Source organism: Streptomyces sp. NPDC002680 (assembly GCF_042889145.1).
GTDB classification, from domain to species: Bacteria; Actinomycetota; Actinomycetes; order Streptomycetales; family Streptomycetaceae; genus Streptomyces; species Streptomyces adonidis.
The window spans coordinates 113,835-171,090 of record NZ_JBIAQP010000013.1 but is presented as its reverse complement, the minus strand read 5'-3'; the positions used below and the strand labels follow the sequence as shown (position 1 = coordinate 171,090).

The window sequence follows — 57,256 nt, the reverse complement described above, 5'->3', positions numbered from 1 at the left end:
ACGAACTGCTCGGGCGTGTTCAAACTTAAAAGTCTGACTTTTACGGGGCCAGGTGCCTGTGTGTCACCCTTTGGTGAAAGTGGGACACGGACAGCGGGGTCGAGCCGGCAAGAGAAGGACATGGCGGACAGAACCATCCAAGACACCGGCCGGGACACTCTCCGGGACGGCGACGGCATCAGGACGTTTCCCTTTCCGGTCGGGCTGAGCGTCCTGGGCGTCGGTATGCAGGTCGGCCCGATGTCACCCGAACGCACCTGGCACGAGGACGCCCCGCTCGACCGCGTCCACCGCATCGACTTCCACGTCGTGATGCTGTTCGACGAGGGCCCGGTCACCCACATGATCGACTTCGCCGAGTACGAGGTGACGGCGGGCGACCTGCTCTGGATCCGCCCGGGTCAGGTCCACCGCTTCTCCCGCACCAGCGAGTACCACGGCACCGTCCTCACCATGCAGCCCGGCTTCCTGCCCCGTGCCACCGTCGAGGCGACCGGCCTCTACCGCTACGACCTGCCGCCGCTGCTGCGCCCGGACGCTCCCCAACTCGTGGGTCTGCAGGCGGCCTTGGCGCAACTGGGCCGTGAGTACGAGGACACGGCGACCCTTCCGATAGGCGTGCACACCTCGGTACTGCGCCACTCCCTCACCGCGTTCCTGCTGCGCCTGTCCCATCTCGCGACGAGTTCGGCGGAGGCGGCACGCGGTCGGACGGACACCACGTTCACCCTGTTCAGGGACGCGGTGGAGAAGGGCTTCGCCACCAATCACAGCGTCAGCGCGTATGCCGACGCCCTCGGTTACTCCCGGCGCACCCTCGTCCGCGCGGTGCGCGCCGCGACCGGTGAGACGCCCAAGGGGTTCATCGACAAGCGCGTGGTCCTGGAGGCGAAGCGGCTGCTGGCCCATACGTCCCTGCCGATCGGGCGGGTGGGCGTGGCCGTCGGCTTTCCCGACGCGGCGAACTTCTCCAAGTTCTTCCAACTGCACACGGGGACCACGCCGGTGGCGTTCCGGGCGGAGCTGCGCTGAGGGAGACGGAAAGGGAGGAGGGGCGGACCTGGCGGCCCGCCCCTCCGTCAACGCTCGTACAACCTCCGTGTCAGTGACCGAAGTTGAACCAGTTCACGTTCACGAAGTCCTGTGCCTGGCCGCTGGTGAAGGTCAGATAGACGTCATGGGTGCCGGTGACGGAGCTGATGTTCGCCGGTACCGTCCGCCAGCTCTGCCAGCCGCCCGTGTTGCCGATCGAGAAGCTGCCGATCGGGGTGTTCGTACGGCTGTCGAGACGCACCTCGACCAGCCCGCTCACACCCGAGCCCGCACCGCTCGCGACCCGGCCGACGAACTGGGTGGCCGCCGTGGAGCCGAAGTTGACGCCCTGGTAGAGCGCCCAGTCGCCGTTGGCGAGCGAGCCGATGTTCTGGCCGCCGCCGGTGTCGGTGGTGGTCTCCGTGAGGGTGCCCGACTGGCTGTTGTACGACTCGGCCTGGATCGCGCTGTACGCGTCCCGGGAGCCGGTCGGCGGGGGAGTGGTCGCACCGCCGCCGCTGGTCGACTGGAGCACCTGGACGTAGTCGACGACCATCGGGCGCCCGGAGACCGTGTTGGCGTCGGGGCCGCCGCCGAACGCCGCCGGGAAGGCGCCGCCCATCGCCACGTTCAGGATGATGAAGAAGCCGTGGTTCGTGGCGTTCGACCAGGTCGTCGCGTCGACCTGGTTCGCGGTCACCGTGTGGTAGTTGGTGCCGTCGACGTAGAAGCGGATCGCCTCCGGGCTCACCGAGCGGTCCCACTCCATGCTGTACGTGTGGAAGCCGGCCTGACAGGTGGTGCCGGAGCAGGTGGTCGTACCGCCGAGGCCGGTCGTCTCGTTGCAGGGGCCGCCCGGGCTCGTGCCGCAGTGCATGGTGCCCCAGATGGTGTTGAGGCCCTGGGTGTTCTCCATGATGTCCAGCTCGCCGACGCTCGGCCAGTTCTGGTAGTTGCCCCGGTAGGGCGCACCCAGCATCCAGAACGCGGGCCAGTAGCCGAGCGCGGACGCCCCGGTGACGTTCGGTACCTGGAGACGGGCCTCGACGCGCAACTTGCCGCCCGCCGGGGGCTGGAAGTCGGTGCGGTTGGTCTCGATGCGGCCCGAGGTCCAGTTGCCCGCGGAGTCGCGGATCGGGGTGATGCGGAGGTTGCCGCCGCCGTCGAGCGAGACGTTGTTGGTGCTGTTCGTCATCGTCTCGATCTCGCCGGTGCCCCAGTTGGCGGGGCCGCCGGGGTACGAAGTCCCGGTCGCGTACTGCCAGTTGGTGGTGGAGACGCCGGTCCCGGCAGTGCCGTTGAAGTCGTCGACGAAGACCTGCGTCCAGCCGGTGGGGGGTGTGGGCGCGGAGGCGTCGGCGGGGAGGGTGGCCGCCGTCGCCACGACGGCGGCCAGACCCAGGGTGCTCAGGACGGCGACGAGAGCCCGTCGCCGTCTGGGTATGCCGGAGGTTTCACTCATGGGGGTGCCTCTCGGGTACGGAGAAGTGAGCGCGGGTGTCCTTGAGAACGCTTGAGAGCGCTCTCAAAGTGGGCCCAATGTGCTCTCCGGTACCGGGGCCGTCAAGACTTAAAGCAGGGAAAGTCCTTTCCGGGTACGGAAGTTCACGTCATGAACACCGCATACGTGCTAAACCGCGCTGCCCGCCTCCCAGTCCGCCCAGGACAGGTTCCAGCCGTTGAGGCCGTTGGCCGGGTCCACCGTTACCTCGCCCGAGTTCTTGACGATCACGACATCCCCGAGCATCGAGCTGTCGTAGAACTTGTAGCCCGGCACCGAGGTGTCGTTCGCCCCCTTCGTGTCGTGCAGGCCGACGCAGCCGTGGCTGGTGTTGGTGCTGCCGAACACCGAGGTCGAGGCCCAGTAGTTGCCGTGCACGAAGGTGCCGGAGGTGGTCAGGCGCTGGGCGTGCGGGACGTCGGAGATGTCGTACTCGTCGCCGAGCCCGACCGTCGACGACTCCATCCGGGTCTGCTTGAACCGCTCGCTGATCACCATGATCCCGGACCAGGTGGTGTGCTCGGCGTCGCCGCCGGAGACGGGATAGGTGGCCGTGGTCGCGCCGCCCCGCTGGACGGTCATGGTCTTCGCCGCCAGGTCGACCGTGCTGATCTGCTCGCGGCCGATGTGGAAGGTGACGTCCTTGGACTGGGTGCCGTAGACCCCGTCCGCGCCCTCGACGTCCTTGAGCCGCAGCCCGAGCGTGATCTTCGTACCGGCGGCCCAGTAGGTCTCCGGGCGGAAGTCCAGCCGGGTGTCGCTGAACCAGTGCCCGACCACCTCGACGGCCGGTTCGGCGGTCACGGTGATCGCCTTCTGGACGGCGGCCCGGTCGGTGACCGCCTCCGTGAAGTTGATCGACACCGGCATACCGACGCCGGAGGTGGAGTCGGCCTCCGGCGTGAAGTACCCGACGAAGGTCGCGGACGGCGAGGCGGTGGTGAAGGTCGCGGTGTGCGTGGCGGCGTCGGTGACCTGCGCCGATACCTTGTACGTCGTCCCCGAGTACGGGTTCCCGGTGGACGTCCACTTCGTACGGGCCGCGTCGAGGGCCCCGGCCAGCACACTGCCGTCGCCGCCGGTGACCGTGACGGAGGCGAGGGTGCCGTCGGTGACGGTGACCTCGACGGGGGCGGCGAAGTCGGCGTGCTGGGTGCCGTCGGCCGGGGTGACGGTGACGACAGCCTTCCTGGCGGCCTTCGCGGAGGCGCTCGCGCTCGCCCTGGTCGCCGCCGAGGCGTCGGCGGAGCTGCTGCAGCCGGTGAGCACGGCGGCGGCTGGAAAGGCACCGAGGGCGGCGAGGATCCCGCGTCGGGACCAGTTGGCAGGCCCCTGCCCGCTCGGCTCGGACGGGTTCGATATGTGCGGAACGCCCACGGCACGCCTTTCTGAAACGACCAGGAGTGATCGATGCTGCGCGTGCATGGTGCGCTGTCTGTATGGGTTTGTTCTTTGAAATGGGGGCTCGCCGTCTGAGATTCAGGTAAGGACGCCGGAGCGCGCCAAGGGGGCGGTCCCTGGCCAGGGACCGCCCCGCGCTCCGGGGGCTCAGGCGTCGGCCGTCACCCGCTCCGGGGCCGGCGCCTCCTCGTGCAGCCCGAACCGGTCGTGCAGGCGGCGCAGCGGCGGCGGCGCCCACCAGGCCCGGCGTCCCAGCAGCGCCATCGTCGCCGGGACCAGCAGCATCCGTACGATCGTCGCGTCGATCAGCACGGCCAGCGTCAGCCCGAGCCCGATCTGCAGGATGGGCGCGAAGCCGCCCGTCATGAAGGCGCCGAAGACGACGGCGAGCAGCAGCGCGGCGCAGGTGACCACCCGGCCGGAGCGGCGCAGCCCGGTCACCACGGCATCGAGGTCGTCACCGCTCTGGGCGCGGGCCTCGCGCATCCGGGCCAGGATGAACAGCTCGTAGTCCATCGCCAGCCCGAACGCGATGGCGATGATCAGCGGCGGCGCGGTCAGGCTGAGCGAGCCCAGCCCCTCGGAGCCGAGGAGCCCGGCCAGATGCCCGTCCTGGAACACCCAGACGACCACACCGAGCGCGGCACCGAGGCTGAGCAGGGTCGTGGCGATGGTCCGCAGCGGGATCAGCACCGACCCGGTGAAGGCGAACAGCAGCGCGAAGATGCCGATCAGGACGGTGGCGGCGGCCCAGGGCCCCCGGCCGGCGAGCATCTCCCGGAAGTCGACCAACTGGGCGGCTGGACCGGTGACCTGTACGGGCTCGGCACCGCGTACGTCCCTGATCCGCTCGACGAGATCGGTCGCGGCCTTCCCGTCGACGCTGCCGCTCGGCTGGAGTTCCAGCACGGTCGTCCCGCCGGGAAGCGAACGGCTCTGAGTGGTCGGCGAGAGGGCGGTGATCCGGTCGGCGGTCGCGGGGTCGGCGCCCGGCTTCAGTACGACGGTGATGGGCGTGACCCCGACACCGGGCGGGAAGTGCGCCCGTACGGTGTCCTGCAACTGCCGTGCCTCGCTGCTGGTCGGCAGCTGGGTCGCGTCCCCGAGGTTGATCCTCATCCCGGTCGCGGGCAGCGCGAGGACGAGCAGCACGGGGACGACCGCCACGAGCACGGCGACCGGACGGCGCGTGGCGAAGGTGGCGAGCCGGGCGAACACCTTGCCCTCCTCACCGTCGGCCCGCACCTTGGCCGGGGCGATCTTGGCACCGAACCGGGTGAGAAGGGCGGGCAGCAGGGTGAGCGCGGCCAGCATGTCGACGACGACCACAGCGGCCACGGCAAGCCCCATGCTGCGCAGGAAGGTGCTCGGGAAGATCAGCAGCCCGGTCAGACAGACGGCGACGGTGAGCCCGGAGAACAGCACGGTCCGCCCGGCGCGGGTGACGGTTCGGTGCACGGCCTCGACGATGTCGTCGGTGTGCCGGCGCTCCTCCCTGAACCGGACCACCATCAACAGGGCGTAGTCGACGGCGAGTCCGAGTCCCAGCATGGTCGTCACCTGGATGGCGTGCACGGAGATGTCCGTGACCTGGCTGAAGAGGAACAGCGCGAGAAACGCGCCCGCGATGCCACTTACGGCGACGAACAGGGGCAGCCCGGCGGCCCGCAGCCCGCCGAAGATGAGGAACAGCAGCACCAGCACGACCGGCAGGGAGATCAACTCGGCCTTCTTGACGTCCTCTTGCGCCTGCCCGCCCAACTGCTTCCCCAGCAACGGACCGCCGCTGACATGTACTTCGGGCGCGTCGATCGCCTCGATCCGATCTACGGCCGAGTCGATGACGGAGTCCTCGGCATCGTCGTCGAGCCCGCTCTTGAGAGTGACGGGGATGATCACGGCCCGCCCGTCCTCGGCGACGAGCCCTTCGGTGACATACGGATCGGGCACGGCGGCGACACCGTCGACGGCACGCAACTCGGCGACGGCCCGCTCGACTTGGGCGCGCAGTCCCGGGTCGGACACGGCGAGTCCGGCGACGACACCGGTGAGGGTCTCCCCGGTCGGGGACACGCCGTCGAGATAGGCGGCGGCCACCTCGGACTCGGTCCCCGGGACGTCCGGAACATCGTCGGACAGTTTGCCGAAGACACCGGTCCCGAGACCGAACCCCAGCAGCAGAAAGAGCACCCAGACGGCGATTACGGTGAGCGGGCGGCGAGTTGTCGCCCGGGTGACGGTGGCGAGCACGGTCCCTCCCACGGGATCGGTGGACATGGCGTCACCGAACAGGCTGCTGCCGGGCGGGGGTTGGGGGGATCGCCGGGGGGAGGGGTTTCGGGGGCTCACCCGCAGGAGGGAGGTGGAGGTCCGTCTCACTCCCTAGGGGGAGCCCGGCGCCACCAACCCCGTCTCGTATGCGCAGATCACCGCCTGCACCCGGTCCCTGAGACCCAGCTTGCTCAGTACGTTGCTCACATGCGTCTTGACGGTGTGTTCGCTCACGAACAGGGTCGTCGCGATCTCCGCGTTGGACAGGCCGCGGGCCAGCAGCCGCAACGTCTCCTCCTCGCGGCCCGTGAGAACCTCCAGGCGCTGCGGAACGGGCTCGGCGGTGGCCTTCTCTCGGCGGCTGCGGACGATGTCCGCGACCAGACGGCGGGTCACCGTGGGGGCCAGGAGGGAGTCGCCGGCCGCCACCACGCGTACCGCGTGGACCAGGTCGTCGCGGCGTACGTCCTTCAGGAGGAAGCCGCTGGCGCCCGCGTACAGGGCCTCGTAGACGTACTCGTCGAGGTCGAAGGTGGTCAGCATGACGACCTTGCAGGTGGACTGGGCGCACACCCGGCGTGCCGCCTCCAGGCCGTCCATGCCGGGCATCCGGATGTCCAGGAGGACGACGTCGGGGGTGTGGCGGACGACCGCCGCGACGGCCTCGGCGCCGTCCCCGGCCTCCGCGACCACCTCGATGTCCTGCTGCGCCTCCAGGATCATGCTGAAGCCGCTGCGGACGAGTTCCTGGTCGTCGGCGACCACCACCCGGATGCTCATCGCGTCACCCCGGGGCCGTCTGCCGGTCCCCGGCGGTCGGCAGGTGGACGACGACGCGGAAGCCGCCGTCCGGGCCGGGGCCCGCGGTCGCGCTGCCTCCGCACGCGGACGCTCGTTCCCGGATGCCGATCAGACCGTGGCCGCTGTCGTGCGCGTCCTGGTCCGGGCCACGGCCGTCGTCCGTCACCGTCAGCTTCAACTCGTCCTCCCCCCAGTCGAGTTCGACCCGCGCGCTCGCAGCGTACGCGTGTTTCACCGTGTTGGTCAGGGCTTCCTGGACCACACGGTAGGCGGCCACCTCCGTGTCCGGGGGGAGGGGGTGGGGGGTGCCTGTCGTGAGCAGTTCGGTGCGCAGAGCGGTGGAGTCCCGTACTTGCTGGATGAGGGTGGGCAGGGATGCGATGCCGGGTTGTGGGAGGTGGCGCCCGTTCCCGTTCCGCGTTCTCTCCCGCCCCTCTTCTTCCTCCTCCTTCAACACCCCGAGGATGAGCCGCAGTTGCCGCATCGCGTCCCGGCCGGCCCCGGCGATCGCGTCGAAGGCAGCCTCCGCGCGTTCCGGATCGCTGCGTACGACGACCGGTCCGGCCTCCGCCTGTACGACCATCAGGCTCACCGCGTGGGCGAGGATGTCGTGCATGTCGCGGGCGATCCTGGCCCGTTCCTGGGCGCGGGCCCGCGCCGTGTCGGCGGCCTTCTCCCGCTCGAGTCGGCGGGCGCGGTCCTCCACGGCGGCGGTGTAGGCGCGTTGCACGCGGGTCAGTACTCCGAGGCCGTACGCGCAGCCCAGGCTGGTCAGATGGAAGGCGTACTCGAAGGGAAGAGCGTTCTCCTTGTGCTGCATGACCAGGATGCCGCCGGTCACCCAGCCCACGAGCATGGAGCGGCGCTGCCAGGGCGGGGCCTGGGAGGCCATGGTGAACAGGACCACGAGGCCGGCGTACTCCACGTCGGGCGGTGGCGCGTGGTAGACGGCCATCGCCGGGGTGGCCACCGAGACCGCGCAGGCGCACGCGAAGGGGGCTCGGCGGCGCCATACCAGGGGGAGTGCGGTGGCTGCGGCGAGGAGCCAGCCCTGCCAGGTGAGTCGGTCGTCGCCCTCGTCGGGGAACATCCACTGGAGGGAGGCGGCGAAGAGGACCAGTGCGGCAAGGGCGGCATCGACGGCGTAGGGGTTCGCTGTTCGTAGGCGGGCCAGGGCCGATGAGGTCCAGGTGGGTGGGGGCATGTCGGCTCCTTCGGGGCAAGGGGCCGGGTCAGTATCGCTGGGGGTTCGTGGGTGTGTCCTCGCCGGTGTGGGGGATTTTGGCTGCGGGTTCGGTGGGGGCTTGTCGCGCAGTTCCCCGCGCCCCTATCGGGTGGGGGGCTTCGCCCCTTCCCTCAAGGGCGCCAGCCCAGGGCTCGGGAGATGCCTCTTGCCGCCAGTCTTACCGCCGGGACCAACACCGGTACCTGGGCGTCTGATTGGGGGACCACGATTGATACCGCTGCGACCACCCCGCCGGTCTGCCCGCGTACCGGGGCCGCCACCGAGAGGGCGTCGTCGGTGACCTGGCGGCTGCTTATCGCCACGCCTGTGCGGCGGACTTCGGCCAGGACTCGGCGGAGTTCGGCCGGGTCGGTGATCGTGTGCGGGGTGAAGGCGGTCAACGGGCCCTCGCAGTAGGCCTGTTGGACATCGGCGTCGCTGTGGGCGAGCAGGGCCAGGCCGACGCCCGTGGCGTGCAGGGGCCAGCGGGCGCCGACGCGGATGTGTACGCCGACCGCCGAACGGCCCGACAGCCACTCGATGTAGACGACCTCGCCGCCGTCCCGCACCGCCAACTGCACGTTCTCGTGCGTCGCTTCGTACAGGTCCTCCAGATAGGGGAGGGCGATCTGGCGCAGGGCCAGGCCGCGTGGGGCGAGTGCCGCTACCTCCCACAGGCGGAGGCCGACGTGGTAGACGCCGGCCTCGTCCCGCTCCAGGGCGCCCCAGTCGGTGAGGGCGCCCACCAGGCGGTGGGTGGTGGTGAGGGTCAGCCCGGCCCGCCGGCTGATGTCCGTGAGGGACAGCGCGGGGTGCTCGTGGTCGAAGGCGCTGAGCACGGACAGCAGCCGGTCGGGCGCGGAGCGGGTGGTCATGGGCGGGCAGCTCCCGGGGGTCGTGCTACGTCGTACGGGCGGGGGTACTCCGTCGGGCGGTAGGTGACGTAGCGGCCCGCTGTTGTCGGATCCGCTTGCTCCGCGCGGGAGTTGAGGGTGGCGGTCGACGTGCTCCAGCGGCCCGTGTCCAGGCGGTCCTCCAGGGCCTGTACGGCGGCCACGGTCTCGCCGGTGGTGAACGTGCAGTGTCCGGGGCCGTCGACATAGGCCTGGCTCAGCAGCGCGCCCGAGCCGCCCTTGGTCGCCGCTCGCCGGTACGCGCTCTCCGCCTGTACGGGGATCAGCGCGTCGCCGGTCGTGTGGATGTTCAGCTGGGGATCGGTGAGGCGGCCCGTGAACGCGCTTGTACGGGTCATCCACGTCTTCGCCTTGGCGTCCGCGGTGATCCGGGGGGCCTTGTTCAGCGTCTTCAGGTCGTCGCGCAACGAGAGTCCCGCCTCCTTGTACAGCTCGGTCACCTCCTTGTATACCGAGGACCGGTGCAGCATCAGGGTGTAGTCGACGCCCGTGTTCCAGGACGGGTTCCCGCCGGCCCGGGATTCCGCCTCCTGGCGCCAGCCGAACGCGGGCAGCCGGATCAGGCCGGAGACCGCCGCGTACTGGTTGGCCTGCTGGGCGGCCCAGTCCGTCGGGCCGGGGACGGGCTGCGAGGCGTCGTTGTAGCCGGGGATGTTGTGCAGCGCGGCGGCGAGCGCGATCCGGGCCCGGCCCTCCGGCGTCTGCTGGGCCGCCGTGACCTCCGTGGCGAGCGCCCCGGCGGCCGACTGGGCGGCGGCCTGGTCGGCGAATCCGGTGAGCTGGATGCCCGAGTCGGGGGCGAGCAGCGTACGCAGGGCGAAGACCGGGTCGAGCGTGCTGTTCCAGTTGGCGACCCCGCCCTGCACCAGACCGCAGATCGACAGCGAGCCGTCGAAGCGGTCGGCGTGCCGCTCGGCCAGGGCGGTCGTCACGAAGCCGCCGTACGACTGGCCCCAGGCGAGTGTCCGCCGGGCTTCGCCGAAGCGCGCGGTGAACAGGTCGAGCGTGGCCAGCTGGTCCGGCACGGCGTCGGTGACGGCCCACCCGGTCGTCGCGTACGACGACCCGATGAGCGCGTACCCGGAGTCGAGCAGCTGCTGCCGTACGTCCGAACTCGGCGTGTTCTGGGCCGGGTTGGGGGCGCCGGCGGGGCGGTAGCCGTGGCTGAACAGGAGCACCGTCCCGTTCCAGTCGGCCGGCATCTCCATCAAGTAGGCGGCACCGGAGGGCAGTTGACCCTCCACGCGTTCGGCGGCGGTTGCTGTTGTGGCGGCCTGTGCGGAGAACAGGGGTGTGGCGAGTAACGCTGCCGCGAGGACGGCGAGCACACGGGAGTTCACGGGCGGATCCCTTCGGGCGTGGGGGTTTCCTGGGGGAGCGTGGGGGAGTCGAGCGTGTCGGTGTTCGTCTCGCGCATCCGCCAGACGGTGATTGCGGTGATCGCCGCGCCGCCGCACAGCAGCAGCGAGACGGGCGTACTGCCGCCGCCGTTCGAGGCGAGCAGGCTGCTCGCGATCAGCGGCGAGAAGCCGGCGCCGACCAGCGTCGCCGCCTGATAGCCGAGCGAGGCGCCCGTGTAGCGGACCTCGGTGCCGAACATCTCGGAGAACAGGGCGCCCAGCGGTCCGTACATCGTGGACTGGGCGATGCCGTGACCGAGGACGAGCGCGAGGATCAGCAGTCCGGGCGAGCCGGAGTCGACCAGCGCGAGGACGGGGAAGGCGAGCGCGGCCGAGGCGACGGCTCCGGCGAGGACCACCGGACGGCGTCCGACGCGGTCGGTCAGCGAGGCGGCGGTGGGCAGGACGACCAGCGCCACGCAGGAGGCGATGGTCACCGCGGTGAGGACCTGTGGCCGGCTGTACCCGATGCCGGTGGCGTAGGAGATCATGAAGCCGGTCAGCAGCGACTGGGCGGTGAAGGCGCCGATGCCGACGCAGCAGGCCAGCAGGACCGGCTTCGGGCGGCGCAGCACATCGAGGATGGGAGGGGTGGCGGACCGCTTCCGCCCGCCCTCGGCGAACATCGGGCTCTCCGCGACCCGCAGCCGGACGAACATGCCGACGCCCAGCAGCACGAAGCTGAGCAGGAACGGTACGCGCCAGCCCCAGGAGCGGAACTGGTCGTCGGGGAGCGTGGCGACGAGGGTGACCACTCCGGCGGAGAGCACGGAGCCGAGCGGGGCGCCGAGCTGGGTGGAACTGGACCACAGACCGCGCCGGGAACCCTGGGTGTGTTCGGCGTGCTCGACGACCATCAGGGTCGCGCCGCCCCACTCGCCGCCGATCGCCAGGCCCTGGACGACGCGGAGGGCGACCAGCAGGACCGGGGCCCAGACGCCGATCGCGTCGTACGTCGGCAGCAGTCCGATGAGGAAGCTGCCGCAGCCCATCAGGGTCATCGTCAGCAGCATCATCGACTTGCGGCCGAGCCGGTCGCCGAAGTGGCCGAAGACGATGCCGCCGAGCGGCCGGGCGACATAGCCGGCGGCGAAGGTCCCGAACGCGGCGATCGTGCCGACGGCCGGGTCGGCCTGCGGGAAGAACAGTTCGCCGAAGACGAGCGCGGCGACCGTGCCGTACACGAGGAAGTCGTAGAACTCGACGGTGGTGCCCAGTAGTCCGGAGAGCGCGACGCGGCGCAGCTCCCTGATGTCGGATGAGCGGGTTGGCTGCACGGGGTGCTCCCTGGTGCCGATGCCGTGGGGGACGTCACCGGTGTGGGGATCGAACCGGTGCCCGGGTGAAGTTAGGCATCAGTTGTGCGGCAGTCAATAACTTGCACAACATTAGTTCCCCCGCATCACTCGCATCAGCCGAGCCCGTCCTCCGCGATCCGCTGGAGCAGGGTGTGCAGGGATTCCCGTTCGGCCTGGTCGAGCGGGCCCAGCAGGTCGTTGGTCACGCGCTGGCCGGCCTCGTCGGTGTCCCGGAGGAAGGCGCGGCCGTCCTCCGTCAGGACGACGATCCGGCTGCGGCGGTCGTCGGGGGAGGGGCGGCGCTCGGCGAAGCCCTGCTTCTCCAGGTCGTCGACCAGGCCGACGATCGCGGACGGGTCGTAGCCGAGCCGCGCGCTCAGCTCGCGCTGGAGGGTGCCCTCGGCGGTGCTCAGGAAGCGCAGCACCGCGTAGTGGCGCAGCCGCAGGCCGGACTCCTGGAGGAAGGAGTTGAAGAGCTGACCCGAGCGCAGGCCGAGGCGGTAGAGCAGATAGCCGGTGTCCCCGTGCAGCCCGCGCATCCACGGCTCGTGCGCGTCGATCGAGGCGGGGTTCTGGACGTCCTGCTGGCGTGCGATGGCGGGCTCCCTCGTCGAGGCCCCGGGCGGGGCGGTTCCATGTGCTGATTTCAGCATGACGCACATGTCTGATGGCAACAACTATTGACGTCAACAATTATTGCTCCTAACTTCGATCTCGAAGCCGCACCCTCTGTGAAGCCGCACCCCATGTGAAGGGACCACCTCGTGCCCAGCATCGATCTGACCGGCAAGGTCGCCGTCGTCACCGGCAGTGGCCGTGGCCTCGGCCTCGCCTACGCGCACGCTCTCGCCGCCGCCGGCGCCTCCGTGGTCGTCAACGACATCGACGAGACCGTGGCCGAGCAGGCCGTGAAGTCCATCACCGCGGCGGGCGGCACCGCCGTCGCCGAGGTGGTTCCGGTCGGTACGACCGAGGCCGCCGAGCGGCTCGTGAACCGCGCGGTGGAGGAGTTCGGCCGGCTCGACATCCTGGTCACCAACGCGGGCATCCTGCGCGACAAGGTGCTGTGGAAGATGACCGACGACGACTTCGACGCGGTGATCACCACCCACCTCAAGGGCACCTTCACCTGCGCCCGAGCCGCCGCCGTACGCATGCGCGAGCAGGGCGAGGGCGGCACGCTGATCCTGGTCGGCTCCCCGGCCGGGCAGCGCGGCAACTTCGGCCAGACGAACTACGCCGCCGCCAAGGCCGGCATCGCCGCCTTCGCCCGCACCTGGTCGATGGAGCTGGGCCGCGCGAACATCACCGTCAACGCGATCGTGCCGGTGGCCGCCACCGCCATGACCGAGACGATCCCCGCCTTCGCGCCCTACGTCGAGGCGCTGAAGAACGGCGAGCCGTTCCCGGCCTTCCTGCGCAAGGGCGAGGGCTTCGGCACCCCCGAGGACTGCGCGGCCCTCGTGCCCTTCCTCGCCTCCGAGGCCGCCCGGGGCATCACCGGCCAGGCCATCGGCATCGGCGGAGACAAGGTGGCACTCTGGTCGCATCCGCAGGAGATCAGGACGGCGTACGCCGACGGGGGCTGGACCCCCGAGGCCCTGGCCGACACCTGGTCCACCTCGGTCGGCGCCGAACTCCAGTCGGTGGGCATCCCCGCCCCCAAGTTCCCGGAGGCGTAACCATGGCGAACCTCAACGTCGAGGAACTCGTCGCGATCGACGTCCACACCCACGCCGAGATCTCCTCCAAGGGCACCTCGTCCCTGGACGACGACCTGCACGACGCCTCGTCGGCCTACTTCAAGGTCGAGGGCAAGCGGAAGCCGACCCTGGAGGAGACCGCCGCGTACTACCGCGAGCGGAAGATGGCCGCGGTGATCTTCACGGTCGACGCCGAGTCCGCGACCGGCACCGAGCCCGTCCCGAACGAGGAGGTCGCCGAGGCCGCCGCCGCCAACCCGGACGTGCTGATCCCCTTCGCCTCCATCGACCCCTTCCGGGGCCGGGCGGGCGTCAAGCAGGCCCGGCGGCTGGTCGAGGAGTACGGAGTCAGGGGCTTCAAGTTCCACCCCAGCATCCAGGGCTTCTTCCCCAACGACCGCTCGATCGCGTACGAGCTGTACGAGGTGATCGAGGAGACCGGCACGATCGCGCTCTTTCACACCGGCCAGACAGGTATCGGGGCCGGGGTGCCGGGAGGCGGCGGGATCCGGCTCAAGTACAGCAATCCGCTGCACGTGGACGACGTGTCCGCGGACTTCCCGGAGATGAAGATCATCCTGGCGCACCCCTCCTTCCCCTGGCAGGACGAGGCGCTCGCCGTCGCCACGCACAAGCCGGGCGTGCACATCGACCTCTCCGGCTGGTCGCCGAAGTACTTCCCGCCGCAGCTGGTGCAGTACGCCAACACCCTGCTCAAGGACAAGGTCCTCTTCGGCTCGGACTACCCGGTGCTCACCCCGGACCGCTGGCTCGCCGACTTCGAGAAGCTGCCGATCAAGGACGAGGTCCGGCCGAAGATCCTCAAGGAGAACGCGGCCCGCCTGCTCGGGCTCACCAAGCCATAGCCACAGCTCCGCAACTCGTATCTCGTAACTCAGCAGAGGGGCGCAACGATGCGCAACGAGGGACTGGGGTCTTGGCCCGCCCGCCGGGCCCGCAAGACCCCCCAACGCACCGCCCTGATCCACGGCGACACCACGATCAGCTACGCACAGCTGTACGAGCGCACCACCCGCCTCGCACACGCCCTGCGCGAGCGGGGTGTGCGCCGGGGTGACCGGATCGCCTATCTGGGCCCGAACCACCCCTCCTACCTGGAGACACTGTTCGCGGCGGGCACACTCGGCGCGGTCTTCGTACCGCTCAACACCCGCCTCGCGGGCCCGGAGATCGCCTACCAGCTCGCCGACTCCGGCACCAAGGCCCTCGTCTACGGCCCCTCGCACGCCGGTCTCGTCGCCGGACTGCCGGGCAACTCGGACGTGCGTACGTATGTCGAGGTCGGCGCCGAGTACGAGGCGGCGCTCGCCGGGGCCTCCGTCGAGCCGATCGACGCGCCCGTCACCGCCGACGACACCTGCATCATCATGTACACCTCGGGCACGACGGGCCGGCCCAAGGGTGCCATGCTCACGCACGGCAACCTGACCTGGAACGCCGTCAACGTCCTCGTCGACCAGGACGTCGTCACCGACGAACGCGCCCTGGTGTCCGCCCCGTTGTTCCACACGGCCGGGCTGAACATGCTCACCCTGCCCGTGCTGCTCAAGGGCGGACTGTGCGTCCTGGTCGAGTCCTTCGTCCCCGAGGAGACCTTCGACCTGATCGAACGGCACCGGATCACCTTCATGTTCGGCGTGCCGACGATGTTCGACCACGTGGCGAGACATCCGCGCTGGGCCGACGCCGATCTGTCCTCGCTGCGGATGCTGTCCTGCGGCGGCTCACCGGTACCGACCCCGCTCATCGCCCGGTTCCAGGAGCGCGGGCTCACCTTCCTCCAGGGCTACGGCATGACCGAGGCCTCGCCCGGGACCCTGTTCCTGGACGCCGAGCACGCCGTCAGCAAGGCCGGTTCGGCGGGCGTACCGCACTTCTTCAGCGATGTCCGCGTGGTACGGCCAGACCTGGCCCTCGCGGAGGTCGGCGAGACCGGCGAGATCGTGGTCCGGGGCCCGCATGTCATGCCGGGCTACTGGGGGCTGCCCGAGGAGACGGCCGCCTCCTTCACCGACGGCTGGTTCCGCAGCGGGGACGCCGCCCGGATCGACGAGGACGGATACGTCTTCATCGTCGACCGCATCAAGGACATGATCATCTCGGGCGGGGAGAACATCTACCCCGCCGAGATCGAGGATCTGCTCCTGGCCCACCCCGACATCGTCGAGTGCGCGGTCATCGGCGTCGCCGACGAGAAGTGGGGCGAGGTGCCGCGCGCGGTCGTCGTGCTCCGCGAGGGCGCGGCACTGGACGCGGACGATGTGTTGGCCTCACTGTCCGGCCGGCTAGCAAAGTACAAGATCCCCAAGTCGGTCGTCCTCGCGAACGAACTCCCCCGCACGGCCTCCGGAAAACTCCTCAAGTCCCGGGTGCGCAAGGCCTACGGCGCGGGTGCCCCGTAAGGGGCGCGGGGCTGTATCCAATCTGCGGCTCCGCCGCGCGGGCGCGACCAGCCCCCACCGGCCCGAGGACAAGACACTCTCTCAGCCCAACTCCCAGTTAAGGAACACAACATGAGCATCACCGTCAACGGCATCGACGAACTCAAGAAGCTCGCCGGCAGCGACCTCGGCACGAGTGAGTGGATCGAGGTCACACAGGAGCGAATCAACACCTTCGCCGACGCCACCGGCGACCACCAGTGGATCCACGTCGACCCGGAGAAGGCCGCCGAGGGCCCGTTCGGCGCTCCCATCGCGCACGGCTACCTCACCCTCTCCCTCTTCATCCCGCTCTTCACCGAGCTGCTGGACGTCCAGGGCGTGACCACGAAGGTCAACTACGGCCTCAACAAGGTGCGTTTCCCCTCGCCCGTGAAGGTCGGCTCGAAGATCCGCCTGGTCGGCAGGCTGGCCGACGTCGAGGACGTGCCGGGCGGAGTGCAGATCACCGTCGACGGCACGATCGAGATCGAGGGCGCCCCCAAGCCGGCGGCGGTGCTGCAGAGCCTGTCCCGCTTCTACGCCTGATTCCGCCGATCCGGAGGATCCTCGCGTACGGGCACCACGTCGATCAGGCGTTCCGAGACGTCCTGGGCGAGCGGTGTGAGCCGTTCGTACACCGTCCGGAACGTCTTCTCGGCCGGTTCCGCCGGCCAGCCGTCGGGGAGGTGCTTCACCGGGAGGCGCGGATCGCGGCCGATGATCCCCAGCCACTCGGCCTGGAGGACCAGGCGCAGGGAGAGGGCGTCGTCCGCCGCAGGCAGCTCGCTCTCCCAGGGCTGCCACCGCCGTACGAACGCCTCGTAGCGCGCGGCCAGTTCGGACAGTTCCCAGGTCTCCTCGATCATCGCGCCGATGTCCATGCCCGAATCGGCGTGCGCCCGGAACACCTTCACATGGGCGGACAGGCCGAGTTCGGCCACCAGGGCGGCTACATCGACCTCGCCCGGCGCGATCCACAGGCCGTTGAACAGCGGGCCGAAGCCGCTCCACGTCAACTGCGAGCGCAGATCGTGGCGTTGGCGCTGCCAGGACTCCGGGAGGGAGAAGCCGAGCAGCGTCCAGGTGCCGTCCCACTGCCGGTTGACCGCGCCGGTGTGCCAGATGCGCCGTTCACCGTCGGCCAGCACGTCCGCCGAACGCCCGGTCAGCCCGAAGTACATCCGGCGCCCCTCGCGCTGGCGGCGCAGCAGACCCCGGCTCACCATCCGGGTCAGGGTCGAGCGGGTCGCCTGCTCGCCGACGCCCGCCCGCGCGAACACGTCGATGACGCTGCCCGAGTAGACACAGACGTCACGCCCGAGCACCTGATCGCCCAGGAACGTCAGCATCAGGGACTGCGGCCGCAGCGACTCTTCGGTGGTCACGCGGCCAACGGTACGCCCCGGCGATCAGTACGTCAGCCCGTGACCTGCTGGTACGAGTACACGGTGGTCGCCAGTGCGCAGATGCCGGGCGGGATCACCTCGGCGCGCAGGGTGCCGCTGTTCACGTCGTAGTCGACACCCTCCGCCTCGTACGCCGTCCCCGTGCAGCCGCTGCGCTGCGGGAGGGCGAACAGGCTGGTCACATGGCCCGTGACCGGCTGTCCGTCCACCGCGCGTGCCAGGTCGACCTGGAGCAGCGGGCGGCTCTCCGGGAACAGGGTGCCCGAGTCGTCGTCCGAGGCGCAGAGCAGCCGGGTCGCCGTGACGAAGTCGCAGCCCTGGATGTCCCGCACCGTTCTGTCCAGGGTGATCTGCCCGGCCTGTGTCAGCGCGCCGCCCGTGGCGGGGGTGGACGCGTTCAGGAGCGGCGCCGGGAACACCTGGAGGCGGCCCTGGTCGCCCCACTCGCCCGAGACCAGCCACTGGCCGTCGGGCGAGACGGTGGCGAAGGAGTTGTTCAGCTTCTCGCCCGGGTCGAGCGTGTGCACGTACGTGTATCTCTGCCCGGCCGGGGTGGTGACCGCGAACATCTTGGACGTGGCCGTGTCCGAGCCCTGGTAGGCGTCGAACACGTACCCGTTCGCGATGTCCGGGTCACCGATGTGGCCCCAGCCCGCGATCCGCAGATCCAGCGGGATGGAGGTGAGGCCGCGGTACAGGAGCGTGCCGTCCGCGCGGGACGCCAGCCCCTGACCGCTCCCCAGGGTGTCGACCTGGGCCGAACCCGTCTCCGTCCACGACGCGTCGGCGGCGGACGCCATGCCACCGCCGCCGAGCGCGAACGCCCCCGAGAGGCCTAATAACGCTGCCAGGGACAGGAGTTGACGCTTCATCAGATCAGCCGCCTACGACGTCGACGAACACCGGGTTGGAATAGAACCACGTATCGGCCCACGGGTCACCGTTTCCGGGCTCGTGCGGGATCGGGCCGTGCGGGTCGACCGAGGCACCGAGGTAACCAGCCGCGTGCCGGTTGCCGTCGCTGCCGCGCAGCCGGACGTAGAACGACTCGTCGCCGACGGTCAGCGGCACGCGCAGGGTGTACGTCCCCGTGCGCCCCGACACGTCCTTCGACTTGACGACCTTGGTGTCAGGCGCCTTCCAGGTGTCGCGGTCGGTGACCGGGCCGCGCACCGCGCCCCGGATCACGTCCACGTGCGCCAACTCGGGCAGGATTCCCTGGGGGTTGAGCCGCGAGGCGGAGGTCACGGTGATGTTCAGCGTGAGCTTCTCGCCCTTGCGGACGCGGAGCCGGCCGCCCAGCGTGACACCCCGGCCGAACTCGCAGTCCCGGGTCAGGCGGACGTCGAGCCCGTCCAGCAGATGACCGTGGTCCAGCCAGACCCGGCCCGCGCGCATACCGGCCATCACCGCGCGGTAGCCGTAGCCGGTGACGCCGACGTGGGTGCGGCTGAACTGGCCGGGCCAGAAGTCGCTGCCGGGCTGCGGGGTGTCGGTGTTCACCGGGTCGGGCAACTTGCCGGTGTTGTCGAAGTTCTGCCCGGCCGGCCAGTCGCCGTTCTTCCAGGTGTCGAAGACGATCCGGTGGGCGTCGGAGTTCGTGGTGATCGAGAACAGGCTGCCTTCGGCCAGCATCGAGTCCCACAGACCGCCGACCGTCGCGGTCGCCCAGTCGAAACCGCCGTACGTCAGATACCCGTCCGCCGGATAGCCCGCCCAGGACTGCGCCGAGGGCTTGTTCTCGTACTCGCCGCGGATCGAGGTCGCCCCGCGCCAGCCGGGGATGGCCGCGCCCTGGGCACCGGGCGCGCCCTCCATGCCGATCATGATCTCGGGCGCCGCGTCCCGCCAGTTGCGCATCTCGTGCGGGGAGTCGATCCCAAGCCTCATCGGGTGGTTGGCGAGGACCAGCACGTCGTCGACGTATCCGGTACGGCGCTGCTCCGCCAGCCACTTGATGCCCTTGACGGCGTGCGCCTCGTTGCGGGCCGTGTCCGTGGCGCCCGCCGAGCCCTCGGTGTAGCCGAGCAGCTTGCCGTCGAAGGCGCTCTCGAACTTGGTGAGCAGATCGACCTCGTGCTTGCCGGGCGGCGAGAAGACCGTGCAGTGCTCGGCACCCGGGATGTACCACTCCAGGCCCTGGAAGATCAGCTGACGCGGGTTCTCCTTACGCGCCTTGAGGATCTCGGCGTGCTCCAGCGGCGCACCGAACTGGGCGTGCCCGAAGTTGGAGTGCTCGGTGAACACCATCCAGTCGAGGCCGAACTTCTCGCCTGCGGCGGCCAGTTGGGAGAACGTGTACTTGGCGTCGTGGCTGTACACGGTGTGGATGTGATGGTCGCCGACGAGATAGGCGAGACGCGGATCGCTGCCGCCGAGCCGGCGCGGGCCGGAGGAGGCGGCGGCGGGCGTCGCCAGCGAACCGGCGGCGAAGGCGGCACCGAACAGGCCCGCCCGGTGCAGGAGTTGACGCCGGGAGACGCCCTGGGCGTCAAGACCGGCGGGGGAGACGGCGGGGTCGGCCCAGGCAGGCAGTTGCTGCTCTGTCATGGTCGTGAGAGTCCCTTGGGATCAGCGGATCGGTGGGAGGGGATGAGCCGGTCGGGTCAGTGGTTCATGAACGAGCTGACGGGCAGCGCCCGTTCGACGATCCGTACGTCACCGAGGCGGCCGTGCAGGATCTGGTCGATCTTCCCCGCGTAGGTGTAGCCGCCGAGCAGCCACGGCAGCCCGACCGAGGTGAGCCCGATCGCGGTGGCGTGCGGATTGCGGGCCACGGGGCAACCCTGGACGTACAGCGTGGTGTGCCGGCCGTCGTTGACCACGGCCACGTGCCACCACACCTCGCGCCGGGTCTCGTCGCCCCAGTTGGTGGCGATGCCCTCCTGGTTGAGCGGCCGGACCGCCCACTGCGGACCGGGCCCGTCCGAGAGCGACAGCGTGACCAGCGGCTCGTCCGGGTCGTCCGCGGTCTTGCCCGCGGCCCCGCCCGTGCCGATACGGCTGACGAGCCCGGCCCAGGCGTGGTGCGCGGGGTCCCAGTCGGCGGGCAGGCGGTAGAACGCCTCGATGGTGTAACCGGCCTTGAACGTCGCCGAGTTGAGGGGCGCGTCGTCGACCGTGCGCAGATAGGTGCCCCGCAGCGGGGACTTGTAGCCCTGGAACTCCAGGCTGCCGTGGCCCGGCTGGTCCGGGTGGTGGTCGGCGGACCAGGTGAGGGAGGAGGCGCCGACCGTGACGAGGGTCAGGTCGTTGCCCCGGCCCGACTGGTCACGGACCGTGCCGGTCACGGCCGCGCCGTCCTGCTGTCCGTCGAAGCGCCAGTACGCGACCGTCCCGGGGACCAGCATCTTCGCCACCGGCCGGGCCGCGCGCGGAGCGACCGGCGCGAATCCCGCGAACCGCTGCTCGAAGTCGATGTCCACGGAGAAGCGGTCCGCGTCGCCGGACAGCTCCATCTCCTCGCGCTCCAGCTCGTTGAGCCCCTTGGCGGCCCGGCCCAGGATCCACGGCGAGACCGTCTCGACGTCGATGGTGTTCCGGTCGAGGTCGAAGTGGTAGAGGCGGATCATCGCCGCGCCGCCGTAGTAACGGTTCTGATAGTTCGTCAGATGCAGATGGACGTCGTTCCCGGCCGCGTTCCTGCGCGTGGCGCGGGCGGCGGGCCAGTAGTGCCCGTTGAGGGTGAGGAAGATCTGGTCGTGGTTCTTGACCAGCTTGTCCCACAGCTGCTGCCCGTACGCGGAGAGCGTGTCGTCCTCGTAGACGAGTTCGTGCGTGGTGAGGACGACCGGCAGGGTCGGGTGCTGGGCGAGGACGCTCTCGGCCCAGGCGTATCCCTTGTCCGACAGCCGCCAGTCCAGGGCCAGGACGAGCCACTTGCGGTCGGCCGCCTTGAAGATGTGGAAGGTGTTGTATCCGTCGGCCGAGGCGCCGCCGAAGGTCCGCTTGCCGTGGAAGCGCTCCGGTCCGAAGACGTCCAGGTAGGGGGTCGCCCCGCGCTGGTCGGTGGTGGACGAGCGGACGTCGTGGTTGCCCGCGAGGACGCTGTACCCCACCCCGCGCCGGTCGAGCAGCTCGAACGCCTTGCCGGCGGCGGTGACTTCGGCCTGTGCGCCGTTCTCCGTGATGTCGCCCAGATGCGTGAGGAAGACGATGTTCTCGTCCCTGCCGTGCTCCAGGAGATAGCGCAGCGAGGCCTCGATCGGCGCGGGGTTGATGCTCGGCCCGTCGAAGAGGTACTGGGTGTCGGGCATCACGGCGAGCGTGAACCGGCGGCTCTCGGTGTCGGGCCGCCACGACGAACGCGCCTGGTCCGGCAGGGCCTCGGCGGCCGTCGGCAGGGCGACGGACGTGGTCGCCGCCGCCCCGATCAGCGCCGTCGCCCGCAGGAAACTACGCCGGCCCGCGCCCGCCTGGGGCGCTTCCAGGGCAGGCTCGTGCCCGGACTCGTGCGAGGTGCACACAACTGACTCCGTAAGTGGTTCCGTGAGGTGGGAGGGAGTGCGTGGGGGGAGTTACAGCGTGCGAAGAGTCCAGGCCCAGCGGTGGGTGCCCGGCTGTACGAGATAGGAGGGGAAGGTGTCGGGGCCGCACGACGCCGTGCCGAGCCCCCGGTGTGCCGCGTCGATGTGCACCACACAGCCGGGCCGGGGCTCCAGCTGGTCGTGGTGGGTGGCGGCGGCGAGATCCTCGGCGCGGAACCGGGTCACGGAGACCTGGTACGGCCGGTCCAGCACGACCGAGAGACCGGTGGCGTCCGGTGCCGACAGCCTGAACTGCCGTACACCGTGCCGTCCGCCGCTCTCCTGCGGCCGCAGATAAGGGGTGAACAGGGAGTCCACGGGCGCCGAGTGATGCCCGACGGGCGCTCCGGCGGCGCGGTCCGGGTAGGACTCCCAGGGGCCCTGCCCGTACCACTCCAGCAGATCGAGCCCTGACACCGTCTCGAACACGGAACCGACCCTCGCCACATCGGCGTAGGCGTCCGGCAGTTCGGCCCGCTCCTCGACGCGGATACCGCCCTGGACCGGAGTGAACACCTGCTCGTGGCGGATGACGCCAGCGGTCCCGGCGTACTCGGCGAGCACGGTCACCCGGCCGCCGTCGCGCCGTACGTCGACGGCCTTGCGTACGAGGGAGTCGAGGCCCCAGTCCTGCCAGCGGGCCGCCATGCCGCCCAGCTCGTCGTTGTCGGTCGGGGCCCGCCACAGGGACAGCGTGGGCGCCGAGGTCAGCAGCGGGTGGACCAGAAGTCCGTCGCCGTCGACCTGGACGCGCGGTCCGGCGACCACCGTCTCCGGTGCCTCCGGTGCGGCACGCAGCAGCAGTTGGGGTACGCAGATCTCGGTGCCGCGAGGGGCCCAGGGCTCGTCGTCGGCCGTCGTCACCCGCAGGGTCAGCCAGGCCTCGCCGCCGTCGGAAGGCAGCTCGAAGGGCAGCGGTACGGCCGCCGTCTCGCCCGGTCGCAGATCGGGGAGTTCGGCGGGCGCGGTCAGGGTACGGCCGTCCGCGAGCGTCAGCTCCCAGGTGGCCGCGAGCCAGTCCAGGCCCCGGAAGCACTGGTGGTTGGCGACCACGAGCCCCTCGTGCCGGAAGGCCTCCAGGCGCACCGGAGCCGCGATCTCCCGGTGTTCGTACATGACCGGCTTGGGCGTGCGGTCGGGGAAGACGACCCCGTCGGCGATGAAGGCGCCGTCGTGGATCGTCTCGCCGAAGTCGCCGCCGTACGCCCAGCGCATGCCAGGGGCGGCGACACCGTTGTCATAGAGCCCGGCGCCCGTGCGCCCGGCAGGTCTGCCGCTGTTCACGGACTGAAGGATTCCGTGGTCCCAGAACTCCCAGATGAACCCGCCCTGAAGACCCGGCGTTGACTCGATGGCGGCCCAGTGGTCGGCGAGCGTGCCGTTGCTGTTGCCCATGGCGTGCGAGTACTCGCACTGGATGAGCGGCTTGGTCTGCTCGCCGGACAGGGCGTGCGCGACACAGTCCTCCAGCGGCGCGTACATCGGACAGGCGATGTCGGAGGCCACGGCCGGATCGGCCCAGCCCGTCTTGGCCGCGCCCTCGTACTGGAGGGGCCGGGTCGGGTCGTGACGGCGCAGCCAGCCCGCCGCCGCGTCGTGGTTGGCGCCGTAGTCGGACTCGTTGCCCAGCGACCAGATGATGACCGACGGGTGGTTCTTGTCCCGCAGGACCATCCGCGAGACGCGGTCCACGAAGGCGTTCAGATAGCGCGGGTCGTCCGCGATCTCGTGCGCGTGGTCGTGCGACTCGATGTCCGCCTCGTCGACCACGTAGAAACCGAGTTCGTCCGCGAGGTCGTACAGCGTCGGGTCGTTCGGATAGTGCGCGGTGCGGATTGCGTTGAACCCGAACCGCTTCAGCAGCACGAGATCGGCGCGCATGTCGTCGTACGACACGGTCCGCCCGGTCAGCGGGTGGAAGTCGTGCCGGTTGACGCCCCGGACGTAGATCCGCTCGCCGTTGACCAGCAGGTCCCGCCCGACGATCTCGACGTCCCGGAAACCGATCCGCCGGTACGAGGTGTCGGCGACCGTTCCGTCGGCGCGGTGCAGGCGGACGGTCAGGCCGTACAGCTCGGGCGTCTCGGCGGTCCAGGTGCGTACGTCGGGCACCTGGGCGGACATCCGGGGCTCGCCGAGGAAGTCGGAGACCCGGTCGTCCTCGGCGTTGAGGCGGTCGAACTCGGCGTCCTGGACGAGGAGTTGACCGTCGATCTCGCCGCTGACGTACCAGCCGTCGGGCAGCGCGCCGCCCGCGTCCCGCACTCGGCAGTCCACCCGCAGCTCACCGGAGGCCGGGGCCCGTACGGTGATGTCCGCGAGGTGCAGCGGGTCGGTCGCGTAGAGCAGCACCGAGCGGGTGATGCCGCCGTGCCACCACTGGTCCTGGTCCTCGATGTGGGTGGCGTCGGACCACTTGACCACCGTCAGCCGCACGGTCGCCGAGCGGCCCGGCCACACGACGTCGGAGAGGTCGAACTCGGCCGCCAGATGGGAGTCCTTGGAGATGCCGACCGGCCGCCCGTCGACGTGCACGAGCAGCACGCTCTCGGCGGCGCCGACCTGGAGCACGATCCGCCGGCCCGCCCACTCGGCCGGAACGTCGAACTCACGCTCGTACACACCCGTCGGGTTGGCGTCAGGCGACGCGGGCGGGAAGTCGCCCCACGGCATCTGGACGTTGGTGTACCAGGGCAGGTCGTCGGTGTCCTGGAGGGTCCAGGCGCCGGGGACCTGGGCCGTGGACCAGTCGTCGCCGACAGGTGTCGTCGGTGTCGGGAGCAGTTGGAAGCGCCAGTCGCCGTCGAGGGAGAGGGCGCCGGAACGCCGGTCGACGGCGTTCATGGGCAGGCGCCCCCAGGAAGTCACCTCGGGTGACTCCCAGGGGCGCAGGGCGAGCAGGGGATCGCTCGTCATCCGCGGACGGCTCCTTTCGCGAGGTCGCCGATGATCTGCTTGGCGCCGATGGCGAACACGATCAGCAGCGGGACGAGGGCGAGCAGTGCGCCGGTCATGACGATGCCGTAGTCGGTGGTGCCGTGGGTGCCGTTGAGCTGGGACAGCGCGACCTGGAGGGTCACGTTGTCGGGGTTGGTGAGGGCGATCAGGGGCCAGGCGAAGTCGTTCCACTGGCCCATGAAGGTGAAGATGCCGAGGAAGGCGAGACCGGGGCGGACCACCGGCAGCGCCACATGCCAGTACTGGCGCAGGAAGTTGGCGCCGTCGAGCTTGGACGCGTCGAGCAGCTCGTCGTGGATGGCCGTCTTCATGTACTGGCGCATCCAGAAGATGCCGAAGGCGTTGGCCGCGGCCGGCACGATCAGCGCGGTCATCGAGCCGATCCAGCCGATCTTCGCCATGACGACGAACTGCGGGATGACCGACAGCTGCGCCGGGACCATGAAGATCACCATGAGCAGCCCGAACAGCGCGTTCTTGCCCGGGAACTCGAACTTGGCGAAGACGAACGCCGCGAGCGAGTCGAAGAGCAGGACCAGGAAGGTCACCGCCGTCGCCACGAGCAGCGAGTTCCACATCGACCCGAAGAAGTCGATGGCGTCGAACAGATTGCGGACGTTCTCCAGGAAGTGCGTACCCGGCAGCAGCTTCGGCGGGTACGAGAAGATCTCCGACGAACTGTGCGTCGACATGATCACGGCCCAGTAGAACGGGAAGGCCGAGATCAGCGTGCCGATGATCAGCGGGAGGTGCAGCGCGAGCCCTCTGCGGCGGGACCCCTTGATGGATGCCATTTTGCGGGCCCTTCCTAGTCGCCCCGGCGCTGCACGAGGCGCCAGTTGATGATCGAGAAGAGGACGACGACGAGGAAGATGCCCCACGCCACCGCGGCTCCGTACCCGAAGTCGTTGTTGTCGAAGGTCTGCTGGAAGAAGTAGAGGACCATCGTCTGGCCCGAGTGGCCCGGACCGCCCGCGAACGTCGAGTCGTTGGACGAGGTCTGGAGCAGCACCTGTGGTTCGGAGAAGCTCTGCAGGCCCGTGACCGTCGAGACGACGAGCACGAACAGGAGCGTGGGCCGCAGCAGCGGCAGCGTGATCCGGAAGAAGGTCTGGATCGGGCCGGCGCCGTCCATGCGCGCCGCCTCGTACAGCTCGCCCGGGATGGTCTGGAGCCCGGCCAGGAAGATGATCGCGTTGTAGCCGGTCCACTGCCAGGTCATCAGGGCGGCGATGGTGACCTTGATGCCCCACGGGGTGTTCAGCCAGGCGATCTGGTCGATCCCCACGCCCTGCAGGACGGCGTTCACCACGCCGTTGTTGGTGGAGAAGATCGAGCCGAAGACGATCGCGATGGCGACGACCGAGGTGACGTTCGGCAGGAAGTACGCGACGCGGTACCAGCTCTTGAACCGGACCGCGGAGTTGAGCATCACAGCCAGAACCATCGCCAGCAGGATCATCGGGAAGGTGGCCAGCGCCCAGATGATGATCGTGTTGCCGATCGAGTTCCAGAAGTCGCTGTCGGTCAGCAGGTACTGGTACTGCGAGAGCCCGGCCCACTCCATCGAGCCGAGGCCGTCCCAGCGGTGGAACGACAGATAGAGCGAGAAGCCCACCGGGAACAGGCCGAAGCCGAGGAAGATCAGATAGAACGGCGAGATCGCGGCGTAGAGGTGCCAGTACTTGCGCCACCCCTTCTTCGGCCCGGCCGGCGAGGGCCGCTGGGCCACAGCCGGAGGGGACTGCTCGATGACCGCCATCAGTAGCTCACCCCCAGGTGCTTCGCGATGCGACGGCACTTGCTCATGGCGTCACTCCAGGCTTTCTTGGGGTCCTTGCCGAGGACGCCGACGTTCTTGATCTCGTCCTTGATGGGGGTGCCGAGCGCGATGTCGTACGGGCTGTTGTAGGCGACCACGATCTTCTGCGCGGCGGGCCCGAAGACGTCCGTGGTGACCTGGCCGCCGAAGAAGGGGTCGGCCTCCCGGAGTTGCTTCAGGTCGTAGGAGGCGGGCGTCGAGGGGAAGAGGCCCGCGTCGACGTAACCCTGGGCCTGGTTGGCCGAGTTGAGGATCCAGGTGATGATCTGGAAGGCCTGCTCGGGCTCCCGGCACGCCTTGGTGATCGACAGGAACGAGCCGCCGTTGTTCGCGGGCCGCACCGGCATGTCGGCGATCCGCCACCGGCCCTTGGTCTTCGGCACACCGTTCTTGAGGTCGAACGTCGCCCAGGAGGCGCCCAGTTGGCTGGGCAGCTTGCCGTCCTGTACGGCCGACAGCTGGTCCGGGGTGCCGTTCACCAGGTCCGACACGATCCCGCGCCGCTTGGCCTCGACGGCCAGTGCCCAGGCGTCGCGCACATGCTGCTCGTCACCGATGAAGTGACGGTCCTTGTCGACGTACCGCTTCGAGCCCTGCTGTACGACGTTCTCGAAGACGGAGTTGACGTCGGTGAGCAGCTTGGCACCCGGCACGCGCTTGCCGAGCTGCTCACCCGCGGCGAAGAACGCCTCCCAGGTGCTCAGCTCCTTCGACACGTCGGCGGGCTCGTACGGCAGACCCGCCTTGCGGAACACCTCGTACTGGTAGAAGTGCGCGACCGGGCCGCAGTCGATCGGGAAGCCGACCATCGTGCCGTCGTCGGCGATGCCCTGGTCCCACTTCCACGGCAGGTACTGGCTCTTGTACTTCTCCGCGCCCAGCGTCCGCAGATCGATGAACTGGTCCGCGTTAGGCAGGTAGGCGGCCATGTCCTCGCCCTTGAGCCCCGCGATGTCGGGGACATGGGCCTGGCCGGTGATCGTGGTGATGAGCTTCGAGCGGTACTGGCCGCCGATCTGGATCGCCCGGAGGTCGACCGAGCTGTCGTAGCGGGCCTTGGCGTTCTTGACGACGGTGTCGCTCAGACCGCCGCTCCAGTACCACAGGACCATGTTGCGCCCGGTGGAGCCGGTCGGAACGGCGCAGCCGCTCGCCAGGCCGCCGAGCGCGGTGGCGGCAGTGCCCGCCAGGCCCGCGCGCAGTAGGCCTCTTCGTGAGAGCTGCACAGCTCCCACCGCCTTTCGGATCTGTTCGGTACGTGCGTAAAGGGGGGAATCGCAAGGGGAGTTAAGGGGGGAAGGGAATGTGTGTGGGGGTCTCAGGGGGTGACGGGCGCGAACCGCACCGGCGGTCCCGGATCGGCCGGCAGCCGGTCGGCCAGGAAGCCGTAGGCGCGCCGCAGTTCGGGGTCGTCGAGCGTGTGCCACCAGCGGTGGACGTGGTACCAGCCGGGCGCGGCCAGCGCGCCGCCGTGGTGCCGCACGGACAGGGAGGCGGCCAGTACGGCGAACCGCAGCCGTTCCTCCAGCGGCCAGCCGCCGAGCGAGGCGGCGACGAAACTGGCGCCGAAGACGTCACCGGCGCCCGTCGAGTCCACGACGTCCACGGGCAGCGCCGGGACCTCCGCGTACTCGCCGGTCGTCTGGTCGACGGCGACCGCGCCGTCCCCGCCGCGTGTGACGACGGCCACCGGGACCAGCTCGCTGAGCGTGCCCAGGGCTGCCACCGCGGTGTCGGTACGGGTGTACGCCATCGCCTCGGTCTCGTTGGGGAGGAAGGCGTGGCACAGGGCGAGCTGGTCGAGCAGGTCGGAGGACCACTGCTGGGTCGGGTCCCAGCCGACGTCCGCGTAGATCTGCGTGCCGTTCGCCGCGGCCTTGGCCAGCCAGCGGTGGGGCTCGGCCTCGATGTGCACGAGGGCGGTGCGCGCCTCGGGCGGGTCGCCCAGCAGGGCGTCCTGGGAGTACGGCGGCGGCTGCCCGTGGGTGATCAGGGCGCGGTCGCCGTCGTAGGCGAGCGAGACGGTGACGGGGGTGTGCCAGTCGTCCGCGGTGCGCGAGAGCGAGAGGTCGACGCCCTCCTGGCCGACGAGGACCGCACGGCAGTGGGCGCCGTAGGCGTCGTCGCCGAAGACCGTGGCCAGCGAGGTCTTCAGACCGTACCGGGAGGCGGCCACCGCGAGGTTCGCGATACCGCCGGGGCTGGTGCCCATCCCCGACGTCCAGATCTCCTCGCCGGGCGTCGGGGGCTTGCCCAGGCCGGTGAGGACGAGGTCGAAGAAGAGCAGCCCGGTCAGCAGCACATCGGGCCGTTCGTCGTCCACGCGCGCATCCTCTCGTCAAAACTCGTCAGTTTGATGAGTTTGATGACCGGAATCGTGCGCGTCTTCAGAAGATTTGGCAAGAGTCGAGCAGAACTGAGCATAGAAATGATTGAAGATGACTAGTACTGTTCGTCGCGTGCTGGCAGAAAGACGACATCAACTCATCCTGCGGGCCCTGCGCTCGGGCGGCCCCGCGGCCGTGACCGATCTCTCCGAGCAACTGGGCGTGAGCCCCGCCACCATCCGGCGTGACCTGGTCAGACTGGAGGAGGAGGGTCTGCTCACCCGTGTCCACGGCGGCGCCGTGGTGGAGGAGGGCGACCAGCCCTTCGCCGAGGTCGCAGAGGTGCGCGTCGCCGAGAAGGACGCGATAGCTGCCAAGGCCGCGTCGCTCGTCACGGACGGCGAGTCCGTGCTGCTCGACATCGGCACCACCGCCTACCGGCTGGCCCGCCAGCTGCACGGCCGCCGGCTCACCGTGATCACCAGCAACCTGGTGGTCTTCGAGGAACTGGTCGACGACGAGGGCATCGAGCTGGTGCTCCTCGGCGGCATGGTCCGGCGCGAGTACCGCTCCCTGGTCGGTTTCCTCACCGAGGACAACCTGCGCCAGCTGCACGCCGACTGGCTCTTCCTCGGCACCAGCGGCGTCCGCCCCGGCGGTCAGGTGATGGACACCACAGTCGTCGAGGTACCGGTCAAGCGCGCCATGATCAAGTCCGCCGACCGGGTCGTACTGCTGGCCGACCGCGCCAAGTTCCCCGGCACGGGGATGGCGAAGGTCTGCGGCCCGGACGAACTGGACATGGTGGTGACGAACGCGCCGGTGGACCCGGCGACGCAGACCTCTTTGCAGGAGGCCGGGGTGCAGGTCATCACGGCAGGAAAGGTGCAATAGCGTGAAGCTGACGATTCTGGGCGGTGGCGGATTCCGTGTGCCGCTCGTGTACGGGGCGCTCCTGGGCGACCACGCCGAGGGCCGGGTGACCCATGTCACCCTGCACGACCTGGACGCGGGCCGCCTCTCCGCGGTCACCCGCGTCCTGGCCGAGCAGGCGGCGGGGGTGCCTGACGCCCCCGAGGTGAGCGCCACGACCGACCTCGACGAGGCGCTCACCGGCGCCGACTTCGTCTTCTCCGCGATCCGCGTCGGCGGCCTGGAGGGCAGGGCGAACGACGAGAAGGTGGCCCTCGACCAGGGCGTCCTCGGCCAGGAGACGGTCGGCGCCGGCGGCATCGCCTACGGCCTGCGCACGGTCCCGGTCGCCGAGGACATCGCGCGGCGCGTGGCCCGGGTCGCCCCGGACGCCTGGGTCATCAACTTCACCAACCCGGCAGGACTGGTCACCGAGGCCATGTCCCGCCACCTCGGCGACCGCGTCATCGGCATCTGCGACTCCCCGGTGGGCCTCGGTCGCCGGATCGCGCGCGTGCTCGGCGCCAACCCCGGCGAGGCGTGGATCGACTACGTCGGCCTCAACCACCTCGGCTGGGTGCGCGGCCTGCGGATCAACGGCCGCGACGAACTCCCGCGTCTGCTCGCCGACCCCGACCTCCTCGGCTCCTTCGAGGAGGGCAAGCTCTTCGGCACCGACTGGCTCCAGTCCCTGGGCGCCGTCCCGAACGAGTATCTGCACTACTACTACTTCAACCGCGAGGCCGTACGCGCCTACAGCGAGGCCGAGAAGACCCGCGGCGCCTTCCTGCGCGACCAGCAGGCCGGCTTCTACGACGAGATGAAGCGGCCCGACGCCGCCGCCCTCACCGCCTGGGACCGCACCCGCGCCGAGCGCGAGGCGACCTACATGGCCGAGGCCCGCGAGACGGCGGGCGCCGGCGAACGGGACGCCGACGACCTGTCCGGGGGCTACGAGAAGGTCGCCCTCGCCCTGATGCGGGCCATCGCCCGCGACGAGCGCACCACACTGATCCTCAACGTCCGCAACCGGAAGACGCTCTCGGTGCTCGACGCCGAGGCCGTCATCGAGGTGCCCTGCCTGGTCGACGCCAACGGCGCCCACCCGGTCACCGTCGACCCGCTGCCCGACCACGCCTCAGGCCTGGTCTGCTCGGTCAAGGCGGTCGAACGCGAGGTGCTCGCCGCCGCCGAGTCCGGCTCCCGCGCGACGGCGGTCAAGGCGTTCGCGCTCCACCCGCTCGTCGACTCCGTGAACGTGGCCCGCAGACTGGTCGACGGATACACCGCGGTCCACCCCGGCCTGGCGTACCTTAAGTAAGCGCTTTCCCCCGCTCGTATCTGGAGACTTCTCATGCACGACGAACGCCAGCGGATCGAGGAGCGCGTCCAGCGCCTCCACGACCAGCGGATCAAGGCGGCGATCTACGCGGCCACGGTGCCCTTCACGGTCGAGGCCTGGCAGGCGCCGGGCGAGCCGGTCTCCTTCGAGGAGGCGGCGGCCGCGCCGTACACGCCCTTCGCCATGGACACCCCCTGGGGCCCGCCCTGGGGCACGACCTGGTTCCGGATGCGCGGACAGGTGCCCGCCGAGTGGGCCGGGCGGCGCGTCGAGGCGGTCATCGACCTCGGCTTCATCGGCGACTGGCCGGGCAACCAGGCCGAGGCCCTGGTCCACCTCACCGACGGCACCCCGCTGAAGGCGGTCAACCCGCTCAACCAGTACGTGCCGATCGCCAACCCCGCCGTCGGCGGCGAGGAGATCGACTACCTGGTCGAGGCGGCCTCCAACCCGGACATCCTCGCCGACAACTTCTCCAAGATCACCCCCATGGGTGACATCCTCACCGCCGGCGACAAGCCGATCTACACCTTCCAGCGCGCCGACCTCGCGATCCTGGACGAGGAGGTCTTCCACCTCGACCTCGACATCCAGGTGCTGCGCGAGCTGATGCTGGAGCTGGGCGAGCACGACCCGCGCCGCCACGAGATCACCCACGCCCTGGACCGCGCGCTCGACCTGCTCGACCTGGACGACGTGGCCGGTTCGGCGGCGGCGGTACGAGCGGCCCTGGCGCCCACGCTGGCCAAGCCGGCCAACGCCAGCGCCCACAAGATCTCCGGTGTCGGACACGCGCACATCGACTCGGCGTGGCTGTGGCCGATCCGCGAGACCAAGCGCAAGACGTCCCGCACGTTCTCCAACGTGACTTCGCTGGCCGACGAGTACGAGGACTTCATCTTCGCCTGCTCGCAGGCCCAGCAGTACGAGTGGGTGCGCGACAACTACCCCAAGGTCTGGGCGCGCATCCAGGAGTCCGTGAAGAAGGGCCAGTGGGCGCCGGTCGGCGGCATGTGGGTCGAGGCCGACGGCAACCTGCCCGGCGGCGAGGCCATGGCCCGCCAGCTCATCCACGGCAAGCGGTTCTTCATCGAGCACTTCGGCGTCGAGACCAAGGGCGTGTGGCTGCCGGACTCCTTCGGCTACACCGCGGCCTACCCGCAGCTCGCCAAGCTCGCCGGCAACGACTGGTTCCTCACCCAGAAGATCTCCTGGAACCAGACCAACAAGTTCCCCCATCACACCTTCTGGTGGGAGGGCATCGACGGCACCCGCATCTTCACGCACTTCCCGCCGGTCGACACCTACAACGCCCGCTTCAGCGGCGAGGAGATGTCCCGCGCGACACGCAACTACCAGGAGAAGGGCGTCGCGAACCGCTCGCTGGCCCCCTTCGGCTGGGGCGACGGCGGTGGCGGCCCCACCCGCGAGATCATGGAACGGGCGCGCAGGCTCGCCGACCTGGAAGGCTCGGCGACGGTCGAGATCGAGCACCCCGACGACTTCTTCGCCAAGGCCCGCGAGGAGTACCCGGACGCCCCGGTCTGGGTCGGCGAGCTGTACCTGGAGCTGCACCGCGCCACGTACACCTCCCAGGCCCGCACCAAGCAGGGCAACCGGCGCAGTGAACACAAGCTGCGCGAGGCCGAGTTGTGGGCGACGACGGCCGCGCTGCACGCGCCGGGCTACGCCTACCCGTACGAGCACCTGGACCGGCTCTGGAAGACGGTCCTGCTGCACCAGTTCCACGACATCCTGCCGGGCTCGTCCATCGCCTGGGTGCACCGCGAGGCGGAGGCCGAATACGCCCGCGTGGCCGAGGAGTTGGAGGCGCTGACCGCAGAGGCGGTGGCCGCGCTCGGCGGCGGTGAGTCCCGTGCGTTCAACACCAGCCCGTACGACCGGGCCGAGGTGGTCCGCACCTCGACGGGTGTCCCCATGTACGTGGAGGTCCCGGCGAACGGCAGCGCCCCGCTGGCCGTCGCGGAGCCCCCGCAGCCGGTGACGGTCACGGGCGGCCGGATCCTCGACAACGGTCTGGTACGGGTGGAGGTGGCCGAGGACGGCACCCTGTCGTCGGTCCGCGACCTGCGGGCCAACCGCGAAGTCCTCGCCGACAAGGGCAACTTGCTCCGCCTGCACACCGACCTCCCGAACTACTGGGACGCCTGGGACATCGACAAGCACTACAAGAACCGCTACACGGACCTGCTGGAGACGTCCTCCGTGACGGTCGTCGACGAGGACCCGCTTCTCGGCGCCATCCGCGTGGAGCGTGCCTTCGGCAAGGACTCGAAGATCGTCCAGACGATCACCGTGCGGGCCGGCAGCCCCCGGATCGACTTCGAGACGGAGATCGACTGGCACGAGGCCGAGAAGATCCTCAAGGCGGCCTTCCCGGTGGACATCCGGGCGGCGCACTCGTCGGCGGAGATCCAGTTCGGCCACGTCCAGCGGCCCACGCACACCAACACCAGCTGGGAGTCGGCCCGGTTCGAGGTCTCCGGCCACCGCTGGGTGCACCTCGCCGAGCCCGGCTACGGCGTCGCGGTCCTCAACGACTCGACGTACGGCCACGACGTCTCCCGCACGGTCCGCGAGGACGGCGGTACGACGACCACGGTCCGGCTGTCCCTGGTGCGCGCCCCGCGGATCCCGGACCCCGGGGCCGACCAGGGCAAGCACCGGTTCACGTACTCGCTGCTGCCCGGCGCGAGCATCGAGGACGCGGTGGCCGAGGGGTACTCGCTGAATCTGCCGTTGCGTGTCGCTGATGCGGCGGGTGTGGCGGAGCCGGTGGTGTGGGCGGACGGGGACGGGGTGACGATCGAGGCGGTGAAGCTGGCCGATGACGCGTCCGGTGATGTTGTCGTTCGCCTGTACGAGTCGCGTGGTGGTCGTGCGGAGGGTGTTCTGTGCACCGGGTTCCCGTTGGCGGGGGCCAAGATCACGGATCTGTTGGAACGACCGTTGTCGGAGGCTGAGGTGGAGGGTGACACGGTGGCTGTGACGCTGCGGCCGTTCGAGGTGCAGACGTTCCGGTTGGCTGTCGGCTCCGCCGGTTAGGCGGTTCTTCGGCTGCGGGTCGGTGGGGGCTGGTCGCGCAGTTCCCCGCGCCCCTAGGTGGGACGGGCGGGCCGTGTTGTTTGCGGCCCGCCCGTCCCTGTCAACGCGGCTCGACCCGCCCCTCTCAATGCGGCCCGACTCGCCCCTCTTTCTGCGGCTGCCTCTTTCTACGGCTGCTCAGCCTGTGAAGCCGGCCGTGATCGATGTGAACTGCCAGGTGGTCTGGTTGATGCCTGAGCAGTTGCTGACCACTCCGCCGCCGGGGCATGGGCGGTCGCGGTTGACCGACCAGTAGGCGAGGCGGGCGATGTGGTGGGAGTTGGACCAGTCGCGGATCTGGGTCCAGGTCGTCGGGCTGGTCAGCTCCTGCTGGTCGGACAGGCCGTTCATGCCGGAGATGCCGATGTGGGCGTACGCCGTGGCGTCGTCCCAGCCGAACGTCGACCTCAGCTTCGTCTTGAGGCCCTCCGTGGCGTTCACGGTGCTGGCGTACATGTCGGCGCCGCCGCCGAAGTCGAACGGCATGATCGTGAACACGTCGATGTTGGCCCCGAGGGCCGACGCGCGCTCGATCAGGCGGTTGCCCCAGTAGGTCGGGCCGGTGGTCGACGTACCGAAGGTGAGGATCGTGCGCAGGCCCGGGTTGTTCGCCTTGACGATCTTCAGGGCGCCCAGGATGCGGTCCTGCACCACCTCGTTCTCGAATTCGTCCGAGTTCTCGATGTCGACGTCGATCGCCTTCAGCCCGTACGCGTCGATCACCTTCTGGTAGGCACCCGCGAGGGCCTCCGGTGTCGAGCAGTTCGGGCCGAGCTTGTTGCCGCTCCAGCCGCCGATCGACGGGACGATGTCACCGTCCGCCGCGCGGATCGAGTTGATGACGGTCTGGTCGTTGCCGCCGGTCAGCGCACGGGTGCCGTCCCAGGCGGGGTTGCAGCCGCCGGAGGAGAGGATGAACGCCATCGTGAACCACTTGACGCCCGTCGCGCTCATCACCGAGGTCGCGCTCGGCGGGTCGCCCCAGCCGAGGTAGAGATAGGGTGCCGCCTGCTTGAAGCCGGTCCCGCCGCCGCTGCCCGCGTCCGTCGTGACGCTCACGGCGTTGGAGGCCGCCGAGACGTTCCCCGCCGCGTCCCTCGCCTTCACCGTGAAGGAGTACGCGGTGCTCGCCGCGAGGCCGCTCACCGTGGCCGTCGTGCCGGAGACGCTCAGCACCTGGCTCGCGCCGCGATAGATGTCGTACGCCGTGACGCCGACGTTGTCCGACGCGGCGTTCCAGGCCAGGGAGACCGTCGAGGAGGTCTTGGCCGTGGAGCGGAGGCTGCCGGGCGCGGTCGGGGCCTGGGTGTCCGAGCTGCCGCCCGGGCCGTCGAGGCTGATGTCGTCGGCGTTGTAGGTGCCCTGGCCGTACCAGCCGTGGGTGTAGACCGTGGCGGTGGTCTGCGCGGCCCCGGTGGTGAAGGACACCGACAGCTGCGCGTACGCCGACGCGGACGTCGTCCAGGTCGAGGGGCCGCCGTCGACGCCCAGGTAGACGTACGAGCCGCGCACCCAGGCGCTGAGGACGTAGGCAGTGTTCGGGCGGACGCCGACGGTCTGGGAGCACTTGGCGTTGTCGCTCGAACTGGCCGCGCCCGCAAGGGACTTGGCCCCGCTGTGTACGGGCGAGGAGGCGATCGAGCCGAGGTTGCCGGTGCACGACCAGGGGGAGAGGGAGCCCGACTCGAAGCCGGGGTTGGTGAGGACGTTGGCCGCCTGGGCTGTGCCTGGCAGGGCGATCGCCCCGGCCAGGGCCAGGGCGGTGGCGCCGAACAGGGCGAGCAGACGGTGCCGGAGCGATCTTCCGGGATGCGTGAGGTTGACGAAGCGCACAGCGATCTCCCTGAAGTCATGGGGGTGTTCGGGAGTGCACGGGTATGCAAAGGGGTGCGCAACAAAGTTGGTCTGGACCAGTCGGGCTGTCAAGAGACTGCGCGCCGATTGGTCCAGACCGATGTGGATGTGCCTGGTGAAGGAGGGTGTACTTACGCGGTGGCCGCTGCCGGCGCTCCCGCCGATGCCTCAGCTGTCGCTCCCGTGACCGGTTCCTCGACGGACATCGGTGCCGGTACGGCGGACAGTGTGGGCGCCGGGACCTCGTCCGCGTGGGCCGGAACCGAGGCCGTGCGCACCGGGCGAGGTGCGGAGACCACCGCGTAGTCCTGGCCGAGGAACGGCGGCACCAGGTCGCCCGGGTCCTCGCCGAGCGCCAACTGCACTGCGGCCCAAGGGGCGTTGACACCGCACAGCTGGAGCTGGTGAAGTCCGCCGGCCGGGCGCGTGTTGACGTCCATCAGGACCGGACGGTCACCGTACATCCGGAACTGAATGTTGCTCAGGTGGTGCAGTCCGAAGCCCTCGGCGATGAGCCGCGCGGGCTCCAGCCAGGCCTCGTCGAGCGTGAAGCCGCGCCGCCTGCCGTTCTTGGTGCGGCCGATCGCCATCCGGATGCGCGAGTCGGGGCCGGTGAGGCAGTCGACGGACACCTCGGGCTGCTCCAGACGGGGCATCACCAGCCAGTCGACGCCGTCCTCGGAGTTCCGCAGCACGTCGAGGACCATGTCCAACTGGACGTAGGGGCTGGGGAACCCGTTCAGGTGCGCCATCGAGAAGGGGGCGCGGGTGATCACCCGGAAGCCCACACCGCCCGCGCCCGCCGCCGGCTTGAAGCACGCCTTGTGCCCGTCGGCCTCCAACTGCTCGACGGCGGCGAGGAGTTCGTCGGCGGTGCGCACTCGCCACCACGGCGGCACCGGCACGCCGACCGCTTCGACGGCCTGGTACGCGGTCGCCTTGTCCTGGAAGACGGCCACCGCCTCGGGTGTCGGTGCGAGCAGCTTGGTGCCGACGGCCTCGAAGTCCGCGCGGTGCTCGACGATCGCGTCCTGGTGCAGTCGCGGCACGAAGACGTCGATCTCACGGCGGTCGCACTGGTCGAGCGCGTATTCGACATACGCGGCGGGGGACAGGCCCTCGGGCTCCATCGCGGCGGTGTCGGCGGCGGCCAGGACGGGGGAGTCGGCGTCCCCGTGGGTGGCGTGGATCGACACCGCACGGTCGCTGGGATTTTTCCGCACCTGTTCAATGAAGAACACGTTCTCCGCGTACGTGCGGTTGAGCCAGACGCGTACGCGAGAGACCATGCAGGGGCCACCTTTCAAGGATCACGGGCACGGCGGAGCAAGGCCGAGCCCGGCCAGGGGAGAGTTGGGAACACGACAAGCCGCCGGGTGCGAACCGGGTTTGTGGCGGAAGTGTTGAGGCGATCATAAGGCTCCGCAGACCTTGATACTGCTACGTGCGTGTTACGGAATTGACAGCAGTACACCGTGTGTTGCCTTGTGCACCGGCAGTGGCCCCCTGTAGTGATCTTCGGCGCCGCTCGTGGATCTCTGTGGAGGGGGCTTCCCGGGCGCGGAGAGCCGTACTTGTCCGGTCGCCGGGGATGTGTTGTTGTGGACCGAACGTGCGCCCGCGGGGGCGGAGTTCGGATGCGGAAGGGGCTGAGGTGGAGACGACGGCCGGCGGTGCCGGACAGCTGCTGGCGATCAGCGATCTGCACATCGGCTACCCCGAGAACCGCGCCCTGGTCGAACAGATGCACCCCGAGTCGGACGACGACTGGCTCCTGGTCGCCGGCGACGTGTCGGAGAAGGTGGCCGACATCCGCTGGGTCCTCGAAACCCTCGCCGGCCGGTTCCGGAAGGTCATCTGGGCACCCGGCAACCACGAGCTGTGGACCCACCCCAAGGACCCGGTCACCCTGCGCGGCGTCGCCCGCTACGAACACCTGGTCGCCCTCTGCCGCGAGCTGGGTGTGGTGTCGCCCGAGGACCCGTACCCCGTGTGGGAGGGCCCCGGCGGCCCCGTGGCCGTCGCGCCGCTCTTCCTCCTCTACGACTACTCCTTCCTGCCGCAGGGCTGCGCCACCAAGGCGGAGGGCCTCGCCTACGCGGAGAGCACAGGCATCGTCTGCACCGACGAGTTCCTCCTGCACCCCGACCCCTATCCGACCCGTGAGGCCTGGTGCCGGGCCCGGGTCGCGGAGACCGAGCGGCGGCTCGCGGAGCTGCCCGAGGACCTGCCGACGGTGCTCGTCAACCACTATCCGCTGGACCGGCATCCGACGGACGTGCTGTGGCACCCCGAGTTCGCCATGTGGTGCGGCACCACGCTGACCGCCGACTGGCACCGCCGCTTCCGCGTCGCGACCATGGTCTACGGTCATCTGCACATCCCTCGGACCACCTGGCACGAGGGCGTCCGCTTCGAAGAAGTGTCGGTGGGCTACCCCCGCGAGTGGCAGAAGCGCCCCGGAGACCCGGGGAGGCTGCGCCGCATACTGCCGATGGAGGTCGGATCCGGTGATCGAGGAGCTGCTTCCGGCCACGGTGGTGGCCGTGGAGGCACACGGTGACGAGGTCGTCGGCGGTGGGGACGGGGCCGGTGGGGACGGGATCGGTGGGCTGGGCGATGGTGGCCTAGAGGCCGGTGGGCTGGGCGCCGGCGGTCTTGGGGGCGGTGGCCTGGGGACCGGCGGTCTTGGGGCAGGCGGTCTTGGCGGCGCGACGCTGTATCCGGAGGAGCAGGCGCTCGTGACCCGGGCGGTGCCCAAGCGCGTGCGTGAGTTCACCCTCGTACGCGCCTGTGCCCGCCGGGCCATGGAGAAGCTCGGTGTGCCGCCGCAGCCCGTGCTGCCCGGCGAGCGGGGCGCACCGCAGTGGCCGGCCGGGCTGGTCGGCAGCATGACCCACTGCGAGGGCTACTGCGCCGCCGCACTGGTCCGCGCCACCGACCTGGCCTCGATCGGCATCGACGCCGAACCCCACCAGCCGCTGCCCGAGGGCGTCCTCGACTCCGTGGCCCTGCCCACGGAGCGGGAACACCTGCGGTTGCTCGCCGAGGACGGCCCCGGCGCGCACGGAATCCCCGTGCACTGGGACCGGCTGCTGTTCAGCGCCAAGGAATCGGTCTACAAGGCGTGGTTCCCCCTCACCGGCAAGTGGCTGGACTTCAGCGAGGCCGACATCGCGTTCACGACCGCCCCCGGCCCGCACCCGTACGGCACCTTCCGGGCCCGGCTGCTGGTGCCCGGACCGGTCGTCGACGGCCACGAACTCGGGTACTTCGACGGCCGCTGGACCGTGCGGCGCGGGCTGCTCGGCACGGCGGTCAGTGTGCCGCATCAGCCTGCCTGAGCAGCTCGAAGAACCGCTCCTCGTTGCCCTTCAGGCCCGCCGCCGTCAGCGCCGCCTCCGCCTCCGCGAGGACGGCGGGCGGCACGACGGGTGGTCGGCGGCTCCCCGGTGGCACGTCGAAGGCTGCGCGGACGGTGTGCAGCAGCCTCAAGTAGGCCTGTACGGCGGTGCGCTCACGGTCGGTCAGTACGGCTGTCGGCATCGGTCGGCTCTCCCCGTGTCGGCGTCATTCCTGCACCTCCCAGCTTGCCGCCCGCCACTGACAATCCGGTTCCCGTACGCGTCGGTTCGCTCGCTTAGCGGAGGCGAAACCTCCTCGAAACGCCTCGTGAGAATGGGGTTCTACGCTGAGGGGAAAAGGTTTTCAGCAAGGAGTCGGTGCACAGGAAACGGGGAGGTGAGCGGAGTGACGGACGTTCCGCGTCACGGACCGGCACGCGCGGTACGGCTGCGTCCGGTGGGCGACGACGAACTGGAACTGCGGTACCGCGTCGTGCACGGGTACCGTCGGGCCTTCCGTATGGCGGGCTCGGGCCCCGCGCTCGTCCTGATCCACGGCATCGGCGACTCCTCGGCGACCTGGGCCGAGCTGATCCCCGACCTCGCCCGCAGCCACACCGTGATCGCCCCCGACCTGCTCGGCCACGGCGCGTCCGACAAACCGCGCGCCGACTACTCGGTGGCCGCCTACGCCAACGGCGTGCGCGATCTGCTCACCACACTCGGCATCGAGTCCGCGACGCTCGTCGGGCACTCGCTCGGGGGCGGGGTGGCGATGCAGTTCGCCTATCAGTTCCCCGAGCGCACCGAGCGGCTGATTCTCGTGAGCGCGGGGGGTGTGGGGCGTGAGGTGAACCCGGTTCTGCGGGCCGTGTCACTGCCCGGTGCCCATCTCGCGTTGTCCGCGCTGCGGTTGCCGGGGATGCGGTTGCAAGTGGGGCTTGTCGTACGGCTGATGAAGCTGTTGGACACCGATCTGGGGCAGGACGCGCCCGAGTTGCTCACGCTCGTTGATGCGTTGCCCGACGAGACCTCGCGCAACGCCTTCATTCGTACGCTGCGTGCTGTGGTCGACTGGCGGGGGCAGGTCGTGACCATGCTCGATCGGTGTTATCTGACCGAGGGCATGCCGACGATGCTGCTGTGGGGGGACCGGGACAGTGTGGTGCCGGTGCGGCACGCTTATGGGGCGCATGAGGCCATGCCCGGTAGTCGGCTGGAGATCTTCGAGGGGGCGGGGCATTTTCCGTTCCACAGTGATCCGGCGCGGTTTGTGGAGTTGGTGGAGGAGTTCACCGGGGGGAGTGCGCCGGCTGACTGGAGTCGGGAGCATTGGCGGGAGTTGTTGGTGGATGGGCGGCCTGTGGGGGACGGGGCGGGGGAGGAGGAGTTGCGGGAGGTGAGTGAGCGTAGTGCGACGTAGTTTTTCGGGTGCGGCGCCGTCGTGGCTGGTCGCGCAGTTCCCCGCGCCCCTAAACGCTCCTCCCCTCCCGTATCTCTGCCACCACTGGTGATCTCCGCAACGCGTGGGACATGGCAACCAAGTCGCGAGGGCCCTCGGCTGTCGCCGCCGACGCGCCGTTCTCCGTCGCCGCCGCGTTGATCACCCTGCCCTCCGGGTCCGCTGCCCTGGCCCGTATCGCCGCCGTCACCATCGCCGCGTCTGCCTCCGCCTTGGCGCCCTCGGGGGACGAACCGGCGGCGACGGCGGCCTCGTAGGCCCTGCTTCGGACCGTGGGGTCGAAGTACGGGTAGAGGCTGAGCATGCCGTCGTGGATGTCCGACTCCCGTTGGGTGACCTGGAGTTCGGCCGGGGACCACCAGGCGATCCGGACCCCGCGGTCGCCGTGGTCCGAGAGGGGGGCCAGTTCCCGCCACAGGGGGCTCAGGCGGCGGTATGTCGACCAGGTGCTCCACACGTCGCCCACGCGCTGGAAGGCCAGCGGGATGCAGAAGCCGGCCGCGGTGACCACCTCCGCGGCGGCGGCCATCGCGGGGGCGACGTACGTGCTCAGGTAGTCGAGGTTCTCGCCGTTCCAGCGGGCGATCACGGCCGTCATCTTGGCCGCCGCGAAGGCGATGTTGCAGAAGAAGCCGGCCACGATGACCAGCAGGCCGACCCGCAGCCAGCCGTGCACCTGGAGTGCCCACGGCCAGCACATCATGTTCATCGCTATGTTCGCGACTGTCAGGGCCACGAGGTAGAGGACGATCATTTCGCGGATGTACGGCGTGTTCGCGTAGTGCGTGTCGAAGTCGCGCAGGCGCTGCTCGGGGGCGTTGCCCAGGGCGAACAGGGCCGCTGTCGCCACGATCACCACCGCGTACCCGGCGAGCCAGCGGCGCGAGGCGCGTCGGGTGGACTCGGGCGGGCCGCCGCGCCAGTTGATGATCAGGACGAGGCAGGAGGCGCTGAAGGCGCTCAGCAGGCAGTACACGAGCGGCGCCGAGATGTTCGGGACGGCGGTGACGCGGTTGACCCAGGAGATGGTCGGCGGGGCCGCGAAGAGGAACACCAGTACGGAGAGGAGGAGCAGCGCGTACACCGACCGCAGCAGCGGGTCCCGCCAGGCGCGCAGCACCGCCCGGCCCTTGAGGAGAAGGACGATCACCATCGCGGCGGACGGCACGTAGTAGCTGGAGTCGTTCACGCCGGGCGCCGCCTCAGCTCTGCGGCCCGCGATAGCCGAGGGATGCCTCGATCCGGCCCGCGAGCTGATCCCGCTGGACCGGCTTGCGCAGTGCCGAACCGGCCAGCCACGTACGGCACTTGCTGGCCAGCAGCAGGCCGAAGCTCTCCGCGTCCTGCTCGTCCGCGAGGTCGAAGCGGGTACGGGCGGCCACCTTGCGGACCGTGGCCTGGAGGTCCGCGGTGTCGCTGAGCAGCCGGGCGGCGACCGCGGCGCCGTCGACGTGATGGCCGCAGTGCCCGGACTGCATGTGCCACAGTTCGTGGCCCAGGATCACCAACTGGTGGTCGGGCGCGGTGCGTTCCTCGACCACGATGAGATCCTGGTCGGCCATGTCGAGCCACAGCCCGCTGGCGGTACCGGGCGGGAAGGGCGCCGCGCGGAACAGGACGGGACGGCCTCGGCGCCTGCTCATGGCATCGCACAGGGCGGCATAGAGGTCGGCGGGTTCCGCCGGTACCGGGAGCTTCAGCTCGGTGACCAACTCGCCGCACAGACGGCGCATTTCCTTGCCGATGTTCACAGTCATCCCTCGGATCACGACTCCGGCCGCTTGACGCTCTCCAGAAGCATGTCCAGCCATTCGGCGACCTTGTCGCGATGCTGGTCGGAGGGCAGCTGCGCGGCCCGCCAGGCGATTCCGCGGACTCCGTGGTCCTGCAACAGCCGCTCCAGCGGGTCGAAGGCGGCCGCCGCCGCCTCGCGCTCACGGTCGGCGAGCTGCTGCAGAAGCTCCTGCTCGGTGCGCTGGAGAGCGCCCGCGAGCGCCTCGGGGTCCTCCGCGGTGAGGAAGCCGGCGTGCACTCTGAAGAAGCGCTGGATGGCGTCGCAGTGCTCCATCGTGGGGCGCCGGTCGCCGTTGATGAGGGCGCCCGCCTGCTGGCGCGACATACCGGCGCCGTCGGCGATCTCCTGCTGGGTGTACTTGCGGCCGTTCGGCTTGAGCCGGGTGCGGCGCAGCAGGCCCAGCCGCTGCAGAAAGCGGGCCTGGAGATCGGGTTCGCCGGCGCTCTGGCCGCTCAGCAGGGCCTTGACGACGCTCTCGGGCACACCGGACGCGGTGGAGAGCTGCGCCGTCCTGAAGACCTCGGCGTGCGGCACGCCGAGCCGGTCCGAGAGCGCGGTGACACGGGCCACTACGGCGGACAGCAGAACCGTCGCCGTGGCGCCCGGAACCTCGTAGCCATCCGTCACCGACAGGTCTCCCACGTCTTGGTCCGTCTTCGTCTTCGTCCGGCATCGCTGTTGCCGCGAACTGCCCGGAGAGAGTAGCGGGTTGTTCGAACTCACATCCAGCTCTCGCCACATCTGTGGCCAGATTCAGCCGTCAACAGGCATGAAATGCCACGATAGTTGACACGGCTCGTACCGGGGCATCAGGATCAGGGCGCCGCGTGAAGGCCGCATAGGCAAGAGGGGTGACCTCCCGATGGCATTTCAGGCAGGAGGGCAGCGGCCGGCGCCGCGGCCAGTCCCCGAGAGTCCCGAGGCCCAGGCGTATCTGCGGGACTACGCCAGGCTCGTGGAGGCCGCGCCCTTTCCGTCCGTCGTCCTCGACCACCGGTGGGACGTGGTCCTCTCCAACACCGCGTTCGAGACACTTTTCCGCGCCGTCGGCCCGCATCCCACGGCCATGCCCGGCGACAACTTCCTCCGTTTCGTCCTCTTCCACCCGGACGCGGGCACGGTCCTCGGCGAGCACGAGTCGAGCTGGTGCCTGCCGATGCTCGCGCACTTCGCCGCCGCCGTGGAGCGGCACAGCCAGGACCGCGGCCTGCAGTCGATCCGCCGGGACATCGCCCAGGACCCGATCATGGAGGCCGCCTACCGGCAGGGCCTGCCGCACTGGATCCGGGCGGTCGGCGCGGAGGCAGTCCAGCACGACGCCGCCGTACGCCCCCTGCTGCACCCCGACCCGCGCTGGGGCGCCACCGAGTGCCGGGTCGTGGGAGAGACCTCCAAGTCCCTTGAGGACATGGGCTATACGAGGCTGACGCTGGTGCTCCGCGAGACGCGGCGCCCGGCGGACGCCGCGAGAGGACCACGCCGCCCGCGGCGCTCGGCGAGCCACCTGAGTGTGGTGCCGGCCCCGGAGGCGTGACACGGGGACCTGGCCCCGGAACCGTCGGCGTTCAGGTCGCCGACGGCACCGGGGCCGCCGCCCTGTCACCCTGCCTCAGCTCTTGTCCACGGCCCTGTCCTCGATGACCTCGATCCTGTCCGACGGTTCGTGTGCCGGAGTTCCGCGCTTGGCCGCCTGGATCTGCTCGTAGACATGCGTGCGCAGTTCGGCGAAGCGCGGGGCGACCCGGGTGTGCAACTGGTCGCGCTCGTCCGGGAGATCGATCGTCAGCTGTTCCTTGACGACGGTCGGGGACGCGGACAGGACGAGCACCCGCTGACCCAGGTACACGGCCTCGTCGATGTCGTGCGTGACGAACAGGATCGTGATCCCGCGCTGCCGCCACAGCCCCCGTACGAGGTCTTCGAGATCGGCGCGCGTCTGGGCGTCGACCGCCGCGAACGGCTCGTCCATCAGCAGGACTTCGGGCTCGTAGGCGAGCGCGCGGGCGATCGCGACCCGCTGCTGCATACCGCCGGACAGCTGCCACGGATACGCCCCTGCCGCGTCCGCGAGCCCGACCGAGCGCAGGGCGTCCGCGACCAGTTCACGGCGCCGGGACCTGGACAAGTTCTTCTGCTTGAGCGGGAGTTCGACGTTGTCGCCGACCCGCATCCAGGGGAACAGGCTGCGGCCGTACTCCTGGAAGACGAACGCCATCCCGGGCGGCGGACCGCTCACCGGCCGCCCCGCGAGCGTCACTTGGCCCGCCGTCGGTGTCATCAGCCCGCCGACGCACTTCAGCAGCGTCGTCTTGCCGCACCCCGACGGCCCCACCAGACACACGAGTTCACCCGCCTCGATGCCGAAGGTGAGGTCCCGCACCGCCTCGACCCGGCGCCCGGACCCCTCGTAGACCTTGTTCAGCCCGGATACATCGAGAAGCGCGCCCATGGACCGCCCTTTCACGTTCGAGAGGCTCACTGCGACCGCCGGGCCGAGGCGCGCAGACCGTGGTACCAGCCGAGCACCCGCCGCTCGACCAGCTGGAAGACGACGGAGAGGACGAAGCCGAACAGGCCCAGGACGAGGATCCCGGTCCACATGTCCGGTATGGCGAAGCTGCGTTGGAACTGCACGATGGTGAAACCGAGCCCGTTGCTGGCGGCGAACATCTCGCTGATGACCATCAGGATGATGGCGATGGACAGCGCCTGGCGCAGCCCCGCGAAGATCTGCGGGCTCGCCGAGCGCAGCACCACGTTCCGCAGCCGGGCGGCGCCCTTGATCCCGTACGAACGTGCCGTTTCGGCCATCACCGGGTCGACCGCGCGCACCCCCTCGACGGTGTTCAGGAGGATCGGCCAGACGCAGCCGCTCGCGATCACGGTGATCTTCATGGTGTCGTCGATGCCCGCGAACAGCATGATGACGGGGATCAGGACGGGCGCCGGGATCGCCCGCAGGAACTCCAGCACCGGTTCGCACAGGGCCCGCACCCGCCGGTAGGAGCCGATGACCGTGCCGAGGGCCACCCCGGCGACGGCCGCCACCGCGTACCCGGCGGCCAGTCGCAGCACGCTCGGCAGCACGTCCGCGCGCAGCCGCTCGGGGGTCCAGACGTCGGGGAAGGCCGTGAGGATCGTCCGCAGGGGTGGCCAGAAAGGGTTGGTGCTGTCGTCGGAGGCGAGCCACCAGAGCCCGAGCAGCACGAGGGGCAGGGCGAGCACGAAGACCAGCCGGAGCAGGAACCGGGTCACACCGCCACCTCCCCGCGCACCGACTGGTGCCAGGCCAGCGCCCGCCGTTCCACCGTACGCGCGCCCACGTTGATGACAAGCCCGAGCAGCCCGGTGACCACGATGAGCGCGTACATCTCGGGCACCGCCTGCGAGTTCTGCGCGACGGCGATGCGCGCGCCCAACCCCGGTGCCCCGATGACCAGTTCGGCGGTCACGGTCAGGATCAGCGCGACGGCCGCGGCGAGTCGTACGCCGGTCATGACGTACGGCAGGGCGGTGGGCCACAGCACGTACCGGATGCGTGCCCAGCTGCCCAGACCGTACGAGCGTGCCGTCTCGTCCGCGACCGGGTCCAAGTCCTGGATGCCGTACAGGACTTGGACCAGCACCTGCCAGAAGGAGGCGTAGACGACGAGGAGCAGGACCGAGCGCAGTTCGCTGCCGTAGAGGAGGACGGCGAGCGGGATCAGCGCGACCGACGGGATCGGGCGCAGGAACTCGATCGTCGACGCCGTGGCCTCGCGCAGATACGGCACGACCGACACGAGCACCCCGACGGCGATGCCCGCGCTCACCGCGATGGCGAGGCCCAGCGCCCAGCCGGTGAGCGTGTCGCCGAGCGCCGTCCAGAAGGCGTCGTCGGACAGCTCGTCGCCGAGGGCGCCGGCGATCCGGGCGACGGGCGGGAAGTACGCCTCCTTGACGAGACCGAGCCGCGGCACCGCCTCACCCAGGGCGAGGAAGACCGCGAGCCCGGTCGCGCCGAGGACGGCGTTCGTCCCCCTCACGGCAGCAGCTTGTCCAGGTCGGGGGTCTTCTTGAAGAGCCCGTCCTCCTCGCCGAGCTTCATCAGCGCCTCGATCGAGGCACGGTTCGCCTCGGCCGGCCACTTCGGCAGGGTCACCTTCGCCAGTACGTCCGCCGGAATCTTGGTGTACGTCGTGACGACCTGCCGGGCCTCGTCCGGATGGGCGTCGGCGTAGGCGAGGGACTCGGCGGTGGCCTCCTGGAACTTCTTCACCAACTCCGGGTTCTGCTGGGCGTATTGGGTCGAGGTGAAGTACATCGCGACGGTGCAGTTCGGTGCGACGTCCACCATCGGCCAGGCGATCTCGGTGCCGCCCTGGCTCTTGATGGTCGCGAGGGCCGGCTCGACCACCTGGGCGGCGTCGATCTGGCCGCTGTCGAGGGCGGCGGGCATCTGGTCGAAGGCCAGCTCGACGAACGTCACCTTGTCCGGGTCGCCGCCCGCCTTGCGCACCGACTCGCGCACCGACGTCTCGTTGATGTTCTTGAGGGTGTTGACGGCGACCTTCTTGCCCTCCAGGTCCTTCGCCGACTTGATCGGGCTGTCCTTCTTCACGGTGATCGCGCTGAAGTCCTTGCCCGCCACGCCAGTTGACGCGATGCCGTTGACGACGGCCTTGACCGGCACGTCGTTGGACTGGGCGATCATCAACGACGTCACGTTGCTGAAGCCGAACTGGAACTGGCCGCTGACGACACCCGGCACGATCGCCGCGCCGCCCTGCGCGAGGGTGAGGGACAGCTTGAGCCCGTGCTTGCTGAAGAAGCCCTTCTGCTGACCGAGGTAGAGGGGAGCCACGTCGACGATGGGGATGATGCCGACCTTGACCGTGGTGGTGCCGCCGGACGACGTGGTGCCGTCCGACGAGCCGGAACCGTCCGACGAACCACAGGCCGTCGCGGTGACCAGGAGCGTGGCGGCCGTGAGGCCGGTGAACAGACGACGCATGACTCCTCCTGTGGGACCGATCCTGGTACTCCGACAGGTTGTGCCAGATGGTGGCGGATTGTGCGCAGACAGCACGGGCGTGCTCAGGGAGAACGTCTCAGCGGGAACGTAGGGCCCCACGCCAGCCAGGGTCAATGCCCTTGTGGTACCCGGTCGTTGACGTACACGACGCACACACATAGCGTGCGCACAGCGCACGCTCGTACGTCCCTGTGGAGGCTACGATGTCCGCTGCCGCCCGTGCCCCGCACTTCGTCCGCTCCTTCGAACGCGGCCTGGCCGTCATCCGCGCCTTCGACGCCGAACACCCGGCGCTGACGCTCAGCGAGGTCGCCCGCGCCTGCGAACTGACCCGAGCCGCCGCCCGCCGCTTCCTGCTCACCCTCGCCGACCTCGGCTACGTCCACAGTGACGGCCGGCTCTTCCGGCTCACCCCGCGCGTGCTGGAACTCGGCTACGCGTACCTCGCCGCCTTCACCCTGCCGCAGATCGCCGAGCCGCATCTGGAGCAACTCGTCGCGCAGGTAGGGGAGTCGTCCTCGCTGTGCGTCCTGGACGGCGACGACATCGTGTACGTGGCCCGGGTCCCCATCCGCCGCATCATGACCGCGGCCATCACCGTCGGCACCCGCTTCCCGGCCCACGTCACCTCGGTGGGAAGGGTGATCCTCGCGCATCTGCCCGAGGAGGAGCTGGACGCCCGCCTCGCCCGCGCCGACCTGCGCCCGCTGACCGACCGGACGATCACGTCAACGGCCTTACTGCGGGCGGAACTTCAGCGCGTACGGCGACAGGGGTACGCCGTTGTCGACCAGGAACTGGAGGAGGGGCTGCGCTCGGTCGCCGCCCCGGTGCGGGACCGGGACGGCGAGGTGGTGGCCGGCGTGAACATCCCCGTCCATGCCGGCCGCAACTCCCTGGAGTCGGTACGCCGGGACCTGCTGCCCCACCTCCTGGCCACCGTCGCCCGGATCGAGGCGGACCTGGCGATGGCTACAGGTCGAGGACGAGCCGCGGACCACGGCACCGGGACACACAGATGAGCATCGTCTCGCCGGCCTCCCGCTCCTCGTCCGAGAGCACCGAGTCCCGGTGGTCCGGGGTGCCTTCGAGGACATCCGTCTCACAGGTGCCGCAGGTCCCCTCGGTGCAGGAGTAGAGCACCTCGACCCCGGCCCCGCGCACGGTGTCGAGGACGGACACATCGACGGGCACGGTCAGCGTACGACCGCTGCGCTGCAGCACGACCTCGAACTCGCGCTCGTCACCGCCCTGTTGGGCCTTGGGCGTGAACCGCTCGACATGCAGCGCACCGCCCGGACACACAGCCTCCACCGCGTCGAGGAGCGCACCCGGACCGCAGCAGTAGACGAGGGTGCCCTCCGCCAGCCGCCCGACCTCCGAGTCGAGGTCGAGCAGCCCGGTCTCGTCCTGCGGAGCGAACGTGACCTTGTCCCCGTACCGCCCCAACTCCTCCGTGAACGCCATGGAGTTACGGGTGCGCCCGCCGTACAGCAGGGTCCACTCGGCGCCCGCGGCCTCGGCGGCGGCGAGCATCGGCAGGATCGGGGTGATGCCGATACCGCCCGCGACGAAGCGGTAGCGGGGAGCGGGCTTGAGCGCGAAGTGGTTGCGCGGCCCCCGCACCCGTACTTTGTCGCCGAGCCCCAACTGCCCGTGCACATACGCGGATCCACCGCGCCCGTCCGGCTCGCGCAGCACCGCGATCCGCCACGCCGACCGGTCGGCCGGGTCGCCGCACAGCGAGTACTGGCGCTCCAGCTCGGGCCCGAGCACGACGTCGACATGGGCGCCGGGTTCCCACGGCGGGAGTTCTTCACCCAGCGGATGCCGCAGAGTGAGCGCGAGCACGCCATCGGCGGCCAACTCGCGCCGATCAACGACGAGTTCGGCTTCGTACACGCTCATGAGTCGCTTCCTTGCGGCTGATGTCCCTGGGGGTGGGAGAGCATCCACTCCCACATCTCGATGGGGTCCTGCGAGCTGTGTTCACGGCCGCAGTGACAGGTGCCGTGCAGGATGTCCGTACCCGGCAGCCAGTCGATGCGGTAGACCTCGCCCGTGGGGCTGCTCACAGCACCTTCTCCACGGGCTTGTCGCCCTCCTCGACCAGCCGGGCGAGGATACGGCGGGCGGCGAGACCGCCGGTGTCGATGTTGATGCTCAGCTCCTGGTAGCCGGTGCGCTCCGAACCGAGCGTCTCCTGAAGGAGGTTGAGCGCGACGACGTCCTGCATGACGACCGTGTGGTTGTTGCTCCGCAGGAACTCGGTGACCTCGTCGTCGTCCGTGGCCCAGTCCCGCGAGACCATCCAGAAGTCGTACACCTTGCCGTCGGACGACGGCGTGATCGCGTACGTGATCTCGGTGTGGAAGCCGTTCGGGTCGCTGCCGTCCGCCTCGGGCACCACGCCCACCGGGGCTATCCGGCTGTGCAGCAGATACAGGCACGGCGCGTGGTACTCGATGTCCTGCCAGCGCGTGATCCGCCCCTCGATGCCGGTCGACTTCGCGTAGAACGGCGGGCACTCGGCGTCGGCCATGTGCCGGCTGACCCGTACGATCCCGGCGCCCTCGTCGACCTCGGTGGTGATCGGCGTCTCGGCGACCTCGGGGGTGCCGATGTAGCCGCCGTGCAGATAGGTCTCGTGGGAGAGGTCGAGGAGGTTGTCGACCAGGAGTCCGTAGTCGGCGTCGATCGGCTCCATGCCCTGGATGGTGGTCCAGCCGGGGGAGTCGAGGTGCCGGGCGCGCGGGATGGTCCCCGGGTCGGCGAGCGCCGCGTCGCCGATCCAGACCCAGATCAGCGAGTCCTGCTCGACCACCGGGTAGGAGGCGACGCGGGCGGTGCGCGGCACCCGTTTCTGCCCCGGCACGTACACGCACGTACCCGTGGTGTCGTAGGTGAAGCCGTGGTAGCCGCACACGATCCGGTCGCCGTCGAGTCCGCTCTCGGAGAGCGGGTACCGGCGGTGCACACAGCGGTCGTGCAGGGCTATCGGCGTGCCCTCGCCCTCGGTGCGATAGAAGACGAGCGGCTCGCCGAGAATCGTCCGTCCGAGCAACTCCCGGCCCACTTCGTGGCTGTAGGCGGCGACGTACCACTGGTTCCTGGCGAAGGCGGTGGTGTGCGGCATCGTTGCGGCTCCCGTCGTTGGGTGATGGCGACATCGTCCGGAAGGGTGTCGCGGGGGCGCAATACCTCTTCCGCCTCACGGAAGGGGCTGGGGAAACTGCCTGGTCAGGGTGGGTGCTCGTTTGGGGGGGGGGTGACATTTGGAGTGCGCTGGACCGACGACCTTGCTGGTGGTACACCGGGAGAAGGTGTGTTGCCGCAGATCAACCTTGATGCCGTTCTTTCGCCTCTCCAGCGTGTAGCTGCAGGTCAGGAGCCGGGTGAGAGGGCTTGATGGCAGGCAGTGCGAGACCGATTGCTGAGGCTGTGGCCTTGAAGGGTGCGACGCTTCCTGATCAGGCGGCCAGTAGGGCCAGAGTAGGCAGCAGCCCGACAACGAGCAGAACGACAGCGAGCACGGACACGACAGACTCTCTGAGGATGGTGAGGTGTTGACGTGCACCAAGGTCCTGGAAACGCTGTTCGGCGGGTTCGGCCGGATGAAGATGAACACTGACGAACACGGGTCGGAGCCGCATCGTCGTACTGGTGGGCACATCGTCAACCGGCAAGACCAGGGCATGTTGGGAGGCCGTCCAGTTCCTCGTCGGCCGGGAGTGGAAGCTTTGGCATCCCTTTGACCCCAGGCGAATGGTGTCGCGGAGCAACACCTCGCAGACCTGGCCGCAGGTGGTGGTCAGACGGTGTAGTGGAAGCGCACCCTGCTCCCGAGCCACACGGTCCTGGTGGTGTCCAGCAGACGGCCGTCGTTGAGGCGGGCGACCGACCACACCACGAACAGCGGCGCGTCGAGAGTGGTGTTGAGCAGGCGGGCCTCGTGGGAGTTGGCCGCGCCGACTTCGAGGTAGTGGTTGGTGTCGGAGGGGACCAGGTCGAAGGCCTCGCGAAGGGTTCGGGACAGGGAGCCGTCGATGAGAACCTGATCGGCCAGCCCGGGTGCGACGGACTCGGGGACCCATGAGTCCGTGAGGCCGATGGCGCGGTCGTTGACCACGTGCAGCCGTTTGAGGTGAAGGCGCTTGGCGGACACTTCCTCCGAGGTGATGAGCTTCGTCAGCTCATGGGGTTCGGGCGCGATGGGCTCGTCGGTGAGGTGGATGGACTGCGCAGCCTGGCCCGCGGCATGGAAGCGGTCCCGCCATGGAGTGGTCAGCGCGAAGTCGTGCTGGACCGGTTCGGGGATGTCGGCGACGAAGGTTCCGGCGCCCTGCCTGCGCTCGATGTATCCGTCCGTGGACAGGGCGCCGAGCGCCTGACGGATGGTGATGCGGCTGACACCGTAGAGTTCGGAAAGCTCGCGCTCGGTCGGCAGCTGGTAGCCCGTCGGGAGTTCCTGGTCGATCTGACGACGTAGATCGCGCTGTACCTGCGCCCATGCGGGCATGGGCGACCTGCGATCCACCGGGTGCACGGACATGCGGCCCGGGCCGGTCCTCCCGCCATCGACGACGGACACCGACAGACTCCCCTCACCGTTCGCGCGCCGCCGATCCACGCCGCACAATTGGTCTTAATCTTATCACCTATCGTGCACGGTTGATGGAAGGGGCGGGTCGCGCGACGGTACCGGCACGCGTCTCAGGAGTCGAGCTTGATGTGCCGTGCGTCCATGTTGACCGCACCGCCGCGGAACGGCGGACGGCCCCACCGCAGCGCCGCACCGTGCGCGAACCAGGTACCCGCCACTGCTGTGGCGATGTCGCGCAGGATGTCGGCGTCCCGCATGTCGGGGTCGATCAGATCGCGGACGTCGACCTGACGGACGGTCTGGCCGGTGGTGCGCAGGGCCTCGGCCAGTCGGTCGAAGCGCGGTCGGCCGTGTGGGCCCATGAGCTGGAGCGCGAGGTGCTGCTCAGGGCCGATGAAGTAGTCGACGTGCCCGCTCTCCTCCAGGGGCACGCCGCGCACCGCCAGTCCGCACGCCTCGATCAGCTTCAGAACCCAGAAGTCCGCGCCGCTGCACAGCTCGGGGAGGGACAGGACCGACATGGCGACCGGCGCGGTGTCGGGCAGCGCACGCACCTGCGCGTCGATCGTCGTACGAACCCGGTCCAGGCTCTGCGCAAGGGCTTCGTTGAAGGACGACGTGTCGACCCCGCATACGGCGGCCACCCCCTGGGCGAGCATCACGTGTCCGGCGCAGGGCACGATCTCTTCCACCTGCAGTGTGGGCACCAGTTGGACCTCGTCGGCACTGTCCGCCAGTGGCGAGGCGGCCTGCGAGGTGATGGCGACGGTCTTGAGTCCGGCGGTCCGTGCCATCCGCAGGGCCTTGACGGTGGCGCCGGAGGTTCCGGAGTGCGAGATGCCCACGAGGGTGTCGCAGGCCGCGGGCAGGGCCTCGCTCCAGGCGACGTCGCCCGCCGACACGGCACGGTGGCCGAAGCCCGTGGCGATCAGGCCGGAGGCCAGGGAGTCCCCCGAGCCGACGAAGACCGCGCGCCCCAGGTCCGGGGCGCCGGCGGTGACCACCGGAGCCGTGGCGAGCAGTGCGGCGTGCAGCGCGGCACTCGCCGACGCGGAGTCGTAGGTGGCCGAGGTGGGGGGTGCGGGGGACATGGATCTAGTTCTCCTTGAGGGTGGTGATGTCGGGGAAGGGGCGTGAGAGGGGGGTAGCGGCGGCGAGTGCCGCGTGACCCCAGTCCGCGAGGGCGATGCGGGCGACACTGGTGCCGAACAGGGCGGCCTCGACCAGGTCGGCGCCGGCGGCCAGCGCGGCCACCACAGCGGCGGCACTGGCGTCCCCCGCGCCGGTCGTCTCGACGACGGTGACCGACCGGTCCCGTACCGACCAGACGCCGTCGGCCGTGACGACGTAGCTGCCCTCGGCATCGAGGCGTGCGATCACCGGCAGGCCGAGACCGGCTGCCAGGGAACGTGCGGCGCGGCGCGGGTCGGTGTCGAGCAGGGTCAACTGGACTCTGCTCGGGAGCAGTACGGTCGTCGGCGAGGCCACCTGGCGCAGGTGGCGGAGGCCCTGTTCGGCGACCAGGGTCTGGTGCGGGTCGAGGCCGATCCGGGTCTTCGGATCCGCGGTGGGCCGCTTGGTGGGGGAGGACGCCACCAGTCCGTCGAGGCCGTTCTCGAAACCGGCCGTCGGCTCGGGAAGCGGTTCCTCCTCCAACTCGCGCCCCTGTTCCCCGAGTTCGGTGTCGGTCGGCGCGTCCTGGGCGACGATGCGGCGTCCTCGGGCGGAGTTCAGGATCCACAGCCTCGGCACGGTGGGTACTTGGCGGCAGTGCTCCCGGTCCACGCCCAGCTCGTCGAAGATCCGCGTGAACCTGGGATCGTCCTGGGGCAGCGGGCAGCTCAACCGGACGTCCGTGCCGGTGACGAGCCGTGCGCCCAGTGCCGCGAAGAGCGCTGGTCCGCCGGGGCACGAGAACCGCGCCCCGGCCGGCTCGCTGACCAGATGATCGACCGTCAGGCCGGCGTGGACGCCGACCAGTGTCACTGGGAGAACCGGGAGAAGGCGTACTGGATCGTGCGGTCGCGCGGTCCGTCCATCTCCAGGAGGTAGACGCCCTGGCTGTGCCCGATCCCCAGTTCCCCGTCGACGACCGGCAGGGTCAGCGACTGGGCGCCGAACACGCACCGCACGTGTGCGGCCGCGTCCTGCGGGCCGTCGTGCAGGTGGACGAAGGGGCGGGTCACGGGTATCTGCCCCTCTATGAACAGCCGGATGTCGTGCAGCGTGGTGCCGTCGACTCCGGAGTTGAGGATCAGCGTGCAGGTGGTGTGCGGCAGGTAGACCGTGAGCGTCCCGTCGCCCAGCTGCGGCGGGACGGCGTCCCTGAGCCGCGGAGTGAGATCGGTGAAACCGACGGGAGCGGCGAAGCCGTCGGCGGGCTTGGTGTTCACGCTGAAGCGCTGCCATGTGCCGATCGCGGGGGGAGTGCTCATCGAGGTGCCTTTCGTGTCCATGCTGTGGGGTGCGGGTTCGTTCGCCGTGCCGGTCGGGTTCTAGGGCGCGGCGAGGCGTGAGATGCGTACGCCGTCGGCCGCGACGGTGCCGCGCTCGACGAGGAAGCCGGTGCCACCGCCGAGGGTGTCGGGTGCGGTGGCGGTGAGGCGGGTGGTGCCGTCGACGGAGAGAGCGAACTCCCGTCCGCGACAGCGCAGTTGCACCGCGTACGGGCGGTCGCGCTCGTACGGGAACGGGGTCTCGGCCAGGATGTGGCGTGTGCCGTCGTGCTGGTGGAGCAGGCGCAGGCGGTCTCCGCCGGTGAACACCCCGGCGTGGAAGCGGCGGTGGCCCCGGCTGCGGGTGACCAGGCCGGCGGTCTCGTGCAGGGAGAAGATGAGCCGGCTGGTGATGGCGTAGTCGGTCCAGTCCCGGGTGCCGGTGGTGACCACACCGAGGGCGTCGGGGTGGGAGACGGAGTAGGTGACGGCGAAGTCGGCCTCGAAGTTCTTCGCCGAGCTCACCCAGGGTGCGAGGGCCGGGGGCTCGGTGTCCCAGATCGAGGAGAGCAGGACGCCGTTCTGTTCGAAGTGCTCCGGTGCGCCCTGCCAGTCCAGCTCGTGCAGGTACGCCTCCGTCCCGGTGGGGAGGGCGGCGGCATCGGGGGTGAAGGCGAATCCGACCCGGAAGGGGACCGGGCCGCCGAGCGGCGGGACCTGCCAGCGGAACGTACGAGGGGCAGGACCCAGGAGGTGCGCTTCGCCGAGGACCGTCGTGGGCCGTCCCTCGCCGGAGTAGAGGACGTAGGGGCGAACGCTGGTGCCCTCGCGGGCGGCGGACAGCCGGGCGGTCAGTGTCTGGCCGGGGTAGAGCGTGGGGCTGGCGAGGGTGGAGAAGTTGCCGCTCGTCTCGGCCGGGTCGAGGAAGGTGGGCGTGGACACGTGTCCTGTCACCGCGTCGGGGTGGCCGCCGAATCGCACCCGTAGACCGTTCCCCGTCCCGTGGACGTCGGCGCCCGGGTGGTACGGGCAACCGGTGAATCCCTGGACCGAGCCGCGGTGGGCGAACGTGAAACGGGGCCGGGGCGGCGGGAGCTGGGTCCCGGAGAGGGCGGCGGCGGAGGCGACGATCCGGTCGGCCTCGCGGGTGGCGTCGCTGACGCACTCCCCTCCGTCGGCGGTGACGACGAGCAGCCGGTCGGCCACCGGCGTTCTGAGGTCGGGGCCGTCGCTGAGGGCGTCGAGTCCGAGGCGTACGCCGTTGAGGCAGCCCACGGTCCCGGCGTTGCTGTCGGTGTCGAAGCCGACGGACGACGCGATCGTCACCGAGGCGGGGAAGCTGTCGCCGGCGCCGAGGAGCGCGCCGAGCGACATCGCCAGGTTGGACAGCGCGTGGCAGGGGCCGGAGTAGCGGGCGTAGCCGTAGTGGCGGTCGACCCAGGCGCGGATGTCGCGCCAGTCGCGGTCGGCGGAGCAGTGGGCGCGGACGTCGTCCAACAGGGCGCGGACGGCGGGGGAGCGGACGTAGGTGGTGCCTGCGTCGAGGAGGCGGTCCAGTTCGGGCTCGTCGAAGGCGAGCGCGCGCATGGCGGCGAGCAGTCCTGCGGACTCCAGGGCGTCGCCGTCGTGGCTGACGGCTGCCGCGGCTCTGGTGAGGGCGACGGCGCGGTCGGGGTCACCGGGACACATCAGACCGAAGGCGTCGCTGAAGATCTGGGCGCCGATCTGCTCGGCGAGGGTGCGACCGTTGACGGCGGCGGACCCGCTGCGCGGTGCCGGGATGCCGTTGCGCAGGTTGAGGTAGGCGGTGTGCTCGGTGGAGCGCCCCATGCCGCCCCACCAGAGGATGGTGCGGTCCTCGATGATGTAGTTGAGCCAGGTGTCGCCGACGTCGGCCGGTTCGAGGGTCCGGCCCGGGTTGTCGAGGACGACGCGGGCGAAGGCGAGGGTGCCGGAGATGTCGTCGTCGGCGACGATCAGCGGGACGCCCAGGTCGTCGTTGACGTACCGGCCGACCTCGCCGAACCGGTCGGTGATGTCCTGGTAGGGCCAGCCCTCGACGGGGCGCCCCAGATAGACGCCGATGATCTTGCCGAGGACTCCGGCGTACACCTGCTCCGCGTATCGGTCGCGTTCGGCGGTCCGGGTGTGCCGTACGGGATGTGTCGTCATGTCAGCCCTTGACCGCGCTGCCTGCCATGCCGTCCACGACATAGCGCTGGAGGGCGATGAAGACGCCCAGGACCGGGAGGATGAGGATGAGGGCGCCCGCCATCATGGCGCCCAACTGCGTGGAGAAGGTGCCGTTCATCGACAGGAAGCCCAGGGTGACGGTCTGGTCGGACGGCTCGTGCAGGAAGG

General features: G+C 69.9%; 50 protein-coding genes (1 of these 50 running past the window's edge). 13 read left to right on the top strand and 37 right to left on the bottom strand.

Annotation, left to right across the window (positions count from 1 at the left end):
- Positions 1-120 precede the first annotated feature (120 nt).
- Positions 121-1,032 (top strand): helix-turn-helix domain-containing protein, encoded by a 912-nt coding sequence (locus ACFYXF_RS31845; RefSeq protein ID WP_389354836.1) that lies wholly within the window; start codon positions 121-123, stop codon positions 1,030-1,032.
- A 70-nt stretch (positions 1,033-1,102) separates the two neighbouring features.
- On the opposite strand, the gene ACFYXF_RS31840 is transcribed toward ACFYXF_RS31845, so the two are convergent.
- The 9 genes from ACFYXF_RS31840 to ACFYXF_RS31800 form a co-directional block, all read right to left on the bottom strand.
- Positions 1,103-2,494, bottom strand: a complete 1,392-nt coding sequence (locus tag ACFYXF_RS31840; protein WP_389354835.1) for a glycoside hydrolase family 16 protein — start codon at positions 2,492-2,494, stop codon at positions 1,103-1,105.
- A 168-nt stretch (positions 2,495-2,662) separates the two neighbouring features.
- Positions 2,663-3,910 (bottom strand): Ig-like domain-containing protein, encoded by a 1,248-nt coding sequence (locus tag ACFYXF_RS31835; RefSeq protein WP_389354833.1) that lies wholly within the window; start codon positions 3,908-3,910, stop codon positions 2,663-2,665.
- Positions 3,911-4,081: 171 nt separating this feature from the next.
- A complete protein-coding gene (locus ACFYXF_RS31830) occupies positions 4,082-6,211 on the bottom strand; it encodes an MMPL family transporter (RefSeq protein ID WP_389354831.1) in 2,130 nt (709 codons plus the stop codon).
- A 105-nt stretch (positions 6,212-6,316) separates the two neighbouring features.
- Positions 6,317-6,985 (bottom strand): response regulator, encoded by a 669-nt coding sequence (locus ACFYXF_RS31825; protein WP_389354829.1) that lies wholly within the window; start codon positions 6,983-6,985, stop codon positions 6,317-6,319.
- Between the two features lie 4 nt (positions 6,986-6,989).
- Positions 6,990-8,210 (bottom strand): sensor histidine kinase, encoded by a 1,221-nt coding sequence (locus ACFYXF_RS31820; RefSeq protein ID WP_389354828.1) that lies wholly within the window; start codon positions 8,208-8,210, stop codon positions 6,990-6,992.
- A gap of 152 nt (positions 8,211-8,362) precedes the next feature.
- The gene (locus ACFYXF_RS31815) at positions 8,363-9,106 is read right to left on the bottom strand and encodes an IclR family transcriptional regulator (protein ID WP_389354826.1); all 744 of its coding nucleotides are present in this window, start codon (positions 9,104-9,106) and stop codon (positions 8,363-8,365) included.
- Positions 9,103-10,485 carry an alpha/beta hydrolase family protein gene (locus tag ACFYXF_RS31810; RefSeq protein ID WP_389354825.1) on the bottom strand — a complete coding sequence of 461 codons (1,383 nt, stop codon included), beginning with the start codon at positions 10,483-10,485 and terminating at the stop codon, positions 9,103-9,105. Before ACFYXF_RS31810 ends, ACFYXF_RS31815 begins: the two co-directional genes overlap by 4 nt.
- Entirely contained in the window at positions 10,482-11,822 is a 1,341-nt protein-coding gene (locus ACFYXF_RS31805; protein ID WP_389354824.1) for an MFS transporter, read from the bottom strand. The genes ACFYXF_RS31810 and ACFYXF_RS31805 overlap by 4 nt, the downstream gene beginning before the upstream one ends.
- A gap of 134 nt (positions 11,823-11,956) precedes the next feature.
- Positions 11,957-12,382 (bottom strand): MarR family winged helix-turn-helix transcriptional regulator, encoded by a 426-nt coding sequence (locus tag ACFYXF_RS31800; RefSeq protein ID WP_389355093.1) that lies wholly within the window; start codon positions 12,380-12,382, stop codon positions 11,957-11,959.
- A 225-nt stretch (positions 12,383-12,607) separates the two neighbouring features.
- On the opposite strand from ACFYXF_RS31800, the gene ACFYXF_RS31795 reads away from it, so the two are divergent.
- From ACFYXF_RS31795 to ACFYXF_RS31780, 4 genes are all read left to right on the top strand, one after another.
- Positions 12,608-13,525: an SDR family NAD(P)-dependent oxidoreductase gene (locus ACFYXF_RS31795; protein WP_389354822.1), complete on the top strand. Its 918-nt coding sequence runs from the start codon at positions 12,608-12,610 to the stop codon at positions 13,523-13,525.
- 2 nt (positions 13,526-13,527) lie between these two features.
- Positions 13,528-14,412, top strand: coding sequence for an amidohydrolase family protein (locus tag ACFYXF_RS31790; RefSeq protein WP_389354821.1), 885 nt, complete (start codon positions 13,528-13,530; stop codon positions 14,410-14,412).
- Positions 14,413-14,460: 48 nt separating this feature from the next.
- Positions 14,461-15,969, top strand: a complete 1,509-nt coding sequence (locus tag ACFYXF_RS31785; protein ID WP_389354819.1) for a long-chain fatty acid--CoA ligase — start codon at positions 14,461-14,463, stop codon at positions 15,967-15,969.
- A gap of 111 nt (positions 15,970-16,080) precedes the next feature.
- Positions 16,081-16,536 carry a MaoC family dehydratase gene (locus tag ACFYXF_RS31780; protein WP_053744816.1) on the top strand — a complete coding sequence of 152 codons (456 nt, stop codon included), beginning with the start codon at positions 16,081-16,083 and terminating at the stop codon, positions 16,534-16,536.
- Here the strand turns inward: ACFYXF_RS31780 and ACFYXF_RS31775 are convergent.
- The 9 genes from ACFYXF_RS31775 to ACFYXF_RS31735 form a co-directional block, all read right to left on the bottom strand.
- Positions 16,527-17,375: a PaaX family transcriptional regulator C-terminal domain-containing protein gene (locus ACFYXF_RS31775; protein ID WP_389354816.1), complete on the bottom strand. Its 849-nt coding sequence runs from the start codon at positions 17,373-17,375 to the stop codon at positions 16,527-16,529. The two genes, ACFYXF_RS31780 and ACFYXF_RS31775, sit on opposite strands and share 10 nt — an antisense overlap.
- A gap of 32 nt (positions 17,376-17,407) precedes the next feature.
- Positions 17,408-18,268, bottom strand: coding sequence for a hypothetical protein (locus tag ACFYXF_RS31770; protein ID WP_389354814.1), 861 nt, complete (start codon positions 18,266-18,268; stop codon positions 17,408-17,410).
- 4 nt (positions 18,269-18,272) lie between these two features.
- Positions 18,273-19,946 carry a PHP domain-containing protein gene (locus ACFYXF_RS31765; RefSeq protein ID WP_389354813.1) on the bottom strand — a complete coding sequence of 558 codons (1,674 nt, stop codon included), beginning with the start codon at positions 19,944-19,946 and terminating at the stop codon, positions 18,273-18,275.
- A 56-nt stretch (positions 19,947-20,002) separates the two neighbouring features.
- Positions 20,003-21,862, bottom strand: a complete 1,860-nt coding sequence (locus ACFYXF_RS31760; RefSeq protein WP_389354811.1) for a LamG-like jellyroll fold domain-containing protein — start codon at positions 21,860-21,862, stop codon at positions 20,003-20,005.
- A 51-nt stretch (positions 21,863-21,913) separates the two neighbouring features.
- Positions 21,914-24,838: a glycoside hydrolase family 2 TIM barrel-domain containing protein gene (locus ACFYXF_RS31755; protein ID WP_389354809.1), complete on the bottom strand. Its 2,925-nt coding sequence runs from the start codon at positions 24,836-24,838 to the stop codon at positions 21,914-21,916.
- Entirely contained in the window at positions 24,835-25,674 is an 840-nt protein-coding gene (locus ACFYXF_RS31750) for a carbohydrate ABC transporter permease (protein WP_389354807.1), read from the bottom strand. The genes ACFYXF_RS31755 and ACFYXF_RS31750 overlap by 4 nt, the downstream gene beginning before the upstream one ends.
- 14 nt (positions 25,675-25,688) lie before the next feature.
- Complete coding sequence (locus tag ACFYXF_RS31745; protein WP_389354805.1) at positions 25,689-26,642, bottom strand: carbohydrate ABC transporter permease; 954 nt, start codon at positions 26,640-26,642, stop codon at positions 25,689-25,691.
- Positions 26,642-27,928, bottom strand: a complete 1,287-nt coding sequence (locus ACFYXF_RS31740) for an ABC transporter substrate-binding protein (protein ID WP_389354803.1) — start codon at positions 27,926-27,928, stop codon at positions 26,642-26,644. Before ACFYXF_RS31740 ends, ACFYXF_RS31745 begins: the two co-directional genes overlap by 1 nt.
- A gap of 92 nt (positions 27,929-28,020) precedes the next feature.
- Entirely contained in the window at positions 28,021-29,025 is a 1,005-nt protein-coding gene (locus ACFYXF_RS31735) for a carbohydrate kinase family protein (RefSeq protein WP_389354801.1), read from the bottom strand.
- 136 nt (positions 29,026-29,161) lie between these two features.
- On the opposite strand from ACFYXF_RS31735, the gene ACFYXF_RS31730 reads away from it, so the two are divergent.
- From ACFYXF_RS31730 to ACFYXF_RS31720, 3 genes are read left to right on the top strand one after another with little or no spacing between them, the layout of a single operon-like run.
- Entirely contained in the window at positions 29,162-29,923 is a 762-nt protein-coding gene (locus tag ACFYXF_RS31730) for a DeoR/GlpR family DNA-binding transcription regulator (RefSeq protein WP_389354799.1), read from the top strand.
- A 1-nt stretch (position 29,924) separates the two neighbouring features.
- On the top strand, positions 29,925-31,262 hold the full coding sequence (locus ACFYXF_RS31725) for a 6-phospho-beta-glucosidase (protein ID WP_389354797.1): 1,338 nt from the start codon (positions 29,925-29,927) through the stop codon (positions 31,260-31,262).
- 33 nt (positions 31,263-31,295) lie between these two features.
- Positions 31,296-34,349: an alpha-mannosidase gene (locus ACFYXF_RS31720; RefSeq protein WP_389354795.1), complete on the top strand. Its 3,054-nt coding sequence runs from the start codon at positions 31,296-31,298 to the stop codon at positions 34,347-34,349.
- A gap of 177 nt (positions 34,350-34,526) precedes the next feature.
- On the opposite strand, the gene ACFYXF_RS31715 is transcribed toward ACFYXF_RS31720, so the two are convergent.
- Positions 34,527-36,221, bottom strand: coding sequence for a carbohydrate binding domain-containing protein (locus ACFYXF_RS31715; RefSeq protein ID WP_389354793.1), 1,695 nt, complete (start codon positions 36,219-36,221; stop codon positions 34,527-34,529).
- A 152-nt stretch (positions 36,222-36,373) separates the two neighbouring features.
- Positions 36,374-37,531: an ATP-grasp domain-containing protein gene (locus ACFYXF_RS31710; protein WP_389354791.1), complete on the bottom strand. Its 1,158-nt coding sequence runs from the start codon at positions 37,529-37,531 to the stop codon at positions 36,374-36,376.
- A gap of 365 nt (positions 37,532-37,896) precedes the next feature.
- Between ACFYXF_RS31710 and ACFYXF_RS31705 the strand changes: the two genes are divergently transcribed.
- Both ACFYXF_RS31705 and ACFYXF_RS31700 read left to right on the top strand, forming a co-directional pair.
- Complete coding sequence (locus tag ACFYXF_RS31705; protein WP_389354789.1) at positions 37,897-38,805, top strand: metallophosphoesterase family protein; 909 nt, start codon at positions 37,897-37,899, stop codon at positions 38,803-38,805.
- Between the two features lie 109 nt (positions 38,806-38,914).
- The gene (locus ACFYXF_RS31700; protein WP_389355091.1) at positions 38,915-39,586 is read left to right on the top strand and encodes a 4'-phosphopantetheinyl transferase; all 672 of its coding nucleotides are present in this window, start codon (positions 38,915-38,917) and stop codon (positions 39,584-39,586) included.
- Here ACFYXF_RS31700 and ACFYXF_RS31695 read toward each other — a convergent pair.
- Positions 39,561-39,788 carry a hypothetical protein gene (locus tag ACFYXF_RS31695; RefSeq protein WP_389354787.1) on the bottom strand — a complete coding sequence of 76 codons (228 nt, stop codon included), beginning with the start codon at positions 39,786-39,788 and terminating at the stop codon, positions 39,561-39,563. The two genes, ACFYXF_RS31700 and ACFYXF_RS31695, sit on opposite strands and share 26 nt — an antisense overlap.
- 204 nt (positions 39,789-39,992) lie before the next feature.
- Here ACFYXF_RS31695 and ACFYXF_RS31690 point away from each other — a divergent pair, with 204 nt between their 5' ends.
- Positions 39,993-41,009: an alpha/beta fold hydrolase gene (locus tag ACFYXF_RS31690; protein ID WP_389355089.1), complete on the top strand. Its 1,017-nt coding sequence runs from the start codon at positions 39,993-39,995 to the stop codon at positions 41,007-41,009.
- Positions 41,010-41,058: 49 nt separating this feature from the next.
- Here ACFYXF_RS31690 and ACFYXF_RS31685 read toward each other — a convergent pair whose 3' ends face one another.
- From ACFYXF_RS31685 to ACFYXF_RS31675, 3 genes are read right to left on the bottom strand one after another with little or no spacing between them, the layout of a single operon-like run.
- Positions 41,059-42,237, bottom strand: coding sequence for an MAB_1171c family putative transporter (locus ACFYXF_RS31685; RefSeq protein ID WP_389354786.1), 1,179 nt, complete (start codon positions 42,235-42,237; stop codon positions 41,059-41,061).
- 13 nt (positions 42,238-42,250) lie between these two features.
- Positions 42,251-42,781, bottom strand: a complete 531-nt coding sequence (locus ACFYXF_RS31680) for a toxin-antitoxin system, toxin component (RefSeq protein ID WP_369031861.1) — start codon at positions 42,779-42,781, stop codon at positions 42,251-42,253.
- Positions 42,782-42,813: 32 nt separating this feature from the next.
- On the bottom strand, positions 42,814-43,470 hold the full coding sequence (locus ACFYXF_RS31675) for a helix-turn-helix domain-containing protein (RefSeq protein ID WP_389354785.1): 657 nt from the start codon (positions 43,468-43,470) through the stop codon (positions 42,814-42,816).
- Positions 43,471-43,705: 235 nt separating this feature from the next.
- Between ACFYXF_RS31675 and ACFYXF_RS31670 the strand changes: the two genes are divergently transcribed.
- Positions 43,706-44,377 carry a hypothetical protein gene (locus ACFYXF_RS31670; protein ID WP_389354783.1) on the top strand — a complete coding sequence of 224 codons (672 nt, stop codon included), beginning with the start codon at positions 43,706-43,708 and terminating at the stop codon, positions 44,375-44,377.
- A gap of 75 nt (positions 44,378-44,452) precedes the next feature.
- Here ACFYXF_RS31670 and ACFYXF_RS31665 read toward each other — a convergent pair whose 3' ends face one another.
- From ACFYXF_RS31665 to ACFYXF_RS31650, 4 genes are read right to left on the bottom strand one after another with little or no spacing between them, the layout of a single operon-like run.
- Complete coding sequence (locus tag ACFYXF_RS31665; protein WP_389354781.1) at positions 44,453-45,292, bottom strand: ABC transporter ATP-binding protein; 840 nt, start codon at positions 45,290-45,292, stop codon at positions 44,453-44,455.
- A 26-nt stretch (positions 45,293-45,318) separates the two neighbouring features.
- The gene (locus tag ACFYXF_RS31660; protein WP_389354779.1) at positions 45,319-46,098 is read right to left on the bottom strand and encodes an ABC transporter permease; all 780 of its coding nucleotides are present in this window, start codon (positions 46,096-46,098) and stop codon (positions 45,319-45,321) included.
- A complete protein-coding gene (locus tag ACFYXF_RS31655; RefSeq protein WP_389354777.1) occupies positions 46,095-46,868 on the bottom strand; it encodes an ABC transporter permease in 774 nt (257 codons plus the stop codon). The genes ACFYXF_RS31660 and ACFYXF_RS31655 overlap by 4 nt, the downstream gene beginning before the upstream one ends.
- Complete coding sequence (locus ACFYXF_RS31650) at positions 46,865-47,836, bottom strand: ABC transporter substrate-binding protein (protein WP_389354776.1); 972 nt, start codon at positions 47,834-47,836, stop codon at positions 46,865-46,867. The genes ACFYXF_RS31655 and ACFYXF_RS31650 overlap by 4 nt, the downstream gene beginning before the upstream one ends.
- Before the next feature lie 224 nt (positions 47,837-48,060).
- Between ACFYXF_RS31650 and ACFYXF_RS31645 the strand changes: the two genes are divergently transcribed.
- Positions 48,061-48,879 (top strand): IclR family transcriptional regulator C-terminal domain-containing protein, encoded by an 819-nt coding sequence (locus ACFYXF_RS31645; RefSeq protein WP_389354774.1) that lies wholly within the window; start codon positions 48,061-48,063, stop codon positions 48,877-48,879.
- Here ACFYXF_RS31645 and ACFYXF_RS31640 read toward each other — a convergent pair.
- From ACFYXF_RS31640 to ACFYXF_RS31600, 9 genes are all read right to left on the bottom strand, one after another.
- Entirely contained in the window at positions 48,830-49,765 is a 936-nt protein-coding gene (locus ACFYXF_RS31640) for a PDR/VanB family oxidoreductase (RefSeq protein ID WP_389354772.1), read from the bottom strand. The genes ACFYXF_RS31645 and ACFYXF_RS31640 overlap by 50 nt on opposite strands.
- The gene (locus ACFYXF_RS31635) at positions 49,762-49,932 is read right to left on the bottom strand and encodes a hypothetical protein (RefSeq protein WP_389354770.1); all 171 of its coding nucleotides are present in this window, start codon (positions 49,930-49,932) and stop codon (positions 49,762-49,764) included. Before ACFYXF_RS31635 ends, ACFYXF_RS31640 begins: the two co-directional genes overlap by 4 nt.
- Positions 49,929-50,993: a Rieske 2Fe-2S domain-containing protein gene (locus ACFYXF_RS31630; RefSeq protein ID WP_369031819.1), complete on the bottom strand. Its 1,065-nt coding sequence runs from the start codon at positions 50,991-50,993 to the stop codon at positions 49,929-49,931. Before ACFYXF_RS31630 ends, ACFYXF_RS31635 begins: the two co-directional genes overlap by 4 nt.
- Before the next feature lie 675 nt (positions 50,994-51,668).
- The gene (locus tag ACFYXF_RS31625) at positions 51,669-52,448 is read right to left on the bottom strand and encodes a GntR family transcriptional regulator (protein ID WP_389354768.1); all 780 of its coding nucleotides are present in this window, start codon (positions 52,446-52,448) and stop codon (positions 51,669-51,671) included.
- A 122-nt stretch (positions 52,449-52,570) separates the two neighbouring features.
- Entirely contained in the window at positions 52,571-53,551 is a 981-nt protein-coding gene (locus tag ACFYXF_RS31620; protein ID WP_389354766.1) for an SIS domain-containing protein, read from the bottom strand.
- Positions 53,552-53,555: 4 nt separating this feature from the next.
- A complete protein-coding gene (locus ACFYXF_RS31615) occupies positions 53,556-54,446 on the bottom strand; it encodes a PfkB family carbohydrate kinase (RefSeq protein WP_389354764.1) in 891 nt (296 codons plus the stop codon).
- Positions 54,443-54,895, bottom strand: coding sequence for a secondary thiamine-phosphate synthase enzyme YjbQ (locus tag ACFYXF_RS31610; RefSeq protein WP_389354762.1), 453 nt, complete (start codon positions 54,893-54,895; stop codon positions 54,443-54,445). Before ACFYXF_RS31610 ends, ACFYXF_RS31615 begins: the two co-directional genes overlap by 4 nt.
- Positions 54,896-54,955: 60 nt before the next feature.
- Positions 54,956-57,067, bottom strand: coding sequence for an ADP-ribosylglycohydrolase family protein (locus tag ACFYXF_RS31605; protein ID WP_389354760.1), 2,112 nt, complete (start codon positions 57,065-57,067; stop codon positions 54,956-54,958).
- 1 nt (position 57,068) lies between these two features.
- Positions 57,069-57,256, bottom strand: partial view of a carbohydrate ABC transporter permease gene (locus ACFYXF_RS31600; protein ID WP_389354758.1) — the final stretch only. Its footprint extends 667 nt past the window's final position; the window shows 188 of its 855 coding nt (coding positions 668-855); the start codon falls outside the window, past its right edge — the gene reads right to left on this strand; it ends in the stop codon at positions 57,069-57,071.

What these genes read in the sequence shown, in the direction of transcription:
- ACFYXF_RS31845 (WP_389354836.1), top strand. Translation starts at nt 121, where the DNA reads ATGGCGGACAGAACCATCCAAGACACCGGCCGGGACACTCTCCGGGAC.
- ACFYXF_RS31840 (WP_389354835.1), bottom strand. Translation starts at nt 2,494, where the DNA reads ATGAGTGAAACCTCCGGCATACCCAGACGGCGACGGGCTCTCGTCGCC.
- ACFYXF_RS31830 (WP_389354831.1), bottom strand. Translation starts at nt 6,211, where the DNA reads ATGTCCACCGATCCCGTGGGAGGGACCGTGCTCGCCACCGTCACCCGG.
- ACFYXF_RS31825 (WP_389354829.1), bottom strand. Translation starts at nt 6,985, where the DNA reads ATGAGCATCCGGGTGGTGGTCGCCGACGACCAGGAACTCGTCCGCAGC.
- ACFYXF_RS31820 (WP_389354828.1), bottom strand. Translation starts at nt 8,210, where the DNA reads ATGCCCCCACCCACCTGGACCTCATCGGCCCTGGCCCGCCTACGAACA.
- ACFYXF_RS31815 (WP_389354826.1), bottom strand. Translation starts at nt 9,106, where the DNA reads ATGACCACCCGCTCCGCGCCCGACCGGCTGCTGTCCGTGCTCAGCGCC.
- ACFYXF_RS31800 (WP_389355093.1), bottom strand. Translation starts at nt 12,382, where the DNA reads ATGCGCGGGCTGCACGGGGACACCGGCTATCTGCTCTACCGCCTCGGC.
- ACFYXF_RS31790 (WP_389354821.1), top strand. Translation starts at nt 13,528, where the DNA reads ATGGCGAACCTCAACGTCGAGGAACTCGTCGCGATCGACGTCCACACC.
- ACFYXF_RS31785 (WP_389354819.1), top strand. Translation starts at nt 14,461, where the DNA reads ATGCGCAACGAGGGACTGGGGTCTTGGCCCGCCCGCCGGGCCCGCAAG.
- ACFYXF_RS31780 (WP_053744816.1), top strand. Translation starts at nt 16,081, where the DNA reads ATGAGCATCACCGTCAACGGCATCGACGAACTCAAGAAGCTCGCCGGC.
- ACFYXF_RS31770 (WP_389354814.1), bottom strand. Translation starts at nt 18,268, where the DNA reads ATGAAGCGTCAACTCCTGTCCCTGGCAGCGTTATTAGGCCTCTCGGGG.
- ACFYXF_RS31765 (WP_389354813.1), bottom strand. Translation starts at nt 19,946, where the DNA reads ATGACAGAGCAGCAACTGCCTGCCTGGGCCGACCCCGCCGTCTCCCCC.
- ACFYXF_RS31755 (WP_389354809.1), bottom strand. Translation starts at nt 24,838, where the DNA reads ATGACGAGCGATCCCCTGCTCGCCCTGCGCCCCTGGGAGTCACCCGAG.
- ACFYXF_RS31750 (WP_389354807.1), bottom strand. Translation starts at nt 25,674, where the DNA reads ATGGCATCCATCAAGGGGTCCCGCCGCAGAGGGCTCGCGCTGCACCTC.
- ACFYXF_RS31745 (WP_389354805.1), bottom strand. Translation starts at nt 26,642, where the DNA reads ATGGCGGTCATCGAGCAGTCCCCTCCGGCTGTGGCCCAGCGGCCCTCG.
- ACFYXF_RS31720 (WP_389354795.1), top strand. Translation starts at nt 31,296, where the DNA reads ATGCACGACGAACGCCAGCGGATCGAGGAGCGCGTCCAGCGCCTCCAC.
- ACFYXF_RS31710 (WP_389354791.1), bottom strand. Translation starts at nt 37,531, where the DNA reads ATGGTCTCTCGCGTACGCGTCTGGCTCAACCGCACGTACGCGGAGAAC.
- ACFYXF_RS31695 (WP_389354787.1), bottom strand. Translation starts at nt 39,788, where the DNA reads ATGCCGACAGCCGTACTGACCGACCGTGAGCGCACCGCCGTACAGGCC.
- ACFYXF_RS31680 (WP_369031861.1), bottom strand. Translation starts at nt 42,781, where the DNA reads ATGCGCCGTCTGTGCGGCGAGTTGGTCACCGAGCTGAAGCTCCCGGTA.
- ACFYXF_RS31670 (WP_389354783.1), top strand. Translation starts at nt 43,706, where the DNA reads ATGGCATTTCAGGCAGGAGGGCAGCGGCCGGCGCCGCGGCCAGTCCCC.
- ACFYXF_RS31665 (WP_389354781.1), bottom strand. Translation starts at nt 45,292, where the DNA reads ATGGGCGCGCTTCTCGATGTATCCGGGCTGAACAAGGTCTACGAGGGG.
- ACFYXF_RS31650 (WP_389354776.1), bottom strand. Translation starts at nt 47,836, where the DNA reads ATGCGTCGTCTGTTCACCGGCCTCACGGCCGCCACGCTCCTGGTCACC.
- ACFYXF_RS31645 (WP_389354774.1), top strand. Translation starts at nt 48,061, where the DNA reads ATGTCCGCTGCCGCCCGTGCCCCGCACTTCGTCCGCTCCTTCGAACGC.
- ACFYXF_RS31640 (WP_389354772.1), bottom strand. Translation starts at nt 49,765, where the DNA reads ATGAGCGTGTACGAAGCCGAACTCGTCGTTGATCGGCGCGAGTTGGCC.
- ACFYXF_RS31630 (WP_369031819.1), bottom strand. Translation starts at nt 50,993, where the DNA reads ATGCCGCACACCACCGCCTTCGCCAGGAACCAGTGGTACGTCGCCGCC.
- ACFYXF_RS31620 (WP_389354766.1), bottom strand. Translation starts at nt 53,551, where the DNA reads ATGTCCCCCGCACCCCCCACCTCGGCCACCTACGACTCCGCGTCGGCG.
- ACFYXF_RS31610 (WP_389354762.1), bottom strand. Translation starts at nt 54,895, where the DNA reads ATGAGCACTCCCCCCGCGATCGGCACATGGCAGCGCTTCAGCGTGAAC.
- ACFYXF_RS31605 (WP_389354760.1), bottom strand. Translation starts at nt 57,067, where the DNA reads ATGACGACACATCCCGTACGGCACACCCGGACCGCCGAACGCGACCGA.